The following is a 55,821-nucleotide window of genomic DNA, read 5'->3' on the forward strand; positions in this document are numbered from 1 at the left end:
GCAGTGTCGCCGTGAGGGTGATACTTACCGATCACGTCACCGACAACACGGGCAGATTTCTTGTACGGCTTGTTCCAGTCGTTACCCAGCTCGCTCATCGCGAACAGCACACGCCGGTGCACGGGCTTCAAGCCATCGCGCGCATCAGGCAGTGCCCGCCCGACAATTACGCTCATCGCGTAGTCGAGGTAGGACTGTTTCAGCTCGTCTTCGATATTGACCGGGAGGATTTCTTTGGCCAGTTCGCCCATGAGAAGCCTGATTCCTTTTTCGGGTGAAACCTCGTCACATCCATATGGGACGAACGAAGCTCGCCGCTGCCGGCAGAGTGCCTGACAACGACTTACGACAAATCAACGAGTTATGACACGGATCTGCACGTTATGGGCAACCCCTCGGGGCTGCCCTGGAAACCGCCGGATGTTATCACAATCGCCGCCACGCACCTATCCCCCTGATGCGCATGGAGGCTAGTAATTTGACGGATGACAGGCTTGAGGGGGACGAGAGAGGCTCAGAGCGGGGTGGGTGGTGTTTTTTGAGGGTGGATCCAAGGGTTTTATTGACTTACAGGGCCAATCGCGAGCAAGCCCGCTCCCACATTTTGAATGTATTCACAAAACAAAGGTGGGAGCTGGCTTGCCTGCGATAGCGATCCAACAGCCACCAAAGCCCTCAATGCAGGCGCTTACGGCACATCAACCTGGCCAGCTTGGCGGTATCAGGCCGTTCGACGATGCCTTTTTCGGTCACGATCACATCGATCAGGTCCGCCGGCGTCACATCGAAGACCGGATTAAACGCCGCAACCTCCAGCCGCTGACCGCCCACCTCCAGCAACTCCGCCGCATCGCGCTCCTCCAGGCTGACATCCTCACCAGTGGCCAGCATCAAATCGAGCGTCGAACTGGGCGCCACCACCATAAAACGCACGCCGTGGTGCATGGCACACACCGCCAATTGATAAGTGCCGATCGGGCCGATCACATCACCATTGGCCGCAATGCAGTCGGCGCCGACCACGACCCAGGTCACGCCTTTGGTCTTGAGGATATGCGCACCGGCCGAGTCAGCATTGACCGTGGCCGGGATGCCATCACCCGCCAGCTCCCACGCGGTCAGCCGCGAACCTTGCAGCCAGGGGCGGGTTTCATTGACGTAGACATGTTCGACCAAACCCTCCAGGAACGCCGCGCGGATTACCCCAAGGGCCGTGCCCACGCCGCCGGTGGCCAGGGCGCCCGCATTGCCATGGGTGAGGATCGCCTGGGCGTTGCCCTGGTGCTTGCGGATACGGTCGAGGCCCAATTGGGCCATGACCAGGTTGGCTTCGCGGTCGCTTTCATGGATCGCAATGGCTTCTGCTTCCAGCACCGCCAGCGGGTCGGCGTGCTTTTTGACCCGATCGAGGCGGTCACGCATGCGCTTCAAGGCCCAAAACAGGTTCGCGGCGGTCGGACGGCTATCGGCCAGCAACGCGTAGTCTTCTTCCCATGCCGCCTGCCAGTCACCGCCCTCGGCGATCCGCTCGCGGGCGGCCAGCACCAGGCCGTAGGCGGCACTGATGCCGATGGCCGGCGCGCCACGCACGGTCATAGTGCGAATGGCCTGGGCGACGTCAGCCACCGTAGTGCAGGCCACCCAGGTTTCCCGTGAGGGCAAGGCACGCTGATCGAGCAGGTGCAGTGCGCCATCACGCCAATCAATGGCCTTCACTTTCTCTGCAGCTAACAGTCGGTCGCGCATCCCTTACCCCGCACTCATGAACAAAAGCCGCCGATTATAGCGATCCGCCAGCCAGGACGCTCGGGTATACTTCGCCCTTCTTTTATAGCTGCCTGGGAAGAAGCCTGCGATGACCTCCACTGCCGCCCCGCTCGACTTATTGCTGCTGCCAACCTGGCTGGTACCTGTCGAACCCGCTGGCGTGGTGCTCAAGGAGCACGGCCTGGGCATCCGTGACGGGCGCATTGCGTTTATCGGGCCACGGGCGGCGGCCTTGAAGCTTGCGGCCAACGAAGTGCGCGAGCTGCCGGGCATGCTGCTCAGCCCCGGCTTGATCAACGCCCACGGCCACGCGGCGATGAGCCTGTTTCGCGGCCTGGCCGACGATCTGCCGCTGATGACCTGGCTGGAAAAACACATCTGGCCCGCCGAAGCCAAATGGGTCGATGAAGCCTTCGTGCGCGACGGCACCGACCTGGCCATCGCCGAACAGCTCAAGGGCGGCATCACCTGCTTCTCGGACATGTACTTCTACCCCAAGGTCGCCAGCGACTGCGTACACAACAGCGGCATGCGCGCGCAGATCGCGCTGCCGATCCTCGACTTCCCGATTCCCGGCGCCAGCAGCGCCGATGAGGCGATTCGCCAGGGCGTGGAGCTGTTCGGCGACCTCAAGCACCACCCACGCATCAAGATCACCTTCGGCCCCCACGCGCCCTACACTGTAAGCGATGAGAACCTGGAAAAAATCCGCGTGATCGCCGAAGAACTGGACGCCGCCATCCATATGCATGTGCACGAAACCGCCTTCGAAGTGCAACAAGCCGTGGACAAGACCGGCGAACGTCCGTTGGCGCGCCTGGGCCGCCTGGGCCTGCTCGGCCCACGCTTCCAGGCCGTTCATATGACCCAAATCAGCGAGGACGACCTGGCTTTGCTGGTAGAAAGCAACACCAGCGTCATCCATTGCCCGGAATCGAACCTGAAACTGGCCAGCGGCTTTTGCCCGGTAGAGCGTCTGTGGCAGGCTGGCGTGAACGTGGCCATCGGCACCGACGGCGCGGCCAGCAACAATGACCTCGACCTGTTGGGCGAAACCCGCACGGCGGCGATGCTGGCCAAGGCTGTCGCGGGCTCGGCCACTGCCCTGGACGCCCATCGCGCCCTGCGCATGGCTACGCTCAACGGGGCACGTGCCATGGGCCTGGACAGCGAGATTGGCTCGCTCGAAGTCGGCAAGGCGGCGGATATCGTCGCCTTCGATCTTTCGGGGCTGGCGCAACAACCGATCTACGACCCGGTCTCAACGCTTATATATGCCACCGGACGCGAGTGTGTGAAACACCTTTGGGTCGCCGGCAAGCAGTTGCTCGACGACCGGCGATTGACCCGCATGGATGAACAACAGTTGACCGCCACGGCCATCGCCTGGGGCCAACGGATCAGCGGGCACAGCGAATAACGAAGGTCTTGAACCGCGCCGTTCAGGACTGAATAACCGATTTATCAGATTTAGAGGATTCACCATGAGCAACGTCGACCACGCCGAAATCGCCAAGTTTGAAGCCCTGGCCCACCGCTGGTGGGACCGCGAAAGCGAGTTCAAACCGCTGCACGACATCAACCCGCTGCGCGTCAACTGGATTGACGAGCGCGTCAACCTGGCGGGCAAGAAGGTGCTGGACGTCGGTTGCGGCGGCGGCATCCTCAGCGAAGCCATGGCCCAGCGCGGCGCTACCGTGATGGGCATCGACATGGGCGAGGCACCGCTGGCCGTGGCCCAACTGCACCAGCTGGAATCCGGCGTGAGCGTCGAATACCGCCAGATCACCGCCGAAGCCCTGGCCGAAGAGATGCCTGAGCAGTTCGACGTGGTCACTTGCCTTGAGATGCTCGAGCACGTGCCAGACCCGTCCTCGGTGATCCGCGCCTGCTTCCGTATGGTCAAGCCAGGCGGCCAGGTGTTCTTCTCCACCATCAACCGCAACCCCAAGGCCTACCTGTTCGCGATCATCGGCGCCGAATACATCATGAAGCTGCTGCCGCGCGGCACTCACGACTTCAAGAAATTCATCCGCCCAAGCGAGCTGGGCACCTGGAGCCGTCAGGCGGGGCTGACTGTCAAAGACATCATTGGCCTGACCTACAACCCGCTGACCAAGCACTACAAGCTGGCGAGCGACGTTGACGTCAACTACATGATCCAGACCCTGCGCGAGGAGTAAGCCTGTGAAGTTGCGAGCAGTTCTCTTCGACATGGACGGCACTTTGCTGGACACCGCCCCGGACTTTATCGCCATCTGCCAGGCCATGCGCGCCGACCGAGGCCTGGAGCCGATCAACCCCCAGCATATCCGCGATGAAATTTCCGGCGGTGCGCGGGCGATGGTTGCCGTGACCTTCTCGATGGACCCCGAATCGCCTGGCTTTGAAGCGTTGCGCCTGGAGTTCCTGGAGCGCTATCTCAAGGGCTGCGCAATCCACAGCAAACTGTTCGACGGCATGGCCGAGTTACTGGAAGACATCGAGAAATCCAAACTGGTCTGGGGCGTGGTCACCAACAAACCGTTGCGTTTTGCCGAACCGATCATGCAGCAACTGGGCCTGGCCGAGCGTTCGGCGCTGCTGATCTGCCCGGACCACGTGAAGAACAGCAAGCCAGACCCCGAGCCGCTGATTCTGGCGTGCAAGATGCTCGACCTGGACCCGGCCAGCGTGTTGTTCGTGGGCGATGACCTGCGCGATATCGAGTCTGGCCGTGACGCCGGCACCCGCACCGCAGCGGTCACCTTCGGCTACATCCACCCGGACGACAACCCACGCAACTGGGGCGCCGACGTGGTGGTGGACCATCCGCTGGAACTGCGCAAGGTGCTCGATAACGCACTGTGCAGTTGCTGATTGTGCAAGGCACTCACTAGCACTGAGATCACTGTGGGAGCTGGCTTGCCTGCGATAGCGGTCTGCCAGCTAGCACTTGCGCTGGCTGATACTCCGCCATCGCAGGCAAGCCAGCTCCCACATGAAATGGATTCCACTTCAAGGCCTGTATTCGCTTGAATTCTGTCGAGGTTTTTATGTTTGATTACTCCGCACGTCCAGAACTGCTCAAAGACCGGGTGATCCTGGTGACCGGTGCCGGTCGCGGGATTGGCGCGGCAGCGGCAAAAACCTATGCCGCCCATGGCGCCACCGTGTTGCTGCTGGGCAAGACCGAAGCCAACCTGGCCCAGGTGTATGACGAGATCGAAGCGGCCGGCCAGCCGCAGCCGGTGGTGATCCCGTTCAACCTGGAAACCGCCCTGCCCCATCAATACGATGAGCTGGCAGCGATGATCGAAAAAGCATTCGGCCGCCTCGACGGCCTGCTGCACAACGCCTCGATCATCGGCCCACGCACGCCGATCGAGCAGTTGTCCGGTGAGAATTTCATGCGCGTGATGCACGTAAACGTCAACGCGATGTTCATGCTGACCAGCACACTCTTACCACTGCTCAAGCTGTCCCAGGATGCGTCGGTGGTGTTCACCTCCAGCAGCGTCGGGCGCAAGGGCCGGGCGTATTGGGGCGCTTATGGGGTGTCGAAGTTTGCCACCGAAGGCTTGATGCAAACCCTGGCCGATGAGCTGGAGGACGTGGCTTCGGTACGCGCCAACAGCATCAACCCGGGCGGCACACGCACAAGCATGCGTGCCCAGGCGTACCCAGGGGAAAACCCGATGGAAAGACCTGCGCCGGAAGACATCATGCCGGTGTACCTGTACCTGATGGGGCCGGACAGTGCCGGGATCAATGGGCAGGCGTTTGATGCGCAGTAAGCACTGACACTGTTCACCTGAAACAACATAGAACCCAATGTGAAACTGGGTTCATGTGGGAGCTGGCTTGTGTGGGAGCTGGCTTGCCAGCTCCCACACAAGCCAGCTCCCACATTTGCTTAGCGGTGACCGTTAGTTCTTCACCACTTCCTCAAGGGTAAAACGCCCCAGCGGATTCTGCAGGAAGTTACTCACATTCTTGCGTGAGATGTTGATGTACGGGCTGTAGTACAGGTCAATCCAGTTCACATCCTGCTTCGCCAGCTTCTGCAACTCCACATACATCTGCTCACGCTTGACCGGGTCGGCCTCGATCCGCGCCTGCGCCACCAGCGCCTTGACCTTGTCGTTCTTGTAGCGGGTCATGTAGTTCTGGTTGGTGTCATGGCCGAGCACGAAGGTGGTCTTCTGGTCCGGGTCGAGGATGTCGTTGGTCCAGTACATCACCGAAATATCGTACTCACCGTCCACCAACATCTGCCAGCTTTGGGTCGGGTCGACCTTTTGCAGGTTGGCGGTCACGCCGACCTTGGCCAACTGGTCCTTGATGATCACCGCAATCTGCTCGTCAGCTTCGTTGCCGGCGTTGACCACGTAGTTGAGTTTCAAGTCCTTGGCGCCAGTCTCTTCCAGCAGTTTCTTGGCGGCGGCTGGGTCATACGGGCGTTGCAGGTTGTTGGCGTAGTGGTACAGCGAGCCTTTGGGGATGTAGGAATAAGCCACGGTGCCTTGGCCGTAAGTGGCGGTCTTGACCAGCGACTGTTTGTCGATGGCCATGTCCAGCGCCTCGCGCACTTGCGGCTTGGCCAGCAGGCCGTGGGCGTGGTTGATCAGCAGGTGATCTTCGCGGGTCGACGGGTCGGCGTGGATCACTACGTTGTTGTCTTTCTTCAGCTCTTCCACGCGAGAGAACGGCACGAAGATCGCCGTGTCCAGCTCGTTGTTCTGCACCATGCGCATGCGCGTATTGTCGTCGGTGACCGAGACCCACTCCACGCCATCCAGGCTCACGTTATTGGCCTGCCAGAAGCTCGGGTTCTTCTTGAGGATCACGCGATCGCCCTTGCGCCATTCCTCCACGGTAAACGCGCCGGAGGTCACCGGGTTTTCCGAGTAGGCGTCTTCGCCCATCGTGGTCATGGCTTTTTGCGACAGGATCGATACCGTCGGCGAGGCCAGTTGCGAGAGGAAGGCCACCGCCGGGGTTTTCAGCGTGACGACCAGGGTCTGCGGGTCGCTGGCCTTGGCCGTGTTGATCAGGTTGAACGGATCTGCCCACAGCGACGCCTTGTTGTCGCGGATGCGCAACAGGCTGAACGCCGCGTCATCGGCGGTGATCGCCGAGCCATCAGAGAACTTGGCGTTACGCAGTTTGAAGGTGTAGGTCAGGCCGTCCCTGGAAATCTCCCAGCTTTCAGCCAGGCCCGGTTCCATCTTGGTGCCCAGGTTATCCACGCGCACCAGGGTGTCGTAGACGTTGGCGAACACCCACGTGTCGCGGTTCTGTGCGCTTTTGATCGGGTCGAACGTGGTGCTGTCTTCACGGCAGCCGATGGTCAGCACGCCGGCGGCGTGGGCCAGCCCGGCAGTGAGGGACCAGGCGGTCAATGTCGCGGCGGCGAGCAACTTCAAGTGGCGCGATTGCATGTCATAACTCCTTGTTCATGAATGGCAGAAGTGGGTCAAAGCAAAGGTTCTTCAAGCACGCAACTGTACCGATGCTCATGCAGGTAATGGGTCGGCGGCAACACCACGGAACACAGGGTTCGGGCATGCCGGCAGCGCGGGTGAAAGGCGCAGCCGCTGGGCAAATTCAGCGGGCTCGGCGGCTCACCGGGCAACGGTTCTGCGGGCAACGGCCGATGTGGATCGATCTCGGGAATCGCCTCGATCAACGCCGCCGTATACGGATGGCGCGGCGCGGTGAACACCGCCTCCACCGGCCCTTCTTCGACTATTTTGCCCAGGTACATCACCGCCACGCGGTCGCACAGGCGCCGCACAATGGCCAGGTCATGGGCGATAAACAGAATCGCCAGGTTCATGCGCTGTTGCAGTTCCAGCAACAGGTTGATGATCTGGCCCTGGATCGACACGTCCAGTGCCGCCACGCATTCATCGGCGATGATCAAACGCGGCTCCACCGCCAGGGCGCGGGCGATGCCGACGCGCTGGCACTGGCCACCACTGAGGGAGCCGGGTTTACGGCTGGCGAGTTCAGGGCGCAGGCCCACCAGGCCGAGCAGCTCGACTACGCGAGCGGGTATCTGTTGCGGGGCGACCTTGCGCTGCACCCGCAGCACTTCGGCAAGGGTTTCGCCAATGCTGTGGCGTGGGTTCAAGGCGGCGTAAGGGTCTTGGAAAATCATCGCGGTTTCATGCCGCAGGCGGGCGATGTCGATCGCGCTGCCCTGGGCCATGTCGACGCCATCGAACAACACCTGCCCGGCGCTGATCGGGTTGAGGTGCAGAATCGCTCGCCCCAGCGTGCTTTTGCCACTGCCGGACTCGCCGACCAAACCGAGGGTTTCACCAGCGGCCAGGTTCAGCGAAACACCATTGACCGCCCTCACCCACTGCTTGTTCAGCCCGAATAAACCTGTGCCAGAGGCGGCAAACCGCACCTCCAGGTCCTTGATCTGCAACAGGCTCATGGGCGGCCTCCCAACGGATAGTGACAAGCCACTTGCGCACCTTCCGGCAACAGCTCGGTGCACAAGGCACCCACCTGCGGGCAGCGTGGGTTGAACCGGCAACCGTCGGGCAACGCATCCAGTAACGGCGGCTGGCCGGCAATGGTGCGCAGCAAAGCATGGCCGCTGCTATGGGCGGGCTGGCAATCGATGAGGCCAGCGGTATAAGGATGTTGCGGATACGCCAGCAGTTCGTGCTTGCTGCCGTGCTCGCACAGGCGCCCGGCGTACATCACCGCGATGGAATCACAGGTCTGCGCCACCACGCCCAGGTCATGGGTGATCATGATGATCGCCAGGCCGCGCTGGTCACGCAGTTCCAGCAACAGACGCAGGATTTGCGCCTGCACCGTTACATCCAGTGCCGTGGTCGGCTCGTCGGCAATCAGCACCTGCGGGTTGCAGCCCAGGGCTACGGCGATCATCGCGCGCTGGCGCATGCCGCCGGAAAACTCATGGGGGTAGTTGTCGATCCGCGCCTGGGGATCGGGAATACCGACCTGGCGCAACACCTCGATGGCTTGCAGGCGTGCGTCTTTTTTCGACGCGCCTTGATGCAGACGGATGCCCTCGGCGATCTGCTCGCCGATGCGCATCAACGGGTCCAGGTGACTGCTGGGGTTCTGGAAAATCATGCCCAGTTGCCCACCGCGCACGGCGCGCATGCCAGCCTCATCGAGCTGCAACAGGTCGCGACCGGCCAGACGCACGGCGCCGCCTTGCACCCGCAGGTTGGGCGACGGCAACAGGCGCATCAGGCCGCGACAGGCCAGGGTCTTGCCCGAACCGCTTTCACCCACCAGCCCGAGGATTTCACCTTCGGCCAGATCAAAGGACACACGATCAACCAGCGTAACCTCACGCCCGCCATTGTTGGCGATCACGCTGAGGTCCTGCACGTGAAGCAGGCTCATGAGCGATCCCCCAATACTTGCGCCACGCCATCGGCGAGCAGGCTGAAGCCCATGGCCAAGGTCACAATGGCCAGGCCCGGGAAGGTGCAAAGCCACCAGGCGGTGGTGATAAACGCCTGCCCTTCGGCGACCATGGTGCCCCACTCCGCCGTCGGCGGTTGCACGCCCAGGCCCAGGTAGCTCACGGCGGCACCGTTGAGCAGCACCAGCACGGCGTCGGACATCGAAAACACAATCGAGCCAAACATCGCGTTGGGCAGCAAATGCCGAAACAGAATGCGCCCATGGCCGAAGCCCAGGCTTTTGGCGGCCAGGGCGAAGTCGCTTTCCTTGAGCACCAGGATCTGCGAGCGGATCAACCGCGCATACGACACCCAGCCCACCAGCGCCATGGCGATATAAAAGCTCTGCAAGCCCGGCCCGAGGATGGCCATGATCGCCAGCATCAACACCAGGAACGGGAACGCCAGCACCACGTCGATCACGCGCATGCACACGCTGTCGAAACGCCCGCCGATGTAGCCGGAAACGGCGCCGATAAAAGTGCCGATCAGGAACGGGAAGATCACACCGATGACGGCCAGTTGCAGGTCAATCCGCGCGCCCCAGATCACCCTCGAAAGGATGTCTCTACCGTAGTTGTCCGTGCCAAATGGATGGGCAACGTTGGGCGCCAGCAAGCTCAGATCGGTGTTCTGCGCAATCGGGTCATACGGCGCGATCCACGGCGCAAACAACGCCAGCGCCAACCATATAAACAGGATCAGCAAGCCCCATGCGGCGGTCAGCCGGCCATTGCGAAAACCAAACCGCAAGCGCAAACGCCACGGCGCAATCAGTGGGCGGCTGCTCATTGCATCTTCACCCTTGGGTCGAGCGCCACGGTCGCCACGTCAGCGACAAAGTTGACCACCACCGTCGCACACGCCAGTACCATCGCCACGCCCTGCACCACCATGTAGTCGCGGGTAAAAATGCCGCGCACCAATAATTGGCCGATGCCGGGAATTGCGAACAGGCTTTCGATCACCACCGTGCCGCTGATCAGCCAGCCGATATTCACCGCCAGCAGGTTGACCGCCGGCACCAGCGAGTTGGGCAACACATGCCGACGAAACACCGCCGCCTCCGATAGCCCGCGTGCGCGCGCGGCGGTGACATGGTCGGCCTGCAACTCCATCAGCATGCTCGCCCGCAGGTTGCGCACCAGCACCGCCGCCAGCGCCAACGCAATGGTCAAACACGGCAGGACCATGTGATGGGCTTTGTCTATAAACGTGCGACCGTAACCCGATACCGGGAACAACCCCCACTTCACACTCAGCAACAGAATCAGCATCAAGCCCAGCCAGAACGCCGGCATGCCCAGGCCGACCGTGGTGAACACGCGGATCAGGTTATCCGCCCAACCGCCTTTGTTGCGCGCCGCCACGGTGGCCAGCGGCACCGCGATCAACAGCGCCAGCAGCACACTGCCGAGCACCAGCACCAACGTCGGCTCGATACGGGTGACGATCAGTTTCAACGCGTCGACTTTATAGAGCAGCGACTGGCCGAGATCGCCCTTGAGCAGGTTCTTGAGGAAGTAGAAATATTGCAGCCACAAGGGCTGGTCCAAGCCGTACTGGGCGCGGATTTTAAGTAAGGCATCCGGCGTACTGCGCGAGCCCAGCAAGGCGCGCGCCGGGTCGCCGGGAATCGAACGCACCAGCACAAAGGTGATCAGGCTGATGCCAAACAACACCGGCAGCAATTGCAGCGGCCGGGACAGCACAAAACGGTAACGCGCAAGGTTCATCCGTCAGCCTCGGTGGCGAGCGAGGAAGTCCAGCAGCACCGGAAAGTACGCATGGGGTTCCTCATAAAACGGCATATGGCTGCTGTTGGGGAATACATGCAACTCGGCGTGTGTGGCGGCGAGTTTCATGCGATGGGCGCAAGCGGGTGTGAGTTCGTCGTGCTGGCCGGTGGTAATCAGCATCGGCATCTTGAAATCGGCCATCTCCGGGATGCGGTTCCAGTCCTTGAGGTTGCCGATATAGAGGAATTCGTTGGGGCCTTGCATGGTTTCGTAGGGGCCCATGTTCCAGTCGCCCAGGGAGCGCTTGACCGGCTCCGGCCATTCGTCCAGGCGGCAGACGTGGCGGTAATTGAGCAAGGTGATAGCGGCCTGATACTGCGGATGGTCGAGCGTGCCCATGGCCTCATGGCGCTGCATCATTGCCACGGTTTCGCTGCCGAGGGCGCCGCGCAGGCGCTGGAGTTCCTGGGACAAGTGCGGAATATCGCCGACGGTGTTTTCCAGGATCAGACTTTTCAGGGCGTCGGGATAGTGGATGGCGTACTCGATGCCCAACCAGCCGCCCCACGAATGCCCAAGCAGATGCACGCGGCCCAGGCCCAGTGCCTGGCGCACGGTTTCGACTTCTTCGACATAACGGCCAATCTCCCACAGGGAAATATCTGATGGTCTGGCTGATGCGCCCGTGCCAAGCTGATCGAATGCTACCACTCGCAGGTTATGGTCTTTGAGCCAGCCATGGGCGTCGCGCAAGTAGTCACACGGCAGGCCCGGACCGCCGTTGAGACACAAGAGCACCTCATCGCCTTCGCCAAAGCTGTAGGCCACGAGGTTATGGCCATCGACTTGCACGTTGTACTGCTGGTCGGGGGCAATTTCACGCCACATGCATACATTCCTTGTGTTGTATCGGCCTGGCAGGTAGCGGCCGTTTATAGGGCCAACACTACCGAGGATGCCGCGCGTCCATAACCTAGTAGTTCTTATAGGTTTGGCCTGGCAGTCCTTCGCCGGGGCGTGGCATTCTACTTGCCGCAAGTCGAGATTCAAATGAATTCGGGAGCAGAACGGATGCTGTCCAAACTTACTGCCTTCAACAACCGTCTCATGCCCGGCAGGAGCCTGGATGAACAGATCGACAACACGTTTATCCTCGCCCAGCAGTTGGGCTTTGATGCGTTGGTGTATGACTACACGCCGGTGCCCATCGACCAGGACGGTTCGCTGATCACGCCTTCGGTGCTGGAGTCACGCAACACACCGTCGGACTGGCACGCGTTATGGTGCCGCGAAGGGTTTTACCAGATCGACCCGGTGCAGCATCTGGCCTTGAGCACGGTGTCGCCGTTCGTGTGGTCCTATGAGGCCAAAGCCGACACCGCGCTGCAAAAGATCATCGACCCCTGCCATGCGCCCGTGTCCTCTTACCTGCATGAACGCCAACTCACCTGCGGCGTCACCGTGCCGATCCACCTGCCGCGTGGCGGCTTCGCGTCGCTGACCGGCCTGCGCACCGGCAAGGCCAGCACGGTGCTGGAGGATGCCCAGCAGACCTTGTCGGACTTCAGCCTGATCACCCATGCCTTGCAGGAAGCGGCCTACCCGTTGCTCAGCAAAGAGCTGCGCACCTACCCGCACATCCATCTGACCAAACGCGAGCGCGAATGCCTGAAATGGGCCGCCGAGGGCCTGACCGCCGCCGAAATCGCCACGCAGTTAACCCGCTCACTGGCGGTGGTCACCCTGCACCTGGCCTCGGCCATGCACAAGCTGGGCGCCAAGAACCGCGTACAGGCGGTGGTGCGCGCAACCCATTACCGCCTGCTGGAAGATTGATCCGTCAGTAAAACCTAGCTGTTTTGCTAGTTACTTAAACGTCGCGTGCCGACTATCGTATCGCTGATCCTTTTTTCAGAGCAGGGTACGAAATGGAATTCATCGAGAAAGTCCGCGAAGGCTTCGCGGCCTTCGGCGCCTACCAGACCTGGTACCGCGTCACCGGCGACCTGAGCACCGGCCGCACGCCCTTGGTGATCCTCCATGGCGGCCCCGGTTGCACCCATGACTACGTAGACGCGTTCAAGGACGTCGCCGCCAGCGGCCATGCGGTAATTCACTACGACCAGATCGGCAATGGCCGCTCCACGCACTTGGCGGACAAAGACCCATCTTTTTGGACCATCGACCTGTTCCTCGACGAGTTGAACAACCTGCTCGACCACCTGCAGATCAGTGATAACTACGCGATCCTGGGGCAATCCTGGGGCGGCATGCTCGGCAGCGAACACGCGATTTTGCGACCCAAGGGCCTGCGCGCGTTCATCCCGGCGAACTCGCCCACCTGCATGCGCACCTGGGTCAGCGAAGCCAACCGCCTGCGCCAGCTGTTGCCCGAAGGTGTGCATCAGACCTTGCTCAAACACGAACAGGCCGGCACCTACCAAGACCCGCAATACCTGGCGGCGGCGCGGATCTTCTATGACCAGCACGTGTGCCGGGTGAACCCCTGGCCGGAAGAAGTGGCCCGCACCTTTGCAGCCGTGGACGCCGACCCGACGGTGTACCACGCCATGAGCGGCCCGACCGAATTTCACATCATCGGCAGCTTGAAGGATTGGAGTGTGGTGGGGCGCCTGTCGGCGATCAACGTGCCGACGCTGGTGATATCAGGGCGACACGACGAGGCCACGCCGCTGGTGGTCAAGCCGTTCCTGGATGAAATCACCGACGTGCGCTGGGCGCTGTTTGAAGACTCCAGCCACATGCCCCACGTGGAAGAACGCCAGGCGTGCATGGGCACGGTGGTGAAATTTCTGGACGCGGCGTGTTCGCTGCCGAACAAAGTCCTCAAAGCCGGCTGAGATCAACTGTGGGAGCTGGCTTGCCTGCGATAGCGGTACATCAGCTACAGGTGCAGTGACTGGCTCGCCGCCATCGCAGGCAAGCCAGCTCCCACATGTTTAGACTTCGGTGGTTTCAGGCTTTGTCGCTTTTCTTGGCACCTCAGCCACCACTGGAATTTCCTTCCCTTCAGCATCAAACAACTTACCGCCACTGAAGTAATCGCCATCGCGCAACGCCGCCACGTCGTGGAAGCACAAACTGCGCTCGGTGCCGGCCACAAACACCGATTGCTGGTCCGAGTTACCGGCGGTGAAGTGGTTGAACGCCAGGTTCAACAGAATCGCCATGATCGCCGACGAACTGATGCCCGAATGGAAAATGGTCGCGAACCAAGTGGGGAAGTGATCGTAGAAGTTCGGCGCCGCGATCGGGATCATGCCGAAACCGATGCTCGTCGCCACGATGATCAGGTTCATATTGTTGCGGTAATCCACCTTGGACAGCGTGCGAATCCCGCTGGCCGCCACGGTGCCGAACAACACGATACCGGCGCCGCCGAGCACGGAGGTCGGCACAGCCGCAATCACCCGGCCCATAAACGGCAGCAGCCCCAACACCACCAGGAACACGCCGCCGGTGGCCACCACAAACCGACTCTTCACCCCCGTAACCGCCACCAGCCCGACGTTCTGGGCGAAGGCGCTTTGCGTGAACGAACCGAAGATCGGCGCAAACATGCTCGACAGCATATCGGCACGCAGGCCATTACCCAGGCGCTTGGAGTCGACTTTGGTGTCGATGATCTCGCCGACCGCGAGGATGTCCGCCGAGGTTTCCACCAACGTCACCATCACCACGATGCACATGGAAATGATCGCCGCCACATGGAAGGTCGGCATGCCGAAATGGAAAGGTGTGGGAAAGCCGAACATTGGTCCCTGGGCGACGCTGGAGAAATCCGCCATGCCGAGGAACACTGCGATCACAGTGCCAATCACCATCGCCAACAGAATCGACAGCCGCGAAATAGTCGCGCTGCCGATCTTGCTCAGTAGCAATACCAGCACCAGGGTCAATGCCGCCAAGCCGATATTGGGCATGCTGCCAAAATCCGCTGCACGGCTATTGCCGCCCATGGCCCAGCGCGCCGCCACCGGCATCAGCGTCAGGCCAATGGTGGTGATCACGATACCGGTGACTAGCGGCGGGAAAAACTTGGTGATTCGTGAGAACACCGGCGTGATCAATAAGCCGATAAACGACGCGGCCATCACCGCCCCGAGAATCGCCGGCACCCCGCCCGCGCCATCACTGCCGACGATGGCCACCATGGTTGCCACACCGGCAAACGACACGCCCTGCACCAGCGGCAACTGGCAGCCAAAAAACGGCAGACCGAGGGTTTGCAGCAGCGTGGCCAAGCCACCGGCAAACAGCGAGGCGGCGATCAGCAGGCCGATATCCGCCGGCGACAACCCGGCCGCCTGGCCGACGATCAACGGTACGGCAACGATGCCGCCGTACATGGTAAGCACATGCTGCAGGCCGTAAGCCATGTTGGCCGCGACGCCGAGATTCTCATCTTCTGGCCGCTGCGGTGACGCCTTCGGGATAGTCATGGTGAGGGGTTCTCTGTTTTTGTTGTGCGAACACTGTATGCAATGTTTGGACTGGATGTCCATAGAGTTGTATACAATCAATCGAACAAGATACCCTCCATCGGCGTTACAAAAACAATCCGGCCGTCATGAGCCAGAACGCCAAAGGACCTAGAACAATGAAAAAGGCATTACAGGGCGCCACCGTTGCATTGACCCTTCTCGGCGGTGGGGAGGCCGTCGCGCTGGAATGGATGAACAACAGCGTAGGGTTTCGCTACGGTCAGCACTTCACCAACCCCAACAACCCCGACGACTTCAGCAAACGCATCTACAGCTTCACCCACGCCAGCGGCTACCAGTACGGCAGCAATTACCTGAACCTTGATGTGTTTCTGTCCGACAGCAGCGACCCACGCAAGGGCACCGACCACGGTGGCAGTGAGGTCTACGTCGTGTACCGACACCAGCTGTACGCTTCGCGGGTATTCGATGTGCCGCTGGGCACCGGCCTGGTCAAGGATTACGCACTGACCTTGGGCTTCGACGCCAACCGCAACAACAACTTCGCCTCAGCCAAAAAACGCGCGCTGGTGATCGGCCCGACGTTGAAGTTCAACACCGTTGGCGTGCTGGATTTGAGCCTGATGTACTACAAGGAAAAGAACCACACCGGCATCTCCGGCGCGCAGGAGTCGAACCACACCTTCGACGACACCTACATGCTCAACCTGACCTGGATGCGCCCGTTCGACATCGCCAACCATGCGGCGAAGTTCCAGGGCTTTATTAATTACGTCGGGGAAAAGGGCGAGGACTACCACGGCCGCGACACCGCGCCGGAAACCCTGATGCGCACCGCGCTGATGGTGGCGGTGCGGCCAGGTAAAAGCGTGAAGCCGAACCTGTATCTGGGGGTGGGTTACGAGTACTGGCATAACAAGTTCGGGGTGGATGGAGGTATGGGTACCCGCACCTCTACGCCTACGCTGAATATGGAAGTGACGTTCTAACTGAAGAAACCCAATCAACTGTGGGAGCCAGCTCCCACACTAACCCTCTCCCACATGTTTGATTGGGTTTCAGCTTCAGGCGTTTGCCAGTTCCGAATTATCGGTTTTGGGCCGCGCCAGCCAGTAACCCAACACCGCCAGCGGCGCAGTCGCCAGCATCACAATCACAGTGATCAACAACGGCTGGTCGATCATCGACGACACCAGCAGGCTACTCAGAAAACAAAGACCCAATTGCAGGGTGTTCTGCAGCGCCGCCGCCTTGCCGGAATTTTCCGCAAAGGGCATCAGCGCATTCGCCACCACGATCGGGTAACTCGCACCGTTGACCAACGCCATGAGGCAGAACGGAATCAACAAGGTGGTCAGGGTCGGCACGGTCAAGGTCGCAACCAGGTACAACGCGACCATGCTGATGCAATAGGCCACCAGCAACCACGGCAGCAGGGTTTTGCCCTGATAATGCTGCAAGGCGCTACGACAGCTGTAACCGCCGACCAGAAAGGACAAGGTCGGCAACACGTAACTCAGGCCGATGTCATTCGGGCTGTAACCCATGTCGCCAAGGATGAACGGCGACGCGGTGAGCCAGGCGAAGAAGCTGGCTGAACAGGCGGCGAAGATCATCACATTGCCGGTAAACACGCGGGAGGTCAGCAACTGCCCGTAGCCAAGGCGCGAAGGTTCGCCCTCTTCGGCCAGACGTTTCGGCATTTTGCGCAGGAACAACGTCGGCAACAGCAACAGCACTGACACAACCAGCAACACCGCGAAAATTGCCTGCCAGCCAAAGTGGTTCAGCACCATCGCACCCAACAGCGGCGCCAACGCCGGTGACAGCGACATCAGCGGCATGATGCTGGCGAACACACGGTGAGCCTTGTCAGCCGGGTAACGGTCAATCACCAGCGCCTGCCAACTCACGGCGGCGGAACACACGCCAATCGCCTGCATAAACCGCAACGCCAACAACTGCGGCGCCGTCTCGACCCAGAACATCCCGGCGCAGCCCAGCACAAACAGACTCAGCCCGGCGAGCAACACCGGCTTGCGCCCCAGGCGATCGGACAACGGCCCCCACAGCAACTGCCCGAGCGCAAAGCCGGCGAGGAAAATACTCAAGCTGGCACCGACCGCGCCCGCACTGATCTGCAGTTGCTCGCCCATGGCGCCAAACGCCGGCAAGTACATGTCCATGGCCAGATAACCGAGCATGCTCAGCCCCGCCAGATACCAAGTGAAACCAAAAGAATTTTTCATTGAAGCCTTGTAGATCCTGCCATCAAACTATTTGCTGACTGGCGCCCATTATGAAGCTGACAGGCTGTGTGTGAAGCGATAATAATTGGACACTTGAATCAAATATTTTGAAGGCAAGCGTTATGTGGTCCGAATACTCCCTGGATGTAGTCGATGCCGTGGCACGCCATGGCAGCTTCAGCGCCGCCGCCCAGGAATTGCACCGCGTGCCGTCAGCCATCAGCTATACGGTGCGCCAGCTGGAGGAATGGCTGGCGGTGCCGCTGTTTGTGCGCCGCCATCGTGACGTGGAACTGACGCCCGCCGGCCGTCTATTTATAGACGAAGCGCGCGGGGTGATGAAAAAAATGCTCGGCACCCGGCGTTTGTGCCAGCAGGTGGCGAATGGCTGGAGCGGCCAGTTGAAGGTCGCGGTGGACTCCATCGTCAAACCCCAGCGCTGCCGGCAACTGGTGCTGGATTTTTATCGACAGTTCCCCGAGGTGGAATTGCTGCTCGAATACGAGGTGTACAACGGCGTGTGGGACGCCCTGGCCGATGAGCGTACCGACATTGTGATCGGCGCGACCAGCGCGGTACCGGTGGCCAGCCGCTTCACGTTTCGGGACATGGGCCTGCTCAACTGGCTGTGTGTGGTCAGCGCCCAGCACCCGTTGGCGAGCGTCAACGGCTTGCTCAACGACGACCAACTGCGCCCGTTCGCCTCCTTGTGCATGACCGACACCTCGCGCAACTTGCCCAAGCGTGACACCTGGACCCTGGATAACCAGCGCCGTTTGGTCGTGCCCAACTGGGCCTCGGCACTCGATTGCCTGCGCGATGGGCTGTGCGTGGGCATGGCGCCGGCCCATCAGGTATTGCCATGGGTCGAGCGTGGCGAGCTGGTGGCGCTGCAACTGAGCCGACCGTTTCCGGCCAGCCCGTCGTGTGTGGCGTGGGCGCAGGATAAATTGTCGCCAGCGATGAGTTGGTTGTTGGAGTACCTGGGTGATACCGAAACCATGAACCAGGAATGGCTCAATGGCCCGGATCTCTGAATATCACGCCGGTCTAATGTGGGAGCTGGCTTGCCTGCGATAGCGGACTGTCTGTGCCAACTACAGTGGCTGACATACCGCTATCGCAGGCAAGCCAGCTCCCACAGTTTTATCCGGTTTAGTCCAACAGACGGGTGATGGCCCGCACAATCATCTCGACCTCTTTGGCATCCAGTGTCAGCGGCGGCAACAGGCGGATGATCTTGCCCCGGGTCACATTGATCAGCAGCCCATGCTCCTGGGCTGCACGCTGGGCCAGGTCACGATAAGGCCTGGCCAGCTCGATGCCGACCATCAAGCCCTGCCCTCGAATCGCCAGCACCTGCGGGTGCTCGCTCAACTCCACCCGCAACCGCGCCAGCAGGCGCTCGCCCTGTAGCGCCGCGTTGTGCAGCAAGCCTTGTTCTTCAATGATGTCCAACACCGTGCAACCCACGCGGCAGGCCAGCGGGTTGCCGCCAAACGTGCTGCCGTGGCTGCCTGGCGTGAACAACTGAGCCACGGCGTCCCGGGCCAGGCAGGCACCGATGGGCACGCCGTTGCCGAGGCCTTTGGCCAGGGTTATCACGTCGGGCACGATGCCTTCGTGCTGGAACGCAAACCAGGCGCCGGTGCGGCCGATACCGGTCTGGATTTCATCGAGCATCATCAACCAGCCGTGACGTGTGCAGTGGTCGCGTAGCGCCTTGAGGTAACCGGGCGGTGCGGGCAGCACGCCGCTTTCACCCTGGATCGGCTCGAGCAAGACCGCCGCGACACGCGTGCCGAATTGTTCGGTAATGGCCTCCAATGCGGCCAAGTCGCCAAAGCGCACCTTGAGAAAGTCCCCGGGCAGGCGCTGGAAACCCAAGCGCACCGAAGGCCCGTCACTGGCGGCCATGGTGCCCAGCGTACGCCCGTGGAACGCGTTCTCCATCACCACCACCAAAGGCTCCTCAATGCCCTTTTTCCAGCCATGCAGCCGCGCCAGTTTCAGCGCGGTCTCGTTGGCTTCGGCGCCGGAGTTATTGAAAAACGCACGGTCCAGGCCAGACAACTGCGCCAAGCGCTCGGCCAGGCGCTGCTGCCAGTCGATGCTGTAAAGGTTGGAGGTGTGCAGCAACAGGCCCGCCTGCTCGCTGATCGCCGTGACCAATTTGGGGTGGGAGTGCCCGACGTTGGTTACCGCCACACCCGCCACGGCATCGAGGTATTCACGGCCCTGCTGGTCCCAAAGGCGCGTGCCCAGGCCACGGGTAAAGCTTAGGGCCGAAGGTTGGTACGTGGTCATCAGGCAGGCGGCGGTCATGGTGGCAGTCTCCAGTGCATCGTTGTGGTGACTGCAGTATCGTTAGCCACCAGCGCTGGATAAACTGCGCATTTCTGCAATGACTTTTAACCAGGGCTTGATAATGGACCTATTCCAGGCGATGTCGGTGTACGTGAAAGTGGTCGAGGCCGGCAGCATGACTGCCGCCGCGCAGGAATGCGAAATGTCGACCACCATGGTCGGCAACCATTTGCGCGCCCTGGAGCAAAGGCTGGGGGTCAGCTTGCTGAAACGCACCACGCGCAAACAAAGCCTCACCGAGTTTGGCGCGCAGTATTACCAGCGTTGCCTGGAGGTGCTGGGGCTGGTGGCTGACTCTGAGCTACTGGCAGAGCAGATTCACAGCGAAACCCCCAAAGGCAGCCTGCGCATCACCGCGCCCCCGGTGTTCGGCACCGAACGCCTCACACCGGCCTTGAGCGAATTTGCCCAGCGCTACCCGCAGATCAATCTGTACGTAGAGCTGAGCAATGAGCGCATGGACTTGGTCGACAGTGGCTTCGACGTTGCGATCCGCCTGGGCGAGCTGGAAACCTCAAGCCTGATCGCCAGGCCGATGCAGGACTACGCCCTGACGCTGTGTGCGTCACCGGCGTACCTGGCGCGACGTGGCACTCCACAGACGCCCGACGAGTTACGGCAGCACGACTGCCTGGCATTTGCCTACCCGGCGAACGATAACTGGCGCGACACCAGCAAACTGTGGCGCATGACCGGCGATGAAGGCGAAGTAGAGGTGCCGGTGGCCGGAGCATTGACCATCAACAGCTCCCAAGGCTTGCGCCAGGCGGCCGTGAACGGCATGGGCATCATCATGCTGGCCGATGCCCTGGTGCAACCGGACCTGGAGAGCGGCAAGCTGGTGGCGTTGCTGACCACCTATCAACTGCCCAGCCGCCCCATGCACCTGCTCTACCGACAGGACCGCTACCGCCTGCCCAAACTGCGCGCCTTTGTGGATTTCGCCATGGAAAAGTGGGCGCGCTAAAAGCTCACGCCCAACTCGCGCAGACGCGCCGCAGTGCGCTCGGCCGACACATGGTGAATGCCCTGCCAACCGAGAGCTTTAGCGGCCTCGATATTGCCGGCAACGTCGTCGATAAATACCACTTCACCGGCCTGGATATCCGGCAGGTGGGCGCGCACTTGGGCCAGGCTGGCGTGATAGATCGCGGGATCGGGCTTGATCAACTTTAACTCGCCGGACACGACGATATCGCGCAAGTGCTGCAGGAACGGATAGTTGGCCCGTGCATAAGGGAAGGTTTCCGCCGACCAGTTGGTGAGCCCGAACAGCGGCATATCGGCCTTGTGCAGCGCCTCTAGAATCGCCACGCCTTCGGGCAACGCGCCACGCAGCATTTCGTGCCAGCGCTCGTAATAGGCCTGGATCAAGGGTTCGTGCTGCGGGTGTTGCTCGATAAGGTGGCGGGTGCCTTCGGCCAGGCTGCGGCCAGCGTCTTGCTCGGTGTTCCAGGCTTGGGTGCAGATATTCTCGAGGAACCATTGCCGCTCATGCTCGTCGGCAATCAACTGGCGGTAGAGGTGCTGCGGATTCCAATCGAACAGGACACCGCCAAAATCAAAAACTACTGCACGAATCGTCATCAGATCCTCCGTTAGCGTGGCTTGATAGCGCAAGGAGTCTGGCAGATTGTGAGGAAGGGTGGGAGCGCGAGGGAATGTAGGAGGGTTCTGAATTAACCCAAGGCAAATGTGGGAGCTGGCTTGTGTGGGAGCTGGCTTGCCTGCGATAGCATCGCCTCGGTGCAACTGATATACCGAGGTGACTGTATCGCAGGCAAGCCAGCTCCCACATAAGCCAGGCATCCACATTTTCTGACCGCGTTTAGGCCTGGATCAGGCCCTTGATCTTCACAGTCGGATTCACATCAGCTTCATAGTCCACGCCGTCGATTTCAAACCCGAACAAACGCAGGAACTCCGCCTTGTAGCCGGCGAAATCGCTGATCTCGTTGACGTTGTCATCGGTCACCTGATTCCACAGTGCAGCCACAGCATCCTGAACCTTCGGCTCCAGCTCAGCCAGGTCGGCGCGCAGGCGGCCGTCGGCGTCCAGCTTTGGCTCGCTGCCGTACAGGCTGTCTTTGAACAGGCCGTAAACCTGCTCGATGCAACCTTCGTGGGTGCCCTGCTCTTTCATCACTTTAAACAGCAGCGACAGGTACAGCGGCATGATCGGGATCGCCGAGCTGGCCTGGGTAACCACGGCCTTGAGCACCGACACGCGGGCGTCGCCCTTCAGCGCAGCGAGGTTGTCGCGCAGGGTCAGGACTTTTTTGTCGAGGTCTTTCTTGGCTTCGCCGATGGAGCCGTTCCAGTAGATGTCCTGGGTCAGCTTCTCGCCGAGGTAGGTGAACGCAGTGGTCTTGGCGCCTTCGGCCAACACATCGGCGTCACGCAGGGCGTCGATCCACAGCTGCCAGTCTTCGCCGCCCATCACTTTGACGGTGCCGTCGATTTCTTCCTGGGTCGCAGGCTCAAGGGTGGTGTCGACCACAACGCCTTTGTCGGTGTTGATACCGCGCAGGGTCACGGCCTTGCCAATCGGCTTGAGGGTGGAGGTGTGCACCACGCCTTGCGGGTCGGTACGGCGTGGCGCGGCCAGGCTGTAAACCACCAGGTCGATCTTGCCCAGGTCTTTCTTGATGGTTTCGATGGTCAGGCGCTTGATCTCGTCTGAGAACGCGTCGCCGTTGATGCTCTTGGCGTACAGGCCTTTTTCCACGGCAAACTTCTCGAACGCCGCGCTGTTGTACCAGCCGGCGGAGCTCAGCTTGCCTTCTTCGCCTTCTTTCTCAAAAAACACGCCCAGGGTGTCGGCGCCGCAGCCAAACGCAGCACTGATGCGCGCGGCCAGGCCATAACCGGTGGAAGCGCCCAGGACCAGCACCTTCTTTGGGCCGCCTTCGATGGCGCCATGCTGGGTTACGTAGTCGATCTGCTCTTTGACGTTCGCTTCACAGCCAACAGGGTGAGCGGTCACACAGATAAAGCCACGAACCCGCGGTTTGATGATCATAAAATTTCTGCCTCTTCCAAGGGGTCGACGGCCAGTGGTGGCCATTCAACTTCAATCGTACCGGTCTATGACGCGCGAAAAACCGAAGCGTCACGATAGTCGCAAATCTTCTGTTTACAAAATCCAATCGGCAAAACGGCGGGCGCGCCGCACCGCCGGGTTAAAAACTGTGCCGGGCCTTCACAATTTCGCAATATTTAAAACGCCCGGCACCGTGATAACCCACTATCATGGCGGGATTGTTTCGCTTTGTTTCAGGTTCGGAGCCTCGCTTCATGAGTAAAAGTGCTGTGCAAAAAAAATTGGTCTCAGTCGCCTGGGTGCTCGGCGTACTGCTGTTCATCTACTGCTTCCCACGTACCAGCCTGGTATTTCTGCTGCTGGTGCTGTTCTGCGGCATTTATGACTTCTTGCGCAACGGCCTGTACGACCGCGACACCATCAAGAAATACTTCGTCGGCAACGGCCGCAACACCTGGATATTGGCGCCGTTCAATACCCTGTTCGACCTGCTGAGCCTGCGCAACCGCCACGTTTACACCATGCGCGACCTGCCGCCGGCCTGGCGCGAAGACCTGCAACAAGTCATCGACGACGCCATGGCCAACAAAGACGAAATCATCAGCTACCTGGACGAGCGCATGGCCGAGAAAAAGCGCGGCATGCTGTTCTTCCAATGGTACGGCCGCCCGATCGAAACCACTCTGGACATCCCGCAACTGCGCAAGAAACTGCCGTTTGTGAAGACCATCGGCGTGTCGGTGTTCAACGAAAACCGCTCCACGTCCTTCCACTTCGGCCCGCTGCGCATGATGTTTCGCGTGCTCTACAACATGGCGCCGGCGCCGCATCACGAGGGTGTGTACATCCAGGTGGGCAACCACAAGCACTACTGGCACGATGACCCGCTGTTCATCTTCGATGACACGCTGATGCATGCCTCCTTCAACAAAAACGACGCAAAGCGTTACTGCCTGTTCATTGACATCGTGCGGCCGACCTTGCTGCCCTCGGTGCTGAATGCCGTGATTTCGGGCTTTGCCGGGTTGGTGTTTACCCTGCGTCGGGTTTTCTACAAAAACTGGAAGCTGATTCAGTAAGTTCTGCGGCATTATGGTGTTGACGGTGTTTGCGCCCTGCCCTTGGGGCGGCCAAACTAACCGTCTAGTGCGACCGAGTTCGGCGCTCACCATTCTCCAGCCATCGCCGCCCCTGGCGGCTGCGATGGCTGTGCTTTCAAGGAATCAGAATGCCCCAACGTCAAGTCATCAATGCCTCCGTCAGCCCCAAGGGCAGCCTCGAAACCCTGTCCCAACGTGAAGTCCAGCAACTGAGTGAAGCCGGTACCGGCAGCATCTACACGTTGTTCCGCCAGTGCGCCCTGGCCATCCTCAACACCGGCGCGCATATCGACAACGCCAAGACCATCCTCGACGCCTATAAAGATTTTGAAGTGCGTATCCACCAGCAAGACCGTGGCGTGCGCCTGGAACTGTTGAATGCGCCAGCCGACGCCTTTGTCGATGGCGAGATGATCGCCAGCACCCGCGAAATGCTCTTCAGCGCCCTGCGCGATATCGTCTACACCGAGAACGAGCTGGACAGCCAGCGCATCGACCTGAGCAACTCCCAGGGCATCACCGACTACGTGTTCCACCTGCTGCGCAACGCCCGGACGCTGCGCCCGGGTGTCGAACCGAAAATCGTGGTGTGCTGGGGTGGGCACTCGATCAATACCGAAGAATACAAATACACCAAGAAAGTCGGCCACGAACTGGGCCTGCGCAGCCTCGATGTGTGCACCGGCTGCGGCCCCGGCGTGATGAAAGGGCCGATGAAAGGCGCGACCATTTCTCACGCCAAACAACGCATTATCAACGGCCGCTACCTGGGCCTGACCGAGCCGGGCATCATCGCCGCCGAAGCGCCAAACCCCATCGTCAACGAGCTGGTGATTCTGCCGGACATCGAAAAACGCCTGGAAGCCTTTGTGCGCGTGGGCCATGGCATCATCATCTTCCCGGGCGGCGCCGGCACGGCCGAAGAGTTCCTGTACCTGCTGGGCATCCTGATGCACCCGGACAACCGCGATGTGCCGTTCCCGGTCATCCTCACCGGGCCGAAACAGGCCGCGCCGTACCTGCAACAACTGCACGCGTTCGTGGGCGCCACCCTTGGCGAAGCGGCGCAGGCGCACTACCAGATCATCATCGACGACCCGGCCGAAGTGGCCCGCCAGATGACCGCCGGGCTCAAGGCCGTGAAGCAGTTCCGCCGCGAGCGCAATGACGCGTTCCACTTCAACTGGCTGCTGAAGATCGACGAAGGCTTCCAGCGCCCGTTCGACCCCACCCACGAAAACATGGCCAGCCTGCAACTGAGCCACGCGCTGCCGCCCCATGAACTGGCGGCCAACCTGCGCCGCGCGTTCTCGGGGATTGTGGCCGGTAACGTCAAGGACAAGGGCATCCGCCTGATCGAGCAGCACGGCCCGTATGAGATTCACGGTGACCCGGCGATCATGAAGCCCTTGGACGAGCTGTTGCAGGCATTTGTCGCCCAGCACCGCATGAAGTTGCCGGGCGGCGCAGCCTATGTGCCGTGCTATCGCGTGGTGCAGTAACTAGCGCTGCACTGCCACACATTTGATTTCCACCAGTAGGCCGGGGTGTGCCAGTTCAGACACCCCGATTGTGGTCCAGGCGCAATGCCCGCGTGGAAACAGGCGGTTTTTCACCTCACGGAAAACCGCCATGTGCTGGCTCATGTTCACGTGATAGGTGGTCATGTCCACCACGTCATCGAAGCTGCAACCGCCCTCCGCCAATACCTGCCGCAGGTTCTGCCAGGCCGCGACGAATTGCACCTCTGGGTCTTCGATTACCACCAGTTCCGGCGTGCGCCCGACTTGGCCTGCGCAATAAAGAGTGTTGCCAACTTTTACCGCAGGCACGTAGCCGGCGCGCTCGACAATGGGTTGCATGCCGGTTGGGATGATCAGGTGGCGGTCGGTCATAGCTTGTATCTCTTGAGGCCGGAGGAAAGCGTGTGAGAGCGCAAAGTTCGAACTAGGGTTTTACTTGTTCCCACTCACTCACACCAGCCGAGCAACCTATGGACCAACGGATCTTGTCCTTCATCAATCCTTACCTTACGGTAAGGAATATCACGATGGAGATCTTCACTATGGCCACCGCCACACTCACCTCGAAAGGGCAAATCACTATCCCCGTGCAAGTGCGCACCGCGCTTGGCCTGGAAACAGGCGACCGGGTTGAATTTGTCGAAACGGAAGACGGCAAGTTTTCCATCATCGCCGCGAGCAAAACCGTGCAGGACCTCAAGGGGCTGATCCGCAAGCCCGCACAGGCCGTGTCGATCGAAGACATGAACCGCGCCATCGCCGCGCAAGGAGCAAACGCCGGATGATCGGGCTCGATACCAATGTGCTGGTGCGCTATGTCACCCAGGATGACCCGGTGCAATCGCCCAAGGCCTCGGCGTTGATCGAGTCGCTCACCAGCGTTTCGCCGGGCTTTGTCAGCCTGGTGTCGGTGGTGGAATTGGTCTGGGTGCTGCAAAGCTGCTACCAATCGGCCAAAAGCGACGTGGTGACCGTGCTGGAAACGCTGCTGCGCACCCGTGAACTGACCGTCGAGCACGCCGAGATCATCTGGCAGGCACTGCGACGATTCACCGCCGGCAAAGCCGATTTCGCCGACTACCTGATCGAACGCTGCGCCCATGCAGCCGGCTGTGAATACACCGCCACCTTTGACCTCAACGCGGCCAAGGCCACGGGGATGAAGCACCTGGCTTGAGCCGCAGCATTGCGACGAACGCCGGGCTTTGGTAAAAAAACGCCACCGCCCTTGATCAAGAGAACTCCCCACGTGCGCACGTTGCTGCTTGTTGCCATGGCCATGACGCCCACCCTCGCCCTGGCCGACACCATCACCTGGCCTGACCTGCCGACAACCTGCTTCGTCAGCGGCCGCTCCGCGACCAGCGTGGACATCGACAGCGGCTGCGCGGCGTTTACACTGAACGTGCAAGGCAAGCCGGCGGGCGCCCCGATCAAGGTGGATGTGCCGCAGTACGCCTTGCATGTGGATGAAGCCACCGGCAAGGAGACACCGGTGATCATCATCCAGGCCGAAGAACAAGGCGAGACCCAGATCGTTGGCTATCAGGAACTGGGCAGCGATCAACTCGGTGCCGCGCTGCTGCGTGAGGTCAAGCTGTTAGGCACCCAAAAGCCGAGCTAGCCGTTTTGTCAGGTGCCAGGTTCAGCGCACCCAGCCACCACCCTGCCAGTGGTAACCGTCATTACGCTGCACCCAATGCGGGTGTACATAACGGTAGCCTTCGCGCACCTGCTCCCAATGGCCGTGCACCGCCACATAGCGCCCACCTTCCCAACGCCAGTAGCCGCGTGACCACACATAACCGTAGCGGGCCGCCGGCTCGACTTCGATCACTTGCACCGGCGGCGGCTGCGGCGCCACCACCTCGACATACTCACGTTGCACCGGCCCGCGCTCATGCACCACGCGCTCTTGTACACACCCGGACGACGCGACGACAAATGCCGCCAATGCCGCATAACGTAGCAACATACACACCCCTCGGGCGCCAGCGCCCAACGAATACACCGGTAAAAAAATGCCCCCTTGTTGCCGCCTCGCTCCTGCTTGGCGCTGGGTTATTTTTAACAGGTGGTGTCTGTCGGCTTGCTGAACCTGAGGTATTCGCACCATAGGGCTGGTGCTTGAGCGCTCAAGCGGGTCCGAAGCGCTTCAGCACCGCCTCGACAAAGCGCCGCAGCTTGGCCGTGCGCTGGCGGTTCGCCGTATAAACCAAGTGCATTGAGCGGCTCGGCGTCTCGAAGCCTGGCAGCACCCGCACCAACTCGCCCTTGGCCAGTGCCGTGCGCAAGAAGTCTTCAGGGCCAAGCACGATGCCAAAGCCATCCAGTGCAGCCGTCATCAACGCCCGGCTTTCGTTGATCTGCAAACGGCTGGCAACTCGTACCTTGTGCACAGTGGTGCCTTGGTAAAAGACCCATTCACGCTCTGCCGGGCGAGACCAGAACGCATAGCCCAGGCATTCGTGTTGCTCAAGGTCTGCGGGCAGCAACGGCACGCCGCGCGCTGCTAAATAAGCAGGTGCAGCGCAGGCCACCAGGCGATAAGGTGCCAGCGGCCGAGCGGTCAGCCCAGTCGTTGCAAGCGGGCCGATGCGGAAGGCCGCCTCATAGCCCTCCTCCACCAGGTCGACAAAACGGTCCGTGAGGTGCAAGTCGATTTCCACATCCGGGTAGTCACGCAAAAACCCGGTAATCAGCGGCATCAGGCTGTAGGAGCCGAACGTCACCGGAGCGGTGATCTTCAACTTGCCGCGCGGGGTGTCATTCATGATCTGCGCCAGCGAGTCGGCCGCCTCGGCTTCCGTGAGGATATGTTTGCAGCGCTCGTAGTACGCGCTACCCAACTCCGTCAGACTTTGCCGGCGCGTGGTGCGGTTGAGCAAGCGGGCGCCCAGGTGTTGCTCCAGCGCGGTGACATGCTTGGCCACCATCTGCGGCGACAGGTTCAAGCGCTCGGCCGCGCTGGCATAAGAGCCCAGCTCGGCGGCGGTTACAAACGCACTCATGCTGGTTAGACGGTCCACGATTGACTACTCCCAGTAACTACACCGACTCCAAACCACCCATTTATCACCCAATGGTTGCCAATCATCATAGCCACTCCCCCACCTCGCAGGAGCAAAGCCATGAAGATTGGCGTGATTGGAGCAGGTTTTATCGGGCGCGCCGTGGCCCAACTGGCCCTGGCTGCCGGGCACGCGGTGATGCTGAGCAACTCCCGTGGCCCGCAGACCATGAGCAGCGTGCGCAGCGGCATCCCCGGCGTGCAAGTGGGCAGCGCGCAGGATGCCGCACAGTTTGGCGACGTGGTGCTGGTGGCGATTCCGCTTAAAAACTACCGCAGCGTGCCCGCGCAGTGGCTGGCAGGCAAAACGGTGCTGGACGCCAACAATTACTACCCTGACCGCGATGGGCATATCCCGGTGCTGGACCGTTTTGAAACCACCACCAGCCGCCTGTTGGCCGAGCATTTTGCCGACTCAAAGGTCGTCAAAGTGTTTAATGCGATCTTTGACTCAGACATCAATCGCGATGCACGCCCCCACGGTGCGCCTGACCGTCGCGCCCTGCCGGTGGCCGCCGATGATGCGACGGCAAAGGCGCATGTGATCACGCTGCTCGACGAGCTGGGTTTCGACGCCGTGGACGCGGGAACGCTGGATGAAAGCTGGCGCTTTGAGCGGGCCAAACCTGCGTATTGCGTGCCGCTGGATAAAGCCGGTTTACAGGCCGCATTGGCCGCCGCCGAGCGCACGGTGGAACTGCCGCCTGCCGAACGCTCCCGCACCTGAACACACGCCCACAAAAAAGCCCGCTGACCGTTACCGGTTCAGCGGGCTTTTTAACATCGGGCTTGGCTTACAGCGCCAGGTCAGACGCCGGCTTGCTCGGCTCAGCCGCAGGCTTGGCAGCCTCGGTGGCTTCGGTTGCCTTTGGCGCGTTCAGCTGCGGAATGGCAGGCGGTGGGGTCAGTTGCAGGACGCCGGCCGTGTAGGCCCACTCCTTCGCAACAGCCTCAGGGCTGTCGTTCAGCTTGGTGCCATAGCTCGGCACGATCTGGTGCAGCTTGGCTTGCCACTCAGGGGTAGCCACCTTGTCCTTGAACACTTTTTGCAGCACGGTCAGCATGATCGGAGCCGCGGTGGACGCGCCTGGCGATGCACCCAACAGGCCGGCGATGGTGTTGTCGGCGGAGCTGACCACTTCGGTGCCGAGTTTCAGGACGCCGCCCTGCTCTTCGTCACGCTTGATGATCTGCACGCGCTGACCGGCTTGCCACAGGCGCCAGTCGGATTGCTTGGCGTTCGGGAAGTATTCTTGCAGCGCCTTGAAGCGGTCGTCATCGGACAGCATCAGTTGGCCGGCGAGGTACTCGACCAGTGGGTATTCACGAATACCGACTTTGGTCATTGGCCAGATGTTGTGGGTGGTGGTGCTGGTCAGCAGGTCCAGGTACGAGCCTTCTTTGAGGAACTTGGTCGAGAAGGTCGCGAATGGGCCAAACAGAATCACACGCTTGCCGTCCAGCACGCGGGTGTCCAGGTGCGGAACCGACATCGGTGGCGCGCCAACCGAAGCCTTGCCGTAGGCCTTGGCCATGTGCTGCTCGGCGATGGCCGGGTTATCGGTCACCAGGAACGAACCGCCAACCGGGAAGCCTGCGTATTCCTTGGCTTCAGGAATGCCCGACTTTTGCAGCAGGTGCAGTGCACCGCCGCCCGCGCCGATGAACACGAACTTGGCGTCGGTTTCGGTCTTGGTGCCGTCTTTCAGGTTTTTGTAGCTTACACGCCACGAACCGTCGGCGTTACGGGTGATGTCTTGCACTTCGCTCGACAGTTTGAGGTCAAACTTGGGCGTGGTTTGCAAGTGAGCGACGAACTGGCGGGTGATCTCGCCGAAGTTCACGTCGGTGCCGATCGGGGTCCAGGTGGCGGCGATCTTCTGCTTCGGATCACGGCCTTCCATCATCAATGGAACCCATTTGGCGATCTGCGCCGGGTCTTCGGAGTACTGCATGCCGGCGAACAGCGGGCTGGCTTGCAGGGCTTCGTAGCGCTTTTTCAGGAACTTGATGTTGTCATCGCCCCACACAAAGCTCATGTGCGGTGTGGAGTTGATGAACGAACGCGGGTTCTTCAGCACGCCCTGCTGAACCTGCCAGGACCAGAACTGACGGGAAATCTGGAACGCTTCGTTGATCTCGACCGCTTTCGGGATCTCAACGGTGCCGTCCTTGTTTTCCGGGGTGTAGTTCAGCTCGGCCAGGGCCGAGTGACCGGTACCGGCGTTGTTCCAGCCGTTGGAGCTTTCTTCGGCCACGCCATCAAGACGCTCGACCATCTCCATCGACCAGTCCGGCTGCAGCTCGTTGAGCCAAACACCCAGGGTCGCACTCATGATGCCGCCGCCGATCAGCAGCACATCGACTTTCTTTGCCTCTTCCGCCTGAACGGACGTGATCCCCATCGACAAAGCCAGCCCCAGCAGGGCAGTGTTTACTTTTTTAAACATCAGTAGCACCTATGATAAAACGCCATCCGCCCCACCGCCCCTGACTCTGCAGGCCGTAGGGTGGGCACACAAGGCCGACGTAGCGACCTCACTGTTTTTGTCCCTTCTGCGCTGACTTTTTATCATTATTGGCTTCAGCTACCTGGGCGACAGCCAACCGCCGGGGCGTATACGGGTGTACGCACCGGGGCAAGACTAGACCAAGACGGCGCGCAGAATATCACGCTAAACAGCGTTTATGCGCCGTTTGGCCAATTGACAGCTCTAAATCGCGGCTTTTAACGCGCCAGTGTCAAGCATCGCTGCCGCGACGTGGGGTCACAGGGCGTTTAATCAGACTCAACGCTCGCGCAAAACGCTGTTCTAGACACCTTCGTGGCGGCTTGCGTAGCATCGGCCACTGACCTTCGTGCACTTCTTTCCTACAGAGTTACCCATGACTATCCAGCAAACACCCGGGCACGTACTGCCCGCGCGCAGCGCCGCCAAAATGGAAGCGGCCATGGCCGTGGGCGCCTTCGCGATCGGCACCGGCGAATTCGCCATCATGGGCCTGATGCCCGACATCGCCCAGAACCTGGGCTTAAGCGAACCCCAAGTCGGCCACGCCATCAGCGCCTACGCCCTCGGCGTCATGGTCGGCGCGCCACTGCTGGCCATTCTCGGCGCCAAACTGCTGCGCAAACACATGCTCTTACTGCTGATGGGCCTCTACGCCCTGGGCAACCTCGCCACCGCCTTCACCCCCACCTTCGGCTCGCTGGTGGCCTTCCGCTTTATCAGCGGCCTGCCCCACGGCGCCTACTTCGGCATCGCCGCCGTCGTCGCCTCCAGCATGGTGCCCAACGACAAACGCGCCGGCGCCGTGGCCCGCGTGATGATGGGCCTCACCCTCGCCATGCTGCTCGGCAACCCCATCGCCACCTTCCTCGGCCAACACCTGGGCTGGCGCTCGGCGTTCGCGCTGGTCAGCGCCATCGCCCTGTGCACCATCGCCCTGGTCTGGCAATTCGTCCCCGACCGCCACGACGAACCACGCAGCGACCCGCGCAAAGAATTGCGCGCCTTCACCAAACCCCAAGTGTGGATGGCCCTGTCCATCGGCGCGATTGGCTTTGCGGGCATGTTCTGCGTGTTCAGCTACCTCGCCCCGACCATGCTCGAAGTGACCAAAGTGTCGCCGCAGTGGATCCCCTTCGGCCTCGCCGCCTTTGGCGTCGGTGGCATCATCGGCAACATCGCCGGTGGCAAACTGTTCGACCGTATGCAATTTCGCGCCGTGGGCTGGATCATGGTGTGGTCGATGGCCGTACTGATCTTCTTCACCTTCGCCGCCAGCTCGCTGTGGAGCGTACTGCTAGGCATCGGTTTGGTCGGCACCATGATTGCCATGGCTGCGCCGCTGCAAATCCGCCTGATGGACATTGCCCACGAAGCCCCAAGTTTGGCGGCAGCGTCCAACCACGCAGCATTCAACCTGGCAAACGCACTAGGGCCGTGGTTCGGCGGGATGGCAATTACAGCGGGATATGGCTGGACCAGCACCGGCTACATCGGCGCCGCCACAGCGCTGGTCGGCCTGGGCATCTACCTCATCGCCCGCCGCATGAAAGGCGGCCACTGAAATATCAGGCCACCCCTATTCCAATGTGGGAGCCCTGCACCCATGTGGGAGCGGGCTTGCCCGCGATAGCGGTGGGCCAGTCAACAAGTCAATGACTGCCCCACCACCCCATCAATCATCATGCAACAAACCCGACCCATACTCCCCATAACTACTCCCCAACCCACTCCCGCCAAAATTCATCTTGGCCGCCTTGCTCGGGCTATGGTCCCCAAACGCCTGGCATCCGCCAGTAAAACAAGGGTCACCACTCCCACCCGACGATCCCGTCGAACAAGCGCCCAACAGCAACGCACCAGCAATCAGCGCGACTTTAACCAGGTTCGAGATCATGTTTTCAGTTCCCTATGGGCTGGAGGTGCGGGGGGCATCTTTTGAAGAGGATCGTAGACCTCAAAGGCGCTGGGGATTATGAAATTTTGCGCGGTGACAGCACGGGTTCAGGTTGCCGCCTTGGGGTAAGGCGGCAGGGGTTGGTGTCAGGCTGTGGCTGGGTTGGCGGCAGGCGCGACTTGCTCTTGGGCGCGGGCGACGAGTAGAGCGCTTAGGTCGATGAGTTGTTGGATGCCGAGGATGATGGCGCGGTGCGGGTCTTCGAGGTCGAAGGCCAGGGTGGCGGTTATTTGGTTGGCGGAATCCAGGTGCTCGGCGGCGTTGGCTAGGAGGGTTTCGGTGTCGATGTTGGGGCTGACGGAGAATAGGTTGCCGGGTGGGTGGTCGGCGGGGGCGGCGTTGTTGTCAGATGGCGGTAGGTAATGATGAATAGCTCGTTCGGCCGCTGCGTGAAGCTTGGCGTCGATGGGTGCAGCGTTGTGATCGACATAAGGATTGCGTGATTTGTTAGGCATGGGCGAAGCTCCAAATATTTTCGGGAGTTAAAACGCCTTAGCAATACGGACTTCCACCTCCGGCCGCTGGGTTGTAGCGACTTGAGTAGGCTAGCTACAGAGAGTCACATGGGCAAGCCTAAAAGAGTGTGGGAAAATTCATCGCGACATCGTAGTCTGACTCGATATCCGACCGCTATCTTTCCCACTTGCCATGGGCCAGCCGAATCTGACTCCGAACTGACCTACATGTTTCAGGGCGTAAATCCGGAAATTGACGAAATCATCTGATACGGCAGCAACGTGTAGCACAACCTAAGTCCGGATTTCGGCTATACCGTCAGCCTGAAGCGGGAGAGCACGTTGCTTGTGGACAAGGTTGAAGATTTGGCGGAAAAAATGAGTGCGAATACACAGGCATCCTCACTCAATACTGCGAAAAGAAAACTGGCAAAGAAAAGACGATCACAGCGGTGGATCAAACGAAGCCGAGGAGGTTGCGGTGGTTGTATGCCGGCGAAAAGACTGCAAAGCGGACGATGGATCACTAATTGATACGGCAAAAAATAGTAGCCAATTGTAGATGGCCACCCTACCTCCTCTCGGCTACCATAGACAAAATTTCGAACCGGTACTCACATGTCTGCTTCTCACTCCTTTGTCACTCCTCTTCGATATCCCGGAGGAAAAGGCCGCTTAGGGATCTGGTTAGCAGAGCTTATTGAGCATAACGGCCTACAAGACGGCTGTTATGTTGAGCCGTATGCTGGCGGGGCTGGAGCGGCCGTATTTTTGCTAGTAAATGACTACATTGATCGCATACTAATCAATGATCTGGACCCAGTAGTCCATGCGTTCTGGTGGGCGGTCCTGAATAACACCGACGAATTTATTGAAAAAATCTGGGAAACACCAGTCAATATGGATACCTGGCATGAGCAAAAAGCCATTATCCAGGCAGAGGACTCAAGCAATTTAACTCAGCTCGGGTTTTCAACTTTTTTCCTGAACCGTACAAACCGATCCGGAATTATCAAGGGCGGCGTAATCGGCGGAAAAAATCAGACAGGCAACTACAAGCTCGACGCACGGTTCAACAAAGATGATCTGACATCAAGAATTCGACGGCTTGGAAAATTAAAAGATAAAATCGAGCTGCATAACATTGATGCAATGGCTCTACTTACCACTGAAGATATTGAAATATCTGACAACACATTAGTTTATCTTGACCCGCCATATTTCCAAAAGGGCAGCCAACTATACCGAAACCACTACAAACCAGAAGATCATGCCGCAATTGCGAATACAGTAAAAAACATGAAAACCCCATGGCTAGTCACGTACGACAATTGCGAAGAAATAAACTCGCTTTACTCCGATGCAAAAGGAGCAGAGTTTTCTCTACACTATTCCACGCACCTAGCCCGTCCCAAGGAAAAAGAGGCATTGTTTTATGGAAACATCCATCTAAAATCAATGCCTACAATGAAACGCTGATTAGCTGGCGTCAGGTCCGAGCAACGCACGCAAAAGCGGCGTTAGCTTGTTAGCAGCATCTCGAGCCTCCTCTTGACCAAATACATGCTGATCATTGTGCGCAACCAAGTTTAGTAACCGCTTTGGAACAGCACCTTGGTTAGTTAGTGTTTTACGAAGACTTATGTCTGGAACTGTTAACTCACAGGTTTCAGAAAACCTCAAAAGCTGGTCAAGTGTAGGAATCAAATTTCTATCGCTGCCAAATTTAGCCATACAATCAGGCCACTTGCCAACTTTTTTTATTCTTGCAATAAGCGAAATCTCCAAAAGACTACGCAGCAACAATCCCGTCGCGCAAGCTAAATCCTCGGGAATTATCGTTTGCAGTTCATCAACTAAAGCGAGCGCTTTATCGTTTTTTAGATCGACTTCGAGATCCGTGGGCAGCGCCGTGTACTTAACCTTACGAGGCTTGGGCACCGGTTTCTTCTTAGGAGTGATTTTGGGAATCGGTTGAGAACCATCCGGCTGAGCCGTATCCGGTATTAGATCTTTAGCTGAAGTTTTCCCGTCGATTGGGGACGGTTTTATTTCAAGTGGGAGTGTATCGAGATATGCCTTAACCCCATCCACATTATTCAATGTTCGACTGTTCAACTCAGGTTTTTTCTGGCCGGATAACGGAATAAAGGCATCATATAGGAAGCGCTTCAAAATCGGTTCGATTGCATCCTTTTCCCAGCTAAAAATCATCCATCCTTCCTGGTCAAATGTAATGGAACCAAAACTCTCTTGAGTTGCACTACTTCTTAAGATTCGACGAAGTGCCTCAATAGGAAAATCTTCGAGATTATCCTCGATTATGCTTCTTTCCTCCTGCGTCCAGGAAAGACCCAGAAATAATTCAAACATCCGGGCTTCTTGGATACTTTGCCTTAATTCCGACTCACCCAGCCCTGTCTCATCCATTACCTCTGCGATATCCTGCCCATCAGCGAATGCATTAATAGCAAATCGGCCTTGAGCATATCGAGACCAACGAATGACTGGTGCAGAATTTAGATGCCTGGCTGCTAGCAACTGTGTCGCGGCCAACCGCGATGGAGCAATTACAATCGGAATACGTAAAAAGCTAGGCCTGTATGGTTCAGCATTTACTGCCCATTTTCTAGAAACTCTAGCATGTCGCTCCGGCGCGATATCAGAATTTAACAGCACCTTACAAGCAGCAACACGCCTATTCCCTTCAATAACTATAAATCCTCGTCCACTCTCTTTCCGTATCACGACCACACGCTGGTCTGGGTAAAATCCTGACTTAGCAATTGATTTAACCATTTCACGAACTTTACTAGTATTGAATAATTCGTCGAGAATTTGCGATTGAGATGCGTTGGCCGGCAAGCTCGGCAAACGAGGGTTTCGCGGATCAAGATCAATGCTTCCAGGCGAAACCGATTCAGTTACCCACGCTTCATAGCCCATCAAAACCCCCAACTTTAAATCTTTAAAATTTAAGAAATCTAATAAATATATTTTACGAGGACGTGACGACTAACTCATCGAGATTAGAGTGCACGTAGCGACAATACTTTTTAGTATATCTTCCGAGACAGACAAATAAATTTCAAAACTGTTGCTGCTCCGATTTCCAATCGAAACCAAAACCACTGCTTGGCATTGAAAAGGATAGGTAACTGCAACAGGCGATGCGCTTTCCATAGATAAAATCCTTGGGCAAATGACATCGATCAACAGACGCCTCAGCCCATATGTGGAGCACTTATGAAGTGGATCCTAGCGTCCCTTGCATGCTTGGTCCGTTCTTAACGGGTACAGATTATGCTGGCCGTTTGGCATCGGCAAGGGATTCAATCAAATCCTTGAGGCGCTACTCGACATCCAATAAGCGTTTCTTTTCCTCAGCAAAGCTCAGTACCTCCCGCTCAACCACCTCAGCAAGCGCGCGGAACAGCTCAAGAATGGCATCTTCCTGTTGATTAACGGTTCGCCTTTCAGATAATTCAGCCGAAACACTCCGATGCATAGAGCCTTCGCGTGTCAGCCGCCAATCCAGACTAACATCTAAATGGGTGCATACAGCCGCCATGAAAGATACCGGGGTCAGACTACGATACCCCGGCAGCGAGGTGGAACAAATCACTTCCGGATACACACAGCGACGACCTGCTGATTCAAGCCAGCGTTCCAAGGTGTAAGATGCACCGAACCGTCCACACTCGAGGCTGCCATGACTGGAATATCCCTGAACCTGCCGGAAGACCTGTCCATTTCTCTCGATGACCTAGCCAAAACCAACGGCCAGACTGCGACCTACCTGGCGATGGACGTCCTCCGCGACTACATCGAGCACGAAAAAACGATGACCGCTCAGATAGAACAGGCAGTAAAAGAAGCCGACCAAGGCAAATTCGCCACCGATGACCAAGTGGCAGCAATGCGCGCCCGGCGCTGGAGCCGGAATGCGGGTTGAGTGGCTTGAAAAAGCACTCAAAAATCTGGAAGACGAAGCAAACTATATCGCTCTCGAAAATCCAAATGCAGCTGACGACTTCTCCGGCGCCATCTTCGCCAGCGTAGACAAATTGGCTCAGTTCCCGGCCATGGGCCGTGAAGGTCGGGTCAAACACACCCGAGAATGGGCGGTACCCAACTGGTCCTATCTGATCCCGTATCGAGTACGCGGTGATCGCCTGCAAATTCTTGGCGTATTCCACACCCGGCAACGTCCGCGCTCGAAGTGGTAAAGGCCGCGAAACACGCCCCTCCCACACCCAAGACCCATCCCTGATAAACTGCGCCCCATTCACCCCGCTGACTCAGATCCCCAATGTCCCTACAATCCGCTCCACTCTCCCGCCGCTTCTCCGTCGCCCCCATGATGGATTGGACCTACTAATGCGAATCTCCGCTATTTACAAGGCATACAGCCAATAGCCTTTTTACTCGTACCAGTTTTGTACCAGCACCATCCCCTCACCCGCCGTAAACTTCCGCCCTCACAAGAAAATCTCCTCGCCCCCCCTTAAACGCTTTCATGCGTGCTCGCCATTTGATGCTAGTGGTCCGCACCTGCTCCGAGCACATTTAATCCGACAACCATCCTGCCGTCTCTGTAGCAAAATCTAAACGACCACTTTGTAGTTCCTGTTACGGGCACTGTCGCTGCTATGCTTGTGGGGCATTCTCGAAAGGAGTCGATCCATGTCAGGTGATTATTCGCTGCCGGATGTATTGGAATGGATTTACCACAACCAACTGGCGCTGGAGGCCGCCGTAATGGAGCTTACGCTGTGGGTGGAGCATCGGGGCTCCGCAGAAGTCGGTAATAATGCTCGAGGGGCTCTTGAGGCGATTGGCGAAAATACAGGCCATATCAAACAGGGCCTGGCTCGGCTCAAGGGCATGGATCTCCGCTAGGTTTCAACCAACTCGAAACGACTTTATGGTCGCCCCAAGCAAGCCTAACGATTTCAAATATAACTTTCGATCAGCAGACCACTTTCAGTTAGTCAACATCCTGCTACCTTCCTCTTCATGGAGGAAACACCATGCCAAACTCAGATCTGCTCCCTTCCCTGCTGTTCAAACTCAACGAAAATCAACTTGCCCTCGAAGCCGCCGTCATGGAGCTTTCGAACTGGGTCGAGCAGCGCGGCTCCGCTGAGGTCGCCGATAACGTGCGCGGCGCCCTTGAAGCCATCGACAAGAATGAGGAATTCATCAAGATGACGCTCGCGGTGATGATGGCGCCGGAATGACTGCAATCAGCTATTTTGTTGATCTAGTGATGGGAAGACGAGGCCCCCTCGCCTCTAGCCAACATCATGCCGTGAGGCTATCCTTAGAACTGTATATAAATACAGTTAATGCCCCCCCTATGACCTCGAAAATAGTCGATCTAGAACAGGCCCGATCCGAAAGAGAGGCAGAAAAGCACGAGAGTCTGTGGCAGTTCATCCACCAGCTTCCCCTGGCGTTTTCTGCAGATCATTGTAAAAGAGCAAGGGAGATCCTTGGCTGGAGCGTCGAAGCATTGGCGTTCCGTTCTGGTGCCTCCGTTAAGGCAATCAAAGACCTGGAGGACGGAAAGCAAACCTTACGCCGCGTGACGATGCAGGCCTTGTCATACGCCTTCGAGAACGAAGGATTAATATTCATGCCAGGCTATGCGCCTTCGCGAGGGGAGAACTGCAGAGGCGCAACATCCGACCCGAGAGAAAGGGAGGACTTCCATTTGATCGAATGACCCACAGAGAACAAACCGGGCCACGGTAACAAAGGAGTTCAGTATAGGAATTCGAACCCCTTCTAGCGTGCTAGTAGGCCGCTTCTGCCCAGTGAAGACAACGTTTCAGCACCTTCCCGATGGCCTCATGCGGTCTATGGCGGCCCTGAATTTTCCCTAGTTTTGCCCTAAGCCTGCACTTTAAGCAGGCTGATGGTGAGCGCAGACCTCTTTAGCGAAAAGCTAGTTCGATGATAGACATTACCTCCATCCAGACCCGCAGCGGCTGGCTGTACCTGGCCGCGGTACTGGACTTGTTCTCACGCAAGATCGTGGGGTTGGTCTATGGCTCCGAACATACCTGCCGAGATGGTGTGTAGTGCAATGCAGCTGGCAGTTGCTCAGCGTCAACCGCCACCTGGTCTGATCACCCACTCGGATCGCGGCCCAGTATGCCAGCGCGAGCTACAGAGCGTTGCTGGCGCGAAATGAAATGCCGCAAGGTAACTATTGGGCTACTCAGTTCACTATGCTCAAGAGCGTCAGCCCAATCTGACCCGTGCTGGGATTGGCCCATAGAGTGCCTTTACGTTGACCTGTCGATTGGACGCTGACGTTCCCTGCCATCGCCATAAAGCCTTCGTTGGACAGCAGAGATTATCACCGTAGGTGATCGCGCTCTTATTAGAGTGTTCTTTCACCCTCAACCGGAACCGATCCTATTTCGTAAAACTATGGAAGAATTTTTCGGTGCTTCCTTAATAGCTTGCCGACAGATTAACCCAATTGCTGTTGGACATTCCGTTGTTATCTACCGAGAATCTGTAAGGCCGGCCCTGTGAGTAAGGAAGGTCTACAGCAAGCGAGGTACCCACTTTGATAACGCTTCTTTCCTTGAAAACCTTGCCATCCAGATAGATCGTTACGCCGGCAGTCGCACCGCCACTGGCCACTGCGGTGGCGAGTACTTCAGAAGAAATTCCGATCACTACTGGCAGTGTCTTGCCGGGACTAGTGATAAGGCGCGGCGTTTCCAGATTGAATGAGGTCGGTGTGTCCCCTGGGTGAACAAACAATGTCTTTCTATCGGTATTTTGCCGGACGATGCCGTATTTGTCGCCAAGTACCGGATCACTCACATACTGCCCTAGAGGAAGCAGGTTCGAGGTGTTCTTGCGATACAGTTTTGCGCCGTGGCTGAGATATTTAGCCCAGAAATCTGTATCGAACTCGCCAACAAAATCATAGTTCAGAATGATTTCCGGGATAGTGCAGGCACTGTAGGGGCTTCCCCAGCTGCACACAATGTATTTAGGGTTGTATGTTTGATTTGTATAGGTTTTATCTCCTTTCAGCAACGCAGTGGCAACTCCCGGGGTGATGAGTCCGAGTTCATCCACGATCGTGAATTTCGGGCCTAGTTGCATGCCGAAGGAGCCGGGTTCGGCCATCTCGATAACCGTGCCATCGGGTTCTGCTTTCTTGAGGTATTGAGCAATATCGTAATAAGCCTTGGTGTGTGGGTTCACGTTTTCGCTAGTTAGCCAGAACTTGATATGCGTAATATTGGTAACTAGCAGGACCGCCGCGCCCAATGCAATGAATAAGGCGGGTTTGGCGTTGGCTGTCTGGGTTTCATTGTTCTTGCCGGCAAGCGCACAGAAACCGCAAAAGGCGATTATCATCAACGAAAAAACGGCCGGGATGCCATACCATCTCCAAAACGTCACGTTGATTGAAATGTAAAAGCCGATGCTGATGACCAGAAATACGAGCCAGCATGTTCCGATAAAGGAATGTTGTTTCTCGATGAATGCCTTTGAGGCTGGTTTTTTCGAGCTGAACAGGTTGATGCCGAAAAGAACAACACCTACTAAAATCGCTGCCCGAGCGATCCAGTTGATACTGTCGGACACATAACCGAAGATGCTGTTAAGGTTGTAGGTCGGGAAACCACCAATAAGTATTTGCGCTTTTTTTGCATCCATTGTTCCAGGTGATATGCGGCCGTAGTAACTATAAAGGAAGAGTAACCATGGAATTGCGATCAGGAAAAAGCCACAGGTGAACTGAATCAGGTGTTTGTTGGTGAGTGCGCGTCGTAGGCCAAGATTGTTGAATAGCATATAGGCGCAGCAAATGATCGGTGCAAAGAGCACGGCATCGGGCCTAAAGGTGGTCGCAATGGCTACAATGATTCCCGCAGCAAGCATTTTTTCATAGCTGGCGAGGACAACGCCTACAAAAGCAAGCGCGAGGAACGCATAGGTTTCATGACCTGCGACCTCATTGAATGAATAAGCGGTGAACAAGGATACTGCCAGCCCCAACGTCAGTAGTGCAGATGCGGTGGGGTTACTGCGTCTGGCAGAAATACTGAAAGCGAACAGCGACGTGATTAGCAACGCCAGGGTGGAAATCCCAACTGAAATATTTTGAGTCGACAAGTTCAGATGAAGGGTTGAGGCAAGTTTGTCGAATGTAGCCAGAACAATTGCGTAACCTGCTGCCGTGGTACCGTAATATTTTTCCCCAACGTTAAAAGTCAGGCCGTCACCCTGTGACAGGTGGAAGGCATAACGATAGGTAATGAAAGAGTCATCGACAGAGTAATTCTGATTTCGTAAGTAGTACGCAACCGCCATTGCGATCAATAGTCCGATGACTATGATCGCGCTAATAAGGCCTTTGCGCGCTAATTGCCCCTGACCGCCCATGATGAATCGCTCCCGAAAGAAGTCGTTGAATTAATGAAGTTATGTTTTTTGGATGGGAAGGTCGGTTCGATTCCTGGTGGTCAGGAATAATGCACCGACTCCCACAGCGAACCACAAGGTGGCGAGCCGAATGAGCACTGTTGCAGCGACAGCGTCGGAGCCGGGCATACCCTTCCACACTAGCAAGGCGACCATCACTGCTTCTGCTCCTCCCAGGCCGCCAGGCATGAAGCTCAGGGCTCCGGCAAGCATGGAAACCGAATACACGAAGATGGCAAAAGTCAGCGGTATTTCCGCTCCCATTGCATTCAGTATCGAATAGAAGGCGAACGCTTCGGCGCCCCAGGCCATTACAGTCAGTAGAGTTGCGACCAGCAGCGTCAGCGGTCGGTGGCACAACTGTGCCTCTAACAGAACATTGAGGAGATGACGGGCCAGTGCTTTAAGGGCGCCACCCTCGCGAGGGAGTTTTTGCGCCAGGTACGCAATGAGCTTGCGCTGCGATAAGCCGGTAAAGACCACACCGACCAGTACGACACCCGCGATAATCAATGGAAGCGCTTGCGGGTAAAGTGTCAGGCCGAATAGTGCGAGCAGTACCACAGCAAACAGGTCGTTGAGCCGTTCACTGAAGAATGCCGCAAAGCTTTTTGCATAAGGCACACCCAAAGGTTTAAGCAGTACGCCACGCATGGCTTCACCCGCTTTCCCTGGGGTCGTGGTCAGGGCAAAACCGGACAGGTAAATTTTCAGGCTCGAACGCCAAGGCACCGGGTGGCCGAGCGCCTTGAGATAAATCTGCCACCTGAGAAACCGTATGGCGTAGTTCAGCGAAGACATCAATAGCGCTAGGGTGACACCCAGTAAACCGACTTGGGAGGCTGCATTGACGACTGCCTCCCATCCGCCCCACAAGGAAAATCCCAGATAGCCCAGCGCTGATACAACGATCGACAGAACGACCGCTCTATATCTCCAGCCCGATAGATAAATGCCCTCGCTCAAAGATTCAGCCTCTTGAAGACTGACTGAGGAACACATCGAATGATCAGCATGATCAGTGCCCAGAACCCAGGGGTGTAGAGGACGGCAGTCTTGCGTTCGATACCGGCGACGATGCTCTTGGCCACCTGCTCGGGTTTAGCTACGAGCGCAGCTGGCAACGGCAACCCTTGCGTCATCGGGGTGTCCACAAAGCCGGGTTTGATGGTGATCAGATGTACGCCTGCTTTGAAAAGACGCGCCCTGAGGCCTTCGCAAAAGCTTGAAACCGCAGCTTTAGCCGCGCCGTACAAATAATTGGACGGACGTCCGCGATCACCGGCAACCGAAGAAATAACAGCCAGTGTACCGCAACGTTGGCGTTCAAATTGATTGGCCAGTAGAGTCAAAAGAGCGATTACAGACGTGCCGTTGTTAGTAAACTCCCTGAGCGCCACATCGACATTCTGTTCGCAGACTTTCTGGTCTAGCAGGGTGCCATGGGCGATCAGAGAGATGTCGATCTGGTGCAACGCTGTCAGGCAGCTGTCGATCATCGCTGGATGCGCGTTGAAATCGTTGGCATCCATAGTGTGAATAGTGACGGATTTTGCACCACGAGCACTTAGGTCGGCACGGGTCTGTTCCAGCTTTTCTTCGTTGCGTGCGACCAGGAAAAACTCGCAGCCCTGGGCTGCCCAGATTCTGGCACAAGCGGTAGCAATGGCCGATGTGGCTCCAACAATCAAAACTCGTTTCATTTTGTGACTCGTTTCCAGAAGCGGGACATCAGGGAGGGATCGCGAAGGGCTTCCAGTCGCTCCCAGGCGGGGTAGGCTTGACGAAAATCTTTCCCGCTCATATGCGCATCCTTGGCCGGATAGAGTCGTCCACCAGCTTCGTGCACGATGGCATCGAGACGTGCGAACAGTGGGGCTAGGTGCTTTTTTTGAGGGAAGTCCAAGGCGAGCGACGTTCCTGGAATCGGGAAGGACAGCAAGCCTGGCGAAGTGATTTCCCCGCAACGCTTGAGCACGGCCAGAAAAGATCCTTGGCCTGATTGTGCGATAACGCTGAGGAGTTCGCGGATGGCTACCTCTGCCACCGGCTGAGGTATTACGCATTGATACTGCTGGAAGCCCTGGCGACCATAAATCCGGTTCCAGTGATCAATTCGATCAAGCGGGTAAAAGAAGGGCTCGTAATTCACCCGTTTGCGTGTCCGTTTGACGGGATGCACTCGCCAGTAGGCTTCATTGAACGTGCGTAACGAAAGTTTATTGATCAACGAAATCGGAGGTGTGAACGGCACGAACAACTTACTGCGCTCCTCGACAGTTTGAGCGCCATAGTCAGCGTGATCACCTACAAAAAATACGCCCCGACCGGCTTGCGCCCCTTTGGCCAGGCAGTCAATCCACGCGACACTGTACTCGTGCTGGTGATCCAGTTCCGTGGACAACGCGAAAAAATCCGCCAGGCTGTCAAAACGTACCGCGCTGCTGTCGATCTGACAGGACCTTATCGGTATCAGTTGGATCTCGGCCCAGATGATGACCCCTGTCAGGCCCAGGCCTGCGATGGTGGCGGCGAACAGTTCGGGGGCCTCGACCGGCGAACAGGTCAGCAGGTCCTGATCATGACGTTGCAAACCCAAACGTCGCACATGATTGCCGAAGGTGCCGCGCACATGATGGTTCTTGCCGTGCACGTCATTGGCAATCGCCCCCCCCAGCGTAGCGAACTGAGTGCCTGGTGTTACTGGCAGAAACCAGCCTTGCGGGATGGCAACGGCGAGGATCTCGGCGAGAGTGATGCCTGCTTCGGCCGTTACCACGCCCCGTTGCCAATCGACTTCGATAAAGCGACTCAATGTCCGCATGTGCAGTACATGATCGCTGTCGGCCAGGCAGCTATCACCATAGCTACGTCCATTACCGTACGCCAGGGTGCTACCGTATTCAGTGTTCAGGCGTTCCAGTTGCTGAGGCACCTCGCTTTTCCAGACGCAGCCGTGAGCGGTCTGTGGAATCGCAGGATAAAGGCCCCAAGAAAACAGCGGAGCACTCATGACGCCGCCCAGAACACGAGGCAGAACAACGCCCCTACCACCAGGCTGATGCGGTCGCGTACGGCAAACACAACCGGGTCATCGTGCATTTGCCCGCGGTGGGTGAGCATCCAGATCCGGGTAATCCAGAACAGCAACAATGGGCACGCTAGCCAAATCAGTTGGGGGCGGGCATAGAGCGCGACCGTACCCTGGTCGTGGATATAGAGCGCAAGTACCATCACTGCGAGGTAGCCAGACGCGGCTCCCAAGGACGAAATCATCTCCAGGTCGTCGGGGTAATAACCGCGGCCGCGGGTTTTCTCCGTATGCCCTTTACGTCGGGCGTCACGCAACTCGGCATACCGCTTGACCAGCGCGAGGCTCAGGAACATGAACATCGAAAACGCCAGCATCCAGAAGGTCAGGGCCAGGTCCAGAGCAGCCGCGCCGGCAATAATACGGATCGTATACAGCAATGCCAGCGCGATGACGTCAATAGCCATTTGCCGTTTCAGTGACAGTGAGTAAGCAAGAGTGAGTATGTAATAGGCTGCCAGAACGCCGAAAAACTCCCAGGGAAGCAAGAGCGCCGCACCTGTGAAGGCGGTGATTAATAAAAGGGGAAACGCGATCAACCCGAACTTTATGGACAGTCGTCCCGATGCGAACGGACGATGACGTTTGGAGTGGTGATGTCGGTCGTCTGCCAGATCCAGCAGGTCGTTGAGCAGGTAAACGCTGGAGGCGCACAGGCCAAAAAGCAGGAATGCAATAAGGCTCTGCCAAAGCAGGTTGAAATTGGTCAACTGATGCGCGGCCAACATCGGAGCAAGAATCAACAGGTTCTTCATCCATTGATGAAGACGCAGTGCTTTGGTCCAGTCCTTAATGGCCGAAGGTGCGGTGCGAATGACTTGCTCAACATTACCCTGAGCTCGAGCACGACGCTCGACGCCGGACTCCGGATCCACTACATAGGCTAGTCGTGCTGCAGCCCAGACGGAGACGTCGTCATGGGAGTTGCCGATATAGTCGAAGCCTTGCAAGCCATAATGCTCGACCAGCAAATCACGCTTGCGGTGGGACGACAGATTTGTCTTTTCGTCGGACGCTAGCACTTTGTCGAACAATTTAAGGTGCTCGGCAATACGCTCGGCCAATGAATGATGGCTTGCGGTGGCCAGCACTACAGAACGACCTGCACTGCGGGCGGTTTCGATCAGTGCGATAACTGCCCGATTGTATGGAAGTACGTTGACATCGATATGAGTGGCATTGGCCAGCTTTGACTTCATCGTGGCTTTGCCGTTGGCCAACCATTTAAATGGCTTGAGCAAGTGCAGTGGATGGCTGCGCAAGAAGGCCATACCGGTTTCGAGCAACAGATCGGAGCGCAACAATGTGCCGTCGAGGTCAACGACAAGGGGTGGAGCGGAGCCTGTCACGAGGATTCTTCCCTGAGTGCTGGCCAGCCTTAAGGCTTGTCCCAGCGTATTGAATCGAGGAGAACAGCGCCGCTGGACGACAAACGATCAGAAAGACCAGCAGGTATTCATTAAGCGCGCGAGAATAGCACGAACAGAGCACTTTTCACGAGTTGAAGAGCACTCCGGACTATTTTCTGCCCCTCGCCGGGACTTGGCATCATCTGCAAATGCTCGTGCATTTTCGGGGGCGGCATTGTTAAAAATCTCCTCGGGGATCAATCAAGAGGGACTTAATTTCGCAGGTAGGAGGCACCAAGTTAAAAGCGCCCCCGGTGCCACTATTATTCAGGCAACTTCAATATCAATCTTTTTCCGCCCCAATCAGAGGGGCCGGTCGCCATTGTTTCAAGAATGCTGGAGGCCTTGTACAGGGCAATACGGACTGAAACAGCTCTTACTTCGCAGCTTCTCAGTGTATTAACTACGTTGAATCCGATCGATCACTAACGCCATCGCTTACCGATCTTCTCTGCCTCAGGGGGCAGTGAGATCTCAACGAAATATCTAGAGAACCCGGGGCGATTCATTTCTGCGCGCTGCTACGTGAAATCTGAGCCCAGAAGCCTCTGTCGGAAGTATGGAATTCAATCTCAGACGCGTACTTTTCTGCCGTGAAAACCACGCCCGACTTTTTCAACAGAATCGGCCAAGATCTGCTCGTTATGATAGGCAGCTGTCGGCCCTCTTCCTACTGGACCAATAGTCTTAAAACAATCCTCCCAACTCGGCGGGTTCCCAATTCATGATCACCAGCTCGCGGCTGACCTCAGCCGTTCTTTGCCGCTGGTTGGTATTGCAGTACCGGATGTCCAGCGTCTCAAAGTGAAAGCCTTCAAACACGCGCCGGATGTCCGGGTGATCATTGATGCTGACCATCACCTTGCCTTTGCACCGCCGCATGAAATCGGCCATCCGCTCGTAGTTTTCGAATGGAAAGTCCACGCCATAGCCGGCGGTCTGCCAGTAAGGCGGATCCATGTAATGGAAGGTGTGGGCACGGTCGTAGCGCTCGGCGCAATCAAGCCATGGCAAGTGTTCGACGTAAGTGCCGGACAACCGTTGCCAAGCGGCCGAGAGGTTTTCCTCGATCCGCAACAGGTTGATGGCCGGGCCGGTGGTCGCGGTACCGAAGGTCTGTCCAGTTACCTTGCCGGCGAAGGCATGGTGCTGCAGGTAGAAAAATCGCGCGGCGCGCTGGATGTCGGTGAGGGTTTCGGGGCGGGTCATCTTCTGCCACTCGAATACCTGACGCGAGCTGAGCGCCCACTTGAATTGGCGCACGAACTCTTCGAGGTGGTTCTGCACGACGCGGTACAGCGTGACCAGGTCGCCGTTGATGTCGTTGAGGACTTCAACGGGCGCCGCCTGGGGCCGCATGAAGTACAGCGCGGCACCGCCGGCAAAAACTTCGACGTAGCATTCGTGAGGCGGAAAAAGCGGAATGAGGCGGTCGGCCAGACGGCGTTTGCCGCCCATCCAAGGGATGATGGGAGTAGACATAGAGAGCAAGACCTTTACTGTATGGATAAACAGGTACTAGGCTCGCCGCGCTTCGTGCACGGAGTAAGAGCCTTGGCTGGACTTGCAGGGACGATCTGCAGGGACGGCGGCCGGGCTGGATGTTGACGCATCCAGATCGGTCGCTCTTTTTCACTTCGGTGTTGAGACTTCTTTGGCATAGGCCTGACAGGCCGCCAAGGCGATCAGTCCTTGGTCGCCGGCATCGGTGATGCCGATAATTCGTTGAGCATGCGTTGGGTCAAGTTGGGCTCTTGTGGGGCCATGAACCACGCCGCCGGTGGCGGGGGTGGCTGACATTGCGCAGCCGTTGGCTGAATCGGTGGCGTCGAGTAGGACTGACAGGCGCACATCAGCAGTGGCAAGACGGTCGCGCAGGCGACCTTGATCACGTTGGGCATCGCTCAGGGCTCGGTAATGGGTTTGTTCGCTGGTGGAAAGTCGCTGCTCCAGGGCCAGACGCTTGTCCTGCTCGACACGCTGTTGCGCGGCCGAGGCTAGGGTTAATTGGTTGAGGGTCTCGGTGTGCAGTCGGGCCTGGTCGGCGACTTGCTTACCGTAGCGCCAAGCCTGGATCTGCCAGGCCGACGCGGCAGCACCCCCCGCGACTGCAACCAGTAGGCTGCCGACTACCACCACTCGATACGGCGCAGGGATCAGGTCGACGAGACGCATAACACCGCCCCCGCCCGCTCCCACAGCTGCAGCCGATCAGCCAGGCCGTTGAGGCCGCCGTTGATCTTGCGGGTGATCGCCTCGAACTCGTCCCGATCGGCGAGCGCGTTCAATTCACGGATCCACCAGAACCACGCGGCGGATTCGGCCGCCCACTGCGGCAGTTCGAGCAGTTCAGGGGTGCGCAACAGGCGCTCGTCACCGAACAGCGCCAGGCTGCAGCGTAGGTAGTTGCTGTGGCCGGTGATCTGAATCAGGCCGCGACCGCGATAACGCTGGCCATCCCCATCCGCTTCCGGGGTGTTGCCCAGCTTCACCGCTAAATTGCCGGTGTCGTATTTGCTCAGGTACTGATCGCCCCCCAGTTCACGCACGTACTGCAGTTGACCGGATTCGTGCCCGACCTGCGCGAGGAATGCGGCCTGGCGTTTCGGTGTGTTGATTTGCCGGCGGACCATGGCGGCATTTAGCGCGGATACAAAAACGCCCGCTTGGCGGCGGGCGTTGGGCATGATGCGTTGCAGTTGTTGCTCAGTTAACGGCATTCGCTTGCTCCTGTTTCTGTGACGGAGGACGCTGCTATTGATTCAGCGGCACGACCTTGAGGTCTTGTGGTGGTTTTTTCTTTTTGCCTTTGGCCTTGGCTTTGCCCTGCTGGCCACCGTTGCACTCCACCGTGGTCGACCAGCCGGACTGGGTGTAAACCTGTTCGACCGAGTCCGCCAGGTACTCACCGTCGAGCCCGTCCTTGAAGCCCTGGGCATTGATCGACCGTTCGGCGAAAATGTCCGTGCGCCCGGGCATCTCCAGACGCACAGCGGCGCCGGAGCGATTGAACGCTGCCAAGCGGGCCTTGGCCGCCGCCTCAGCAGCGGTTTTATTGGGGTAGATATGTCGGTCGGTATGCACCGCCGGCAGGCCATCGGGCACGTCGTCGTTGTCCAGGGAAACCACCACCAGCTTCCCGTTTTTCTTGTCCTGGTGTTTGGTCGCCACGGCCTTGTGTGCATTGCGATCCCCCAGACGAAACTGCCAGCGGCTGACATCGCTGCGCGTCAGGGTGATGGAGCCGAAGGCTTTGCCGCTTGCGCTTTGGCCACCCTGGCGTGGCATCACCAGCAGCTTGCCCTCGGCCACCTTGGCCGTGCAGTCGTACTGCTTGGCCAGCCGGGTGAGGAAATTAAAATCAGACTCGTTGAGCTGATCCGCCCGGACCACTTTGGTTGCCACCGGACACCCCGACTGCCAGCCGTTGCGCGCAGCAATGTCGGTCACGATGGTCGACAGCGGCACGTTCTCCCAACTGCCACTGCGGATGGTCTTGCCCGTGCCGCGCATGTCACTGGCCTTGCCCTTGATCACCAGCGTGTCCGGCGGCCCCGAGATCTCGACCTCGTCGACCACGTATCGCCCCATGCGGGCCAGCGACGTTTCGGCGTAACCGAGATAGACCTCGATGGCACTACCGCGTGACGGCAACGTCACCTGGCCATCGCGATCATCGATGCGCAATTCAAACTCATCGGATTCCATCCCGGGCTTGTCCAGGGTGCGCAGCTGGATCAGCCGATCATTGATCAAGGCCGTGATGTCGGCGCCATTGGCGACAATGCGAAACCTGGGGGTCATGGATTTTTTCCAAAAAAAAAACCGCACAAGGCGGGTATGAAAGTAAGGAGCTTGAGTTATCAAGCGGCACGAGTGTAGACCATCAATCCCATAGCGTGACCTGATCCTGCACAGGTGTAGCCAGATCCGGCAGGGTGATCACCACGCCGGCGCGATAGGGTTGCGGCTCATCGGCCAGGCCTTGATTGGCATCCAGCACCGCCTCAACACTGCCCACCAGATGGCCATAAAAGTTATGGCAGATGGTGTCCAGCAGATCCCCGTCAGACGTTCTGCATGTCATCGCCATAGCGCACAAACTCCAGAGTGAACCCTTGTTTACGCGGAATCCCGCCGTGCATCAGCGCGCCCTGCTCTTCCGTGATGTTCTTCAGGCACCAGGTGCCCATGACATCGCCGTAACCTGTGGTCAGGGTTAACGGCTTCAGTTGCGCGCCAATGCTGCGCAAGGTGTCGAGCTGCTTCAATCCGCCCTTGAAGCCCGGGTAAATCGTGCCCTTCAGGGTGATTTTCTCTTCACCAATGCCCACCGCCTGCTGCGCCGGCCGACGCGACAGGCGCTCTTGCGAGGCCCAGCGAAACTCGGTCGACCGTGACAGCTCGTCGAAGGCCGCCGTGTCCAGGTTGAAGTAGTAAGGTGGCGCCTTGGGATCCTGTGGCTGAATGATCAGCAAGTGCGGAAACGGTTTTACTGCCTCCGGCGCCGGCGTGGCATCGGTGGCAAACGCACTGGTGGGGACGATGTTGGCCAGCGACGGGCTGACCTTGCCGGCGATCTTGTTGATCGCCGTCGCCGCCTTGCCCGCCTGTTCCTTCAGCGTCCCCATGCGTTCCTGCACTTCCGCGGCGGCCCGGGTGGCCCGCCCGTAGGTGGCCACCACCTGCCCGACTTTGGTTTGCGCCGCGTCTACGCCGCGCATTACCCGCTGCAGCTTGGCGCCGATTACCGGTCCCACGAACGGGATATTCTCCAGCTCGGACGCGGCACCGGTAATTTCCCGGATCGCACCGTTGACCGGGCCGAGCATGCCGTCCGCACTGCGGCGTCCGGACTCTCCGGCTTCGACCAGGTACTTGAGGCCAGCCTGCAATTGCTCCATGTAAGCCATGGGTTCTCCTTACAAGTGGGGTTCATCGAACAACTGGCTCGACGCGTTCTGTTTCGCGGCGTCGGCCATCATTCGCTGCATGTACGGCATCAAGTCCTGAGCCAGACGCTGTGGATCTTTGACGTCACCTTGCACCGTGACCGGCATGCTCAATGAGTACTGGAACTGCTGATCCACTTTCGTGGGTACCGGTTTCGCTGGCTCCTTGGGTTGGATCGCCACCGCCGCCGGTTTGACCGGTGCCGGCGTCGCCAGTGCGCGGGCGACGTCACCCAAGGCTGGGTTGGGCGGCGCGGAACTGGACGCCATCAGTAGCGCGCCGGGCTCGTTCGCCCCATTGAAAGATCGCCCCATGCTGGCCAAGCTGGGCACCACCGGGCCGGGCCGAGGCGCCATCAACAATGGCGTTGCCGGTGCGGCAGGCTTTTCTTCCTCGCCACCAAACCACGACTTGCCCACGACCCCACCCAATGCGGTGCCGCCCATGCTGCCCAGGTACGCACCGACCAAGCCTCCAATCGCGGTACCGATGATGGGCACCACGGAACCGATGGCCGCGCCGGCCGCGGCGCCGGCCATGGTGCCTGCCAGCGAACCCGCTGCCGCACCGTAACCTTCGGCTTTTTGATCTTTCGTCTCGGCATTCAGGTAAGTGTCGACGGCCATGCTTCCCGCCTCCAGCAACGAGCCGCCCGGGATCACTTTGCCCACCTTGCCGACCTTCCCCACCGTTCCCGCTACAGCCGCCACCTTGGCCATTACGCCACCGGTTGGCGGCAGCGGTACGGGAGGACGCGGCAAGGGAACAGCTGGCCGAGGCAACGGCACCGGCGATGGCGGAACGGGTACTGCAGGTCGCGGCAATGACACCGGCACTGGAGCCACGGGAACCGGAGGTCGCGGCAATGACACCGGTGCCGGTGGCACAGGTACCGGAGGTCGCGGCATTGGCACCGGTGCCGGCAAAGGCATCGGTGTCCGTGGCACAGGTACCGGCGCAGGCGGCCTGGGCACGGACATTGGCGGTCGCGGTACCGGTGTGGCCGGTCGAGGCGCGGGCAGCGGTGGACGGGACGGACCGCTCGGCCTTGGCGGCGTGGCAACCCGACGCCGCCGCGAGGCATTGCGAGGAGCCCCGCGAGCCCGGCGCCGATTCTCAAACGGCCCCCCGCCACCGCCGCCTAGGGCCGCCGCGTTCACCACAAACACTTTCTTGACGCTGCCGTCATCCAGACCGGCTTGCACCTCACCGTCGCCGGTGGCCTCCTTGGCGAGCGACACCACTTTGAGCCCGGTCGCCACCAGATCGAAACCACCGGTTTTCTTACTCTCCTGTCCGTCAGTGGTGTCACTGGCCTCGGGCGCACCCTTGAAGGCCGCGACAGCCTTCAACCCCGTCTCGACTAGGGACAGGGCCTTACCCGCTTTGCCCTTGGGCTCTGCCCCCGTGCCGACCCGGTCTCCCTCCAGCGAGTTGGTGACAAAGACCTTCTGCACTTCGCCGGACCTGCCTTTGCCCAATGTCCCGCGCGCCAGGTTGAGCAATCCCTTGCCGATCTTGAATGAGCTAACCGCCGTCTGCAGCGCGAGCAATCCACCCCCGACCGCCGCAATGCCAGTGACCACGCCGGGCGAGCTGTCCGCCAGCGCAGTAATGCCCTTGGTAACTTTGGTCAGCGCTTCCGCCACGGTATCCGTCACAGGGCGCAAGGCGTCGCCAACGCTGCGCATGGCGTCGTCCATCGACTGCGCCATTTCGGCCCACTTCTGTGACGACGACTCACGCCGCTCGGCCAGGTTTTTGTCGAGGATGCCTGAGGCTTCGCGCGAATCGTTTTTCAGCTGGCTGTACAGCGCCTTGTTCTGCAGGTAGGCCGAAAGCGCGGCCTTGACCTGCATGTCGGCGAACAGGTCGCCGGTGCGCAAGGCCTCCTCCAGCGACGCCATCATGGCCTTGGCCTTTTCCGGATCCGCCTCCTGGCTGATCTTCGACGTCGCTTCGGCCATCAGCGCCGCCCGTTTCGGGTCGGTGACCTGAATGTACTTCTGCGCCAACGCCATGCTCGATTCCAGCGTCGACATGCCGTTCTGCAAACCGGTCTGCATCGAGCCCTTGTAGTCGATGCCGGCCTTTTTGTAGGCCTCCACGGTGTCGGTCGAACCGATCTTGCCCATCCAGTTTTTGAGGTTGTTCGCTGCCTCGTCGGCACCGCCGGCGGTTTTCATCTGCACCTGCAGCATCGCGCCCAGCTGCGTCACCGCGTCCATGCCGGTGATGTTCAGGTTGCCCATGTTCGACAACAGCTCGGGGAACCAGCGGGCCATGTCGACCGCCTCGAAGCTGCCAGCCTGTCCCTGAAAGGCAATGGCTTCGAGCGCCTGCTGCATCTGTTTGGCGTCGGTGATCTTGGCGTTCTGCCCGAGCGCGTTGATCATCTTCGCCGTGTCGGCGCCGTTCGAGCCCTGGCCCACGGCAAACTTGGCCGCAACCGGCGCATACTCCAGCGCCTTGGCCAGGTCCATGCCGGCCCCCACCAACTGGTTGACCACGTCGGCAACGTCATTGCGCGCCATGCCGGTGTCGCGCGAAGTCTCGATGATCTTCTGCGACACCTGCTTTTCTTTCGGATCGTTGGCAATCCCGGCCTTGATCGCGATGTCACGGACAATGGCCCCGAAGTCGGCACTGACCTTGGTCGCAATGCCCACCGTCGCCACCCCGGCCACGGCCTGACCGACCGTGCTTTTCATCCCGGCCTTACCGGCATCGATCTGCTGGTAACCCTTGGCCTTGAGTTCCGCCTTATTCGCGGTCTGGCCGAGGGATCGATAGGCCTGGTCCAGCCGACCGACCTCGATGCCCTGTTTCTTCAGGCTGTCGAGGTTGGAATTCAGGCGACCCAGCAGTTTGGACGCCCCAGCGGCGCCGCTGTCGTGGGCCTTTTTCCATTCATCACGCAGGCGAATGGTGTCGCCAATCGTGCGCTGCAGCACCCGCGCCTTGTTGCCTTCCGCTTCCAGACGCTTGATGCGCCCGGTGACCTCATTGAACGCGGCGCCGACCGTAGGACTGACGGCACCGCCGATCACCAACCCGAGGGAGAGTTTGTTCGCCATGTCATGGCTCCCCTGTGTAGAGCATTACCGGAAGCGGCTCAATCCGTGAGCCACCAGACCATCTCGGAAAACGGCATCGACTGAATCTCAGCGGCGGAAAATCCGGTGTCCGCCGCGAGACGTTTCGCCACCATCTTCATCACCCCCGGATCAAACCCCGTCGTCTTGCTCCAGGCGAAAATAGCCGGCCTGCAGGCGGTTGTAGTCCACCACTTTCAGGCCCTCCAGGTCAGCGATAGCCGCGCCGGCCAGTTCGGCGAACAGCACCAGTTCGCGCTGTTCGTCGTCACCACCTGCCGCCCGATCCGCCGCCCGCACTTCGCGCACCGTGGGCGAACGCAGGGTCAGTGTGTCGATCTGCACGCCGTTGACCTCGCTCGGGCGCGACAGGCTGACCACCGCGTTTTCGGCGGTGACCGACAACCAGGCGGGGAGCGTTTTCGAATAGTCGGCATGCGGCACCAGGTTCGAATAGGCCGTCTGCAGGCGGCGATAGTCCACCACCTTCAGGCCTTCCAAATCTTTGAGGCCCGCCTCGGCCAGGCTGGCGAACAGCTGCAGCTCGCGCAGTTCGTCATCGTCACCGGCGGCGCGATCAGCGGCACGGACTTCGCGCACCAGCGGCGCACGCAGCACCAACGTATCGACCTTGACCCCATTGACCTCGCTCGGTCGCGAAAGGGTGATCACCGCACGATCCGTGTCGATCGACAGCCAGACCGGCAGCTTATTTGCAGTTTGCATGGTCATCCGGATCTATTCCCTTAGAGGCCGAGTGCGGAGCGCACTTCGGCGAGCTGGTCTTTGCCGTCGATTACCTGAACACCGGCGATCATGTCGATTTCGTACATCACGCGACCGTCGATTTCGAGCTTGTAGTAAACCGGTGCAATGGCGTGTTTGATCTCCGCCGGATCACCGGCCTTCCAGTCCCCCAGGTCGACCTCTTTCAGCAGACCCCGCAGGGTCGCCACGACCGCCGTCACCGCGCCCTTGTGGCCGCGGAAGGCGCCACGGAACGACGCGTTGAACGCCGAGCCATCGGCCAGACCGAAGTGCTTCAGCGACTCGCGACGCACACCTTTGGTGACAAAGGTCGCCTCCATCTTTTCCAGGCCCTGGGACATCTCGATG

General features: G+C 58.8%; 57 protein-coding genes and 2 pseudogenes (2 of these 59 running past the window's edge). 23 read left to right on the plus strand and 36 right to left on the minus strand.

Going from position 1 to position 55,821, the window contains the following annotated elements:
- Window positions 1-251, minus strand: the 5' end (the start) of a protein-coding gene (gene gyrA, locus P5706_RS23905) for a DNA gyrase subunit A (RefSeq protein WP_200433272.1). 2,413 nt of this gene lie to the left of the window's left edge; only the first 251 of its 2,664 coding nucleotides appear in the window; the start codon lies at window positions 249-251; the stop codon falls past the left edge of the window.
- A gap of 424 nt (window positions 252-675) precedes the next feature.
- On the minus strand, window positions 676-1,746 hold the full coding sequence (mtnA, locus tag P5706_RS23910; protein ID WP_200433273.1) for an S-methyl-5-thioribose-1-phosphate isomerase: 1,071 nt from the start codon (window positions 1,744-1,746) through the stop codon (window positions 676-678).
- A gap of 109 nt (window positions 1,747-1,855) precedes the next feature.
- Between mtnA and P5706_RS23915 the strand changes: the two genes are divergently transcribed.
- The 4 genes from P5706_RS23915 to P5706_RS23930 all read left to right on the plus strand — a co-directional run bounded on the left by P5706_RS23915 (window position 1,856) and on the right by P5706_RS23930 (window position 5,543).
- A complete protein-coding gene (locus tag P5706_RS23915; RefSeq protein ID WP_285682180.1) occupies window positions 1,856-3,187 on the plus strand; it encodes a TRZ/ATZ family hydrolase in 1,332 nt (443 codons plus the stop codon).
- A gap of 64 nt (window positions 3,188-3,251) precedes the next feature.
- A complete protein-coding gene (ubiG, locus tag P5706_RS23920; protein WP_285682182.1) occupies window positions 3,252-3,950 on the plus strand; it encodes a bifunctional 2-polyprenyl-6-hydroxyphenol methylase/3-demethylubiquinol 3-O-methyltransferase UbiG in 699 nt (232 codons plus the stop codon).
- A 4-nt stretch (window positions 3,951-3,954) separates the two neighbouring features.
- Window positions 3,955-4,626: an N-acetylmuramic acid 6-phosphate phosphatase MupP gene (gene mupP / locus P5706_RS23925; protein WP_200433275.1), complete on the plus strand. Its 672-nt coding sequence runs from the start codon at window positions 3,955-3,957 to the stop codon at window positions 4,624-4,626.
- A 176-nt stretch (window positions 4,627-4,802) separates the two neighbouring features.
- Entirely contained in the window at window positions 4,803-5,543 is a 741-nt protein-coding gene (locus tag P5706_RS23930) for a YciK family oxidoreductase (RefSeq protein ID WP_056857233.1), read from the plus strand.
- Window positions 5,544-5,675: 132 nt separating this feature from the next.
- Here the strand turns inward: P5706_RS23930 and P5706_RS23935 are convergent, their stop codons facing one another.
- Genes P5706_RS23935 through P5706_RS23960 form a run of 6 tightly spaced genes read right to left on the minus strand, consistent with a single transcriptional unit; the run spans window position 5,676 to window position 11,839 of the window.
- A complete protein-coding gene (locus tag P5706_RS23935; protein WP_285682186.1) occupies window positions 5,676-7,190 on the minus strand; it encodes an ABC transporter substrate-binding protein in 1,515 nt (504 codons plus the stop codon).
- Window positions 7,191-7,225: 35 nt separating this feature from the next.
- Window positions 7,226-8,197 (minus strand): ABC transporter ATP-binding protein, encoded by a 972-nt coding sequence (locus P5706_RS23940; RefSeq protein ID WP_285682188.1) that lies wholly within the window; start codon window positions 8,195-8,197, stop codon window positions 7,226-7,228.
- Window positions 8,194-9,150 carry an ABC transporter ATP-binding protein gene (locus tag P5706_RS23945; protein WP_285682190.1) on the minus strand — a complete coding sequence of 319 codons (957 nt, stop codon included), beginning with the start codon at window positions 9,148-9,150 and terminating at the stop codon, window positions 8,194-8,196. Before P5706_RS23945 ends, P5706_RS23940 begins: the two co-directional genes overlap by 4 nt.
- On the minus strand, window positions 9,147-10,004 hold the full coding sequence (locus P5706_RS23950) for an ABC transporter permease (protein WP_200433279.1): 858 nt from the start codon (window positions 10,002-10,004) through the stop codon (window positions 9,147-9,149). Before P5706_RS23950 ends, P5706_RS23945 begins: the two co-directional genes overlap by 4 nt.
- Entirely contained in the window at window positions 10,001-10,948 is a 948-nt protein-coding gene (locus P5706_RS23955) for an ABC transporter permease (RefSeq protein ID WP_138816156.1), read from the minus strand. Before P5706_RS23955 ends, P5706_RS23950 begins: the two co-directional genes overlap by 4 nt.
- Window positions 10,949-10,951: 3 nt before the next feature.
- Window positions 10,952-11,839 (minus strand): proline iminopeptidase-family hydrolase, encoded by an 888-nt coding sequence (locus P5706_RS23960; protein ID WP_285682193.1) that lies wholly within the window; start codon window positions 11,837-11,839, stop codon window positions 10,952-10,954.
- 183 nt (window positions 11,840-12,022) lie between these two features.
- Between P5706_RS23960 and P5706_RS23965 the strand changes: the two genes are divergently transcribed.
- Window positions 12,023-12,787 carry a LuxR family transcriptional regulator gene (locus P5706_RS23965; RefSeq protein WP_200433281.1) on the plus strand — a complete coding sequence of 255 codons (765 nt, stop codon included), beginning with the start codon at window positions 12,023-12,025 and terminating at the stop codon, window positions 12,785-12,787.
- A 92-nt stretch (window positions 12,788-12,879) separates the two neighbouring features.
- Window positions 12,880-13,812 carry a proline iminopeptidase-family hydrolase gene (locus P5706_RS23970; protein WP_285682195.1) on the plus strand — a complete coding sequence of 311 codons (933 nt, stop codon included), beginning with the start codon at window positions 12,880-12,882 and terminating at the stop codon, window positions 13,810-13,812.
- A 99-nt stretch (window positions 13,813-13,911) separates the two neighbouring features.
- Here the strand turns inward: P5706_RS23970 and P5706_RS23975 are convergent, their stop codons facing one another.
- Window positions 13,912-15,414 (minus strand): nucleobase:cation symporter-2 family protein, encoded by a 1,503-nt coding sequence (locus tag P5706_RS23975; RefSeq protein WP_285682197.1) that lies wholly within the window; start codon window positions 15,412-15,414, stop codon window positions 13,912-13,914.
- Window positions 15,415-15,572: 158 nt separating this feature from the next.
- Here P5706_RS23975 and P5706_RS23980 point away from each other — a divergent pair, with 158 nt between their 5' ends.
- A complete protein-coding gene (locus P5706_RS23980; RefSeq protein WP_285682199.1) occupies window positions 15,573-16,406 on the plus strand; it encodes a nucleoside-binding protein in 834 nt (277 codons plus the stop codon).
- A 75-nt stretch (window positions 16,407-16,481) separates the two neighbouring features.
- Here the strand turns inward: P5706_RS23980 and punC are convergent, their stop codons facing one another.
- Complete coding sequence (gene punC, locus P5706_RS23985; RefSeq protein ID WP_200433285.1) at window positions 16,482-17,666, minus strand: purine nucleoside transporter PunC; 1,185 nt, start codon at window positions 17,664-17,666, stop codon at window positions 16,482-16,484.
- A 122-nt stretch (window positions 17,667-17,788) separates the two neighbouring features.
- Here punC and punR point away from each other — a divergent pair, with 122 nt between their 5' ends.
- On the plus strand, window positions 17,789-18,703 hold the full coding sequence (gene punR, locus P5706_RS23990) for a DNA-binding transcriptional activator PunR (RefSeq protein WP_138816162.1): 915 nt from the start codon (window positions 17,789-17,791) through the stop codon (window positions 18,701-18,703).
- Window positions 18,704-18,821: 118 nt separating this feature from the next.
- Here punR and P5706_RS23995 read toward each other — a convergent pair whose 3' ends face one another.
- The gene (locus P5706_RS23995; RefSeq protein ID WP_200433287.1) at window positions 18,822-19,991 is read right to left on the minus strand and encodes an acetylornithine transaminase; all 1,170 of its coding nucleotides are present in this window, start codon (window positions 19,989-19,991) and stop codon (window positions 18,822-18,824) included.
- 103 nt (window positions 19,992-20,094) lie between these two features.
- Between P5706_RS23995 and P5706_RS24000 the strand changes: the two genes are divergently transcribed.
- On the plus strand, window positions 20,095-21,000 hold the full coding sequence (locus tag P5706_RS24000) for a LysR family transcriptional regulator (RefSeq protein WP_200433288.1): 906 nt from the start codon (window positions 20,095-20,097) through the stop codon (window positions 20,998-21,000).
- Here P5706_RS24000 and P5706_RS24005 read toward each other — a convergent pair.
- Complete coding sequence (locus P5706_RS24005; RefSeq protein ID WP_200433289.1) at window positions 20,997-21,620, minus strand: HAD family hydrolase; 624 nt, start codon at window positions 21,618-21,620, stop codon at window positions 20,997-20,999. The two genes, P5706_RS24000 and P5706_RS24005, sit on opposite strands and share 4 nt — an antisense overlap.
- A gap of 241 nt (window positions 21,621-21,861) precedes the next feature.
- Window positions 21,862-23,055 (minus strand): enoyl-ACP reductase FabV, encoded by a 1,194-nt coding sequence (gene fabV / locus P5706_RS24010; RefSeq protein WP_065929256.1) that lies wholly within the window; start codon window positions 23,053-23,055, stop codon window positions 21,862-21,864.
- Between the two features lie 275 nt (window positions 23,056-23,330).
- Between fabV and P5706_RS24015 the strand changes: the two genes are divergently transcribed.
- Together P5706_RS24015 and ppnN are read left to right on the plus strand one after the other, a co-directional pair.
- The gene (locus P5706_RS24015; RefSeq protein WP_285682204.1) at window positions 23,331-24,155 is read left to right on the plus strand and encodes an aspartyl/asparaginyl beta-hydroxylase domain-containing protein; all 825 of its coding nucleotides are present in this window, start codon (window positions 23,331-23,333) and stop codon (window positions 24,153-24,155) included.
- A 149-nt stretch (window positions 24,156-24,304) separates the two neighbouring features.
- Window positions 24,305-25,678: a nucleotide 5'-monophosphate nucleosidase PpnN gene (ppnN, locus tag P5706_RS24020; RefSeq protein WP_138816168.1), complete on the plus strand. Its 1,374-nt coding sequence runs from the start codon at window positions 24,305-24,307 to the stop codon at window positions 25,676-25,678.
- On the opposite strand, the gene P5706_RS24025 is transcribed toward ppnN, so the two are convergent.
- Window positions 25,679-26,071: a RidA family protein gene (locus P5706_RS24025; protein WP_285682207.1), complete on the minus strand. Its 393-nt coding sequence runs from the start codon at window positions 26,069-26,071 to the stop codon at window positions 25,679-25,681.
- A 155-nt stretch (window positions 26,072-26,226) separates the two neighbouring features.
- On the opposite strand from P5706_RS24025, the gene P5706_RS24030 reads away from it, so the two are divergent.
- The 3 genes from P5706_RS24030 to P5706_RS24040 all read left to right on the plus strand — a co-directional run bounded on the left by P5706_RS24030 (window position 26,227) and on the right by P5706_RS24040 (window position 27,323).
- Window positions 26,227-26,484: an AbrB/MazE/SpoVT family DNA-binding domain-containing protein gene (locus P5706_RS24030; RefSeq protein ID WP_017137462.1), complete on the plus strand. Its 258-nt coding sequence runs from the start codon at window positions 26,227-26,229 to the stop codon at window positions 26,482-26,484.
- On the plus strand, window positions 26,481-26,876 hold the full coding sequence (locus P5706_RS24035) for a type II toxin-antitoxin system VapC family toxin (RefSeq protein ID WP_285682209.1): 396 nt from the start codon (window positions 26,481-26,483) through the stop codon (window positions 26,874-26,876). Before P5706_RS24030 ends, P5706_RS24035 begins: the two co-directional genes overlap by 4 nt.
- Before the next feature lie 72 nt (window positions 26,877-26,948).
- Window positions 26,949-27,323 carry a hypothetical protein gene (locus tag P5706_RS24040; protein ID WP_285682211.1) on the plus strand — a complete coding sequence of 125 codons (375 nt, stop codon included), beginning with the start codon at window positions 26,949-26,951 and terminating at the stop codon, window positions 27,321-27,323.
- A 21-nt stretch (window positions 27,324-27,344) separates the two neighbouring features.
- Here P5706_RS24040 and P5706_RS24045 read toward each other — a convergent pair whose 3' ends face one another.
- Complete coding sequence (locus P5706_RS24045; RefSeq protein ID WP_200433291.1) at window positions 27,345-27,674, minus strand: YXWGXW repeat-containing protein; 330 nt, start codon at window positions 27,672-27,674, stop codon at window positions 27,345-27,347.
- Window positions 27,675-27,834: 160 nt separating this feature from the next.
- Complete coding sequence (locus tag P5706_RS24050; protein WP_285682819.1) at window positions 27,835-28,710, minus strand: LysR family transcriptional regulator; 876 nt, start codon at window positions 28,708-28,710, stop codon at window positions 27,835-27,837.
- Window positions 28,711-28,830: 120 nt separating this feature from the next.
- Here P5706_RS24050 and P5706_RS24055 point away from each other — a divergent pair, with 120 nt between their 5' ends.
- Window positions 28,831-29,496 (plus strand): NADPH-dependent F420 reductase, encoded by a 666-nt coding sequence (locus tag P5706_RS24055; protein WP_502945501.1) that lies wholly within the window; start codon window positions 28,831-28,833, stop codon window positions 29,494-29,496.
- A 67-nt stretch (window positions 29,497-29,563) separates the two neighbouring features.
- On the opposite strand, the gene mqo is transcribed toward P5706_RS24055, so the two are convergent.
- Window positions 29,564-31,219, minus strand: coding sequence for a malate dehydrogenase (quinone) (gene mqo / locus P5706_RS24060; protein ID WP_285682213.1), 1,656 nt, complete (start codon window positions 31,217-31,219; stop codon window positions 29,564-29,566).
- Window positions 31,220-31,655: 436 nt separating this feature from the next.
- Between mqo and P5706_RS24065 the strand changes: the two genes are divergently transcribed.
- The gene (locus P5706_RS24065) at window positions 31,656-32,843 is read left to right on the plus strand and encodes an MFS transporter (RefSeq protein WP_110624251.1); all 1,188 of its coding nucleotides are present in this window, start codon (window positions 31,656-31,658) and stop codon (window positions 32,841-32,843) included.
- Between the two features lie 111 nt (window positions 32,844-32,954).
- Here the strand turns inward: P5706_RS24065 and P5706_RS24070 are convergent, their stop codons facing one another.
- Together P5706_RS24070 and P5706_RS24075 are read right to left on the minus strand one after the other, a co-directional pair.
- A complete protein-coding gene (locus tag P5706_RS24070) occupies window positions 32,955-33,176 on the minus strand; it encodes a hypothetical protein (protein ID WP_236465267.1) in 222 nt (73 codons plus the stop codon).
- Window positions 33,177-33,322: 146 nt separating this feature from the next.
- The gene (locus P5706_RS24075; RefSeq protein WP_285682219.1) at window positions 33,323-33,691 is read right to left on the minus strand and encodes a DUF6124 family protein; all 369 of its coding nucleotides are present in this window, start codon (window positions 33,689-33,691) and stop codon (window positions 33,323-33,325) included.
- Between the two features lie 618 nt (window positions 33,692-34,309).
- On the opposite strand from P5706_RS24075, the gene P5706_RS24085 reads away from it, so the two are divergent.
- Window positions 34,310-35,170 carry a DNA adenine methylase gene (locus P5706_RS24085; RefSeq protein WP_285682221.1) on the plus strand — a complete coding sequence of 287 codons (861 nt, stop codon included), beginning with the start codon at window positions 34,310-34,312 and terminating at the stop codon, window positions 35,168-35,170.
- Here P5706_RS24085 and P5706_RS24090 read toward each other — a convergent pair whose 3' ends face one another.
- On the minus strand, window positions 35,171-36,637 hold the full coding sequence (locus P5706_RS24090) for a ParB/RepB/Spo0J family partition protein (RefSeq protein ID WP_285682223.1): 1,467 nt from the start codon (window positions 36,635-36,637) through the stop codon (window positions 35,171-35,173).
- Window positions 36,638-37,043: 406 nt separating this feature from the next.
- Complete coding sequence (locus tag P5706_RS24095; protein WP_285682225.1) at window positions 37,044-37,364, minus strand: hypothetical protein; 321 nt, start codon at window positions 37,362-37,364, stop codon at window positions 37,044-37,046.
- Between the two features lie 39 nt (window positions 37,365-37,403).
- Between P5706_RS24095 and P5706_RS24100 the strand changes: the two genes are divergently transcribed.
- The 6 genes and pseudogenes from P5706_RS24100 to P5706_RS24125 all read left to right on the plus strand — a co-directional run.
- Window positions 37,404-37,646, plus strand: a complete 243-nt coding sequence (locus tag P5706_RS24100) for a CopG family ribbon-helix-helix protein (protein WP_285682226.1) — start codon at window positions 37,404-37,406, stop codon at window positions 37,644-37,646.
- The gene (locus tag P5706_RS24105) at window positions 37,636-37,920 is read left to right on the plus strand and encodes a type II toxin-antitoxin system RelE/ParE family toxin (protein ID WP_285682228.1); all 285 of its coding nucleotides are present in this window, start codon (window positions 37,636-37,638) and stop codon (window positions 37,918-37,920) included. The genes P5706_RS24100 and P5706_RS24105 overlap by 11 nt, the downstream gene beginning before the upstream one ends.
- 457 nt (window positions 37,921-38,377) lie before the next feature.
- Window positions 38,378-38,593, plus strand: coding sequence for a hypothetical protein (locus P5706_RS24110; protein WP_285682230.1), 216 nt, complete (start codon window positions 38,378-38,380; stop codon window positions 38,591-38,593).
- A gap of 131 nt (window positions 38,594-38,724) precedes the next feature.
- Window positions 38,725-38,934 carry a hypothetical protein gene (locus P5706_RS24115; RefSeq protein ID WP_285682232.1) on the plus strand — a complete coding sequence of 70 codons (210 nt, stop codon included), beginning with the start codon at window positions 38,725-38,727 and terminating at the stop codon, window positions 38,932-38,934.
- Window positions 38,931-39,422 carry a helix-turn-helix domain-containing protein gene (locus tag P5706_RS24120; RefSeq protein WP_285682234.1) on the plus strand — a complete coding sequence of 164 codons (492 nt, stop codon included), beginning with the start codon at window positions 38,931-38,933 and terminating at the stop codon, window positions 39,420-39,422. Before P5706_RS24115 ends, P5706_RS24120 begins: the two co-directional genes overlap by 4 nt.
- A gap of 236 nt (window positions 39,423-39,658) precedes the next feature.
- Window positions 39,659-39,885: pseudogene (locus P5706_RS24125) on the plus strand (DDE-type integrase/transposase/recombinase); the annotation flags it as partial.
- A gap of 274 nt (window positions 39,886-40,159) precedes the next feature.
- Here the strand turns inward: P5706_RS24125 and P5706_RS24130 are convergent.
- The 15 genes and pseudogenes from P5706_RS24130 to P5706_RS24200 all read right to left on the minus strand — a co-directional run.
- Window positions 40,160-42,118, minus strand: coding sequence for a putative hexosyltransferase (locus P5706_RS24130; RefSeq protein ID WP_285682236.1), 1,959 nt, complete (start codon window positions 42,116-42,118; stop codon window positions 40,160-40,162).
- A 39-nt stretch (window positions 42,119-42,157) separates the two neighbouring features.
- Complete coding sequence (locus tag P5706_RS24135) at window positions 42,158-43,123, minus strand: lysylphosphatidylglycerol synthase transmembrane domain-containing protein (protein ID WP_285682238.1); 966 nt, start codon at window positions 43,121-43,123, stop codon at window positions 42,158-42,160.
- Entirely contained in the window at window positions 43,120-43,860 is a 741-nt protein-coding gene (locus tag P5706_RS24140; protein ID WP_285682240.1) for an SDR family oxidoreductase, read from the minus strand. The genes P5706_RS24135 and P5706_RS24140 overlap by 4 nt, the downstream gene beginning before the upstream one ends.
- Window positions 43,857-45,170 (minus strand): FAD-binding oxidoreductase, encoded by a 1,314-nt coding sequence (locus P5706_RS24145; protein WP_285682242.1) that lies wholly within the window; start codon window positions 45,168-45,170, stop codon window positions 43,857-43,859. The genes P5706_RS24140 and P5706_RS24145 overlap by 4 nt, the downstream gene beginning before the upstream one ends.
- Window positions 45,167-46,624, minus strand: a complete 1,458-nt coding sequence (locus P5706_RS24150; RefSeq protein ID WP_285682822.1) for a UbiA family prenyltransferase — start codon at window positions 46,622-46,624, stop codon at window positions 45,167-45,169. Before P5706_RS24150 ends, P5706_RS24145 begins: the two co-directional genes overlap by 4 nt.
- Window positions 46,625-47,344: 720 nt before the next feature.
- Window positions 47,345-48,139, minus strand: a complete 795-nt coding sequence (locus P5706_RS24155) for a DNA adenine methylase (RefSeq protein ID WP_285682244.1) — start codon at window positions 48,137-48,139, stop codon at window positions 47,345-47,347.
- A gap of 150 nt (window positions 48,140-48,289) precedes the next feature.
- Entirely contained in the window at window positions 48,290-48,832 is a 543-nt protein-coding gene (locus P5706_RS24160; protein ID WP_285682246.1) for a lysis protein, read from the minus strand.
- Complete coding sequence (locus P5706_RS24165) at window positions 48,814-49,377, minus strand: glycoside hydrolase family 19 protein (protein ID WP_285682248.1); 564 nt, start codon at window positions 49,375-49,377, stop codon at window positions 48,814-48,816. Before P5706_RS24165 ends, P5706_RS24160 begins: the two co-directional genes overlap by 19 nt.
- Window positions 49,378-49,411: 34 nt before the next feature.
- On the minus strand, window positions 49,412-50,461 hold the full coding sequence (locus P5706_RS24170) for a phage late control D family protein (protein ID WP_285682250.1): 1,050 nt from the start codon (window positions 50,459-50,461) through the stop codon (window positions 49,412-49,414).
- A gap of 82 nt (window positions 50,462-50,543) precedes the next feature.
- Window positions 50,544-50,750, minus strand: coding sequence for a tail protein X (locus P5706_RS24175; RefSeq protein WP_285682252.1), 207 nt, complete (start codon window positions 50,748-50,750; stop codon window positions 50,544-50,546).
- The gene (locus P5706_RS24180; RefSeq protein ID WP_285682254.1) at window positions 50,725-51,570 is read right to left on the minus strand and encodes a phage tail protein; all 846 of its coding nucleotides are present in this window, start codon (window positions 51,568-51,570) and stop codon (window positions 50,725-50,727) included. Before P5706_RS24180 ends, P5706_RS24175 begins: the two co-directional genes overlap by 26 nt.
- 9 nt (window positions 51,571-51,579) lie before the next feature.
- Window positions 51,580-54,687 (minus strand): phage tail tape measure protein, encoded by a 3,108-nt coding sequence (locus P5706_RS24185; protein WP_285682256.1) that lies wholly within the window; start codon window positions 54,685-54,687, stop codon window positions 51,580-51,582.
- A gap of 150 nt (window positions 54,688-54,837) precedes the next feature.
- Window positions 54,838-55,149, minus strand: a complete 312-nt coding sequence (locus tag P5706_RS24190) for a phage tail assembly protein (RefSeq protein ID WP_285682824.1) — start codon at window positions 55,147-55,149, stop codon at window positions 54,838-54,840.
- A 12-nt stretch (window positions 55,150-55,161) separates the two neighbouring features.
- Window positions 55,162-55,437, minus strand: a pseudogene (locus P5706_RS24195) (phage tail assembly protein); the annotation flags it as partial.
- Between the two features lie 14 nt (window positions 55,438-55,451).
- On the minus strand, window positions 55,452-55,821 hold the 3' portion of the coding sequence (locus P5706_RS24200) for a phage major tail tube protein (protein ID WP_285682258.1). Its footprint extends 134 nt past the window's final position; 370 of the gene's 504 nt are visible here — the last part of the coding sequence; the start codon falls outside the window, past its right edge; it ends in the stop codon at window positions 55,452-55,454.

Source organism: Pseudomonas sp. ChxA, from assembly GCF_030263855.1.
In the GTDB taxonomy this organism is placed as follows: domain Bacteria; phylum Pseudomonadota; class Gammaproteobacteria; order Pseudomonadales; family Pseudomonadaceae; genus Aquipseudomonas; species Aquipseudomonas fluorescens_CB.

What these genes read in the sequence shown, in the direction of transcription:
- mtnA (WP_200433273.1), bottom strand. Translation starts at nt 1,746, where the DNA reads ATGCGCGACCGACTGTTAGCTGCAGAGAAAGTGAAGGCCATTGATTGG.
- P5706_RS23915 (WP_285682180.1), top strand. Translation starts at nt 1,856, where the DNA reads ATGACCTCCACTGCCGCCCCGCTCGACTTATTGCTGCTGCCAACCTGG.
- ubiG (WP_285682182.1), top strand. Translation starts at nt 3,252, where the DNA reads ATGAGCAACGTCGACCACGCCGAAATCGCCAAGTTTGAAGCCCTGGCC.
- P5706_RS23930 (WP_056857233.1), top strand. Translation starts at nt 4,803, where the DNA reads ATGTTTGATTACTCCGCACGTCCAGAACTGCTCAAAGACCGGGTGATC.
- P5706_RS23935 (WP_285682186.1), bottom strand. Translation starts at nt 7,190, where the DNA reads ATGCAATCGCGCCACTTGAAGTTGCTCGCCGCCGCGACATTGACCGCC.
- P5706_RS23940 (WP_285682188.1), bottom strand. Translation starts at nt 8,197, where the DNA reads ATGAGCCTGTTGCAGATCAAGGACCTGGAGGTGCGGTTTGCCGCCTCT.
- P5706_RS23945 (WP_285682190.1), bottom strand. Translation starts at nt 9,150, where the DNA reads ATGAGCCTGCTTCACGTGCAGGACCTCAGCGTGATCGCCAACAATGGC.
- P5706_RS23950 (WP_200433279.1), bottom strand. Translation starts at nt 10,004, where the DNA reads ATGAGCAGCCGCCCACTGATTGCGCCGTGGCGTTTGCGCTTGCGGTTT.
- P5706_RS23955 (WP_138816156.1), bottom strand. Translation starts at nt 10,948, where the DNA reads ATGAACCTTGCGCGTTACCGTTTTGTGCTGTCCCGGCCGCTGCAATTG.
- P5706_RS23960 (WP_285682193.1), bottom strand. Translation starts at nt 11,839, where the DNA reads ATGTGGCGTGAAATTGCCCCCGACCAGCAGTACAACGTGCAAGTCGAT.
- P5706_RS23965 (WP_200433281.1), top strand. Translation starts at nt 12,023, where the DNA reads ATGCTGTCCAAACTTACTGCCTTCAACAACCGTCTCATGCCCGGCAGG.
- P5706_RS23970 (WP_285682195.1), top strand. Translation starts at nt 12,880, where the DNA reads ATGGAATTCATCGAGAAAGTCCGCGAAGGCTTCGCGGCCTTCGGCGCC.
- P5706_RS23975 (WP_285682197.1), bottom strand. Translation starts at nt 15,414, where the DNA reads ATGACTATCCCGAAGGCGTCACCGCAGCGGCCAGAAGATGAGAATCTC.
- P5706_RS23980 (WP_285682199.1), top strand. Translation starts at nt 15,573, where the DNA reads ATGAAAAAGGCATTACAGGGCGCCACCGTTGCATTGACCCTTCTCGGC.
- punC (WP_200433285.1), bottom strand. Translation starts at nt 17,666, where the DNA reads ATGAAAAATTCTTTTGGTTTCACTTGGTATCTGGCGGGGCTGAGCATG.
- punR (WP_138816162.1), top strand. Translation starts at nt 17,789, where the DNA reads ATGTGGTCCGAATACTCCCTGGATGTAGTCGATGCCGTGGCACGCCAT.
- P5706_RS23995 (WP_200433287.1), bottom strand. Translation starts at nt 19,991, where the DNA reads ATGACCGCCGCCTGCCTGATGACCACGTACCAACCTTCGGCCCTAAGC.
- P5706_RS24000 (WP_200433288.1), top strand. Translation starts at nt 20,095, where the DNA reads ATGGACCTATTCCAGGCGATGTCGGTGTACGTGAAAGTGGTCGAGGCC.
- P5706_RS24005 (WP_200433289.1), bottom strand. Translation starts at nt 21,620, where the DNA reads ATGACGATTCGTGCAGTAGTTTTTGATTTTGGCGGTGTCCTGTTCGAT.
- fabV (WP_065929256.1), bottom strand. Translation starts at nt 23,055, where the DNA reads ATGATCATCAAACCGCGGGTTCGTGGCTTTATCTGTGTGACCGCTCAC.
- P5706_RS24015 (WP_285682204.1), top strand. Translation starts at nt 23,331, where the DNA reads ATGAGTAAAAGTGCTGTGCAAAAAAAATTGGTCTCAGTCGCCTGGGTG.
- ppnN (WP_138816168.1), top strand. Translation starts at nt 24,305, where the DNA reads ATGCCCCAACGTCAAGTCATCAATGCCTCCGTCAGCCCCAAGGGCAGC.
- P5706_RS24025 (WP_285682207.1), bottom strand. Translation starts at nt 26,071, where the DNA reads ATGACCGACCGCCACCTGATCATCCCAACCGGCATGCAACCCATTGTC.
- P5706_RS24030 (WP_017137462.1), top strand. Translation starts at nt 26,227, where the DNA reads ATGGAGATCTTCACTATGGCCACCGCCACACTCACCTCGAAAGGGCAA.
- P5706_RS24035 (WP_285682209.1), top strand. Translation starts at nt 26,481, where the DNA reads ATGATCGGGCTCGATACCAATGTGCTGGTGCGCTATGTCACCCAGGAT.
- P5706_RS24045 (WP_200433291.1), bottom strand. Translation starts at nt 27,674, where the DNA reads ATGTTGCTACGTTATGCGGCATTGGCGGCATTTGTCGTCGCGTCGTCC.
- P5706_RS24050 (WP_285682819.1), bottom strand. Translation starts at nt 28,710, where the DNA reads ATGAGTGCGTTTGTAACCGCCGCCGAGCTGGGCTCTTATGCCAGCGCG.
- P5706_RS24055 (WP_502945501.1), top strand. Translation starts at nt 28,831, where the DNA reads ATGAAGATTGGCGTGATTGGAGCAGGTTTTATCGGGCGCGCCGTGGCC.
- mqo (WP_285682213.1), bottom strand. Translation starts at nt 31,219, where the DNA reads ATGTTTAAAAAAGTAAACACTGCCCTGCTGGGGCTGGCTTTGTCGATG.
- P5706_RS24065 (WP_110624251.1), top strand. Translation starts at nt 31,656, where the DNA reads ATGACTATCCAGCAAACACCCGGGCACGTACTGCCCGCGCGCAGCGCC.
- P5706_RS24070 (WP_236465267.1), bottom strand. Translation starts at nt 33,176, where the DNA reads ATGATCTCGAACCTGGTTAAAGTCGCGCTGATTGCTGGTGCGTTGCTG.
- P5706_RS24075 (WP_285682219.1), bottom strand. Translation starts at nt 33,691, where the DNA reads ATGCCTAACAAATCACGCAATCCTTATGTCGATCACAACGCTGCACCC.
- P5706_RS24085 (WP_285682221.1), top strand. Translation starts at nt 34,310, where the DNA reads ATGTCTGCTTCTCACTCCTTTGTCACTCCTCTTCGATATCCCGGAGGA.
- P5706_RS24090 (WP_285682223.1), bottom strand. Translation starts at nt 36,637, where the DNA reads ATGGGCTATGAAGCGTGGGTAACTGAATCGGTTTCGCCTGGAAGCATT.
- P5706_RS24100 (WP_285682226.1), top strand. Translation starts at nt 37,404, where the DNA reads ATGACTGGAATATCCCTGAACCTGCCGGAAGACCTGTCCATTTCTCTC.
- P5706_RS24105 (WP_285682228.1), top strand. Translation starts at nt 37,636, where the DNA reads ATGCGGGTTGAGTGGCTTGAAAAAGCACTCAAAAATCTGGAAGACGAA.
- P5706_RS24110 (WP_285682230.1), top strand. Translation starts at nt 38,378, where the DNA reads ATGTCAGGTGATTATTCGCTGCCGGATGTATTGGAATGGATTTACCAC.
- P5706_RS24115 (WP_285682232.1), top strand. Translation starts at nt 38,725, where the DNA reads ATGCCAAACTCAGATCTGCTCCCTTCCCTGCTGTTCAAACTCAACGAA.
- P5706_RS24120 (WP_285682234.1), top strand. Translation starts at nt 38,931, where the DNA reads ATGACTGCAATCAGCTATTTTGTTGATCTAGTGATGGGAAGACGAGGC.
- P5706_RS24130 (WP_285682236.1), bottom strand. Translation starts at nt 42,118, where the DNA reads ATGGGCGGTCAGGGGCAATTAGCGCGCAAAGGCCTTATTAGCGCGATC.
- P5706_RS24140 (WP_285682240.1), bottom strand. Translation starts at nt 43,860, where the DNA reads ATGAAACGAGTTTTGATTGTTGGAGCCACATCGGCCATTGCTACCGCT.
- P5706_RS24145 (WP_285682242.1), bottom strand. Translation starts at nt 45,170, where the DNA reads ATGAGTGCTCCGCTGTTTTCTTGGGGCCTTTATCCTGCGATTCCACAG.
- P5706_RS24155 (WP_285682244.1), bottom strand. Translation starts at nt 48,139, where the DNA reads ATGTCTACTCCCATCATCCCTTGGATGGGCGGCAAACGCCGTCTGGCC.
- P5706_RS24160 (WP_285682246.1), bottom strand. Translation starts at nt 48,832, where the DNA reads ATGCGTCTCGTCGACCTGATCCCTGCGCCGTATCGAGTGGTGGTAGTC.
- P5706_RS24165 (WP_285682248.1), bottom strand. Translation starts at nt 49,377, where the DNA reads ATGCCGTTAACTGAGCAACAACTGCAACGCATCATGCCCAACGCCCGC.
- P5706_RS24170 (WP_285682250.1), bottom strand. Translation starts at nt 50,461, where the DNA reads ATGACCCCCAGGTTTCGCATTGTCGCCAATGGCGCCGACATCACGGCC.
- P5706_RS24175 (WP_285682252.1), bottom strand. Translation starts at nt 50,750, where the DNA reads ATGGCGATGACATGCAGAACGTCTGACGGGGATCTGCTGGACACCATC.
- P5706_RS24180 (WP_285682254.1), bottom strand. Translation starts at nt 51,570, where the DNA reads ATGGCTTACATGGAGCAATTGCAGGCTGGCCTCAAGTACCTGGTCGAA.
- P5706_RS24185 (WP_285682256.1), bottom strand. Translation starts at nt 54,687, where the DNA reads ATGGCGAACAAACTCTCCCTCGGGTTGGTGATCGGCGGTGCCGTCAGT.